The organism is Alloscardovia venturai (genome assembly GCF_042676605.1).
GTDB classification, from domain to species: domain Bacteria; phylum Actinomycetota; class Actinomycetes; order Actinomycetales; family Bifidobacteriaceae; genus Alloscardovia; species Alloscardovia venturai.
The window spans coordinates 1-57,671 of record NZ_JBHTHQ010000011.1 but is presented as its reverse complement, the minus strand read 5'-3'; the positions used below and the strand labels follow the sequence as shown (position 1 = coordinate 57,671).

Here is a 57,671-nt window from a genome sequence, read left to right as displayed (position 1 = left end):
CCGACATGTATGAATACACTATGGTGGACGCCGCTTTGCGTGACGGAACCGCTCATCGTCAGTGTATATTTGAGGTCTTCACTCGTCACCTACCGCAAGGTCGTCGCTATGGTGTCGTGGCGGGGCTAGGACGTATCCTCAATTATATTAAAGATTTTCGTCCTTCAGATGATGAGCTCCAATTCCTTCGTGATAATAAGATTGTCTCCGAAGAGACCATCCAGTGGCTTGAAAATTACACGTTCACGGGAACCATTCACGCATATCGTGAAGGGGAAATGTTCTTCGCAAACTCTCCTGTACTCCAGGTAGAGGGAACTTTTGCCGAGTGCACAGTTCTTGAAACAATAATTTTAAGCGTGCTCAACTATGACTGCGCCATCGCCTCAGCAGCTTCTCGCATTACATCTGCAGCAAATGGGCGCCCATGCGCAGATATGGGAGGGCGAAGAGCACACGAAGATGCCGCTATAGCCGCGAGCCGCAGCGCAGTGGTAGGCGGGTTCGTCTCTACAGCAAATCTCGCAGCTTCCCTGCGCTATGGCATCCCTGCTATTGGAACTGCTGCTCATGCTTTTACTCTGGTGCACGATAGCGAGCGCGATGCGTTCGAGTCCCAAATCACTGCCCTCGGCAAAAATACGACCGTACTTACTGATACGTATAGCGTAGAGGATGCAATTCGCACCGCAGTCGAGGTAGCTGGTCCACAGCTCGGCGGTATCCGTATTGATTCTGGAGATTTAGCATCCATGGCTCAGAAGGCACGCCATCAGCTTGATGCACTCGGAGCGACTGAAACGAAAATCACCGTAACTAATGACCTTGACGAATACGCTATAGCCGCGCTCGCCACTGCACCAGTCGACTCTTATGGGGTGGGCACGCGTCTCGTAACGGGTTCAGGTCACCCAACGACTTCAATGGTATATAAACTCGTCGAACGCGAAGGTAGCGATGGTCTCATGCACCCAGTCGCGAAGAAAAGTTTTGGCAAGAGTACTGATGGGTGGCGCAAACGCGCTCTTCGAGCCTACGAGTATGGTCTTGCACAAGGCGAACTCGTCCTCGCCGGACCTGAAGATGTAGTGAACTCATGGGATGAGGACACGTACGGAGATACCAAAGACCTGAGCATTGTAGCGATAGACCACGGCTCCATAGATGAATCTCTCACCACTCGTGAGGCACTCTTTGCAGCTCGTGATTACCACAAGCGCACATTGAATGAACTTCCTGTGAATGCCTTGTCCCTCTTGGACGGCGAGCCAGCGATTCCTACTGAAGTTATCACGCTGGTGTAGTACTTGATAGCGCTACAAAACTATGGAACTATGGAGGAGGCTGATAGAAGTCTCCTCCTGCACTCTTTAGAGATTTATCTTCCGCCTATCCCATCATCTGTGCGTAAATCTTCTTGCACTCGGGGCACACAGGGTAACCGTCAGGATTGCGAGTTGGTATCCATACCTTTCCGCAAAGCGCCACAACCGGTTTCCCAGTCAGGCGGGACTGTTCCATCTTCTCGCGTGACACGTAATGTGCATAGCGTTCAGAGTCTGAATTATCGCTCAGCTTCGTATCTTCTTGCGTTGCTGTTTCAGTGCGTTCGAGCGTGGATGTACCTGCACCGCTACCGCTATCTGGAGTGAGCGGATTGTCAAAACCGTCTGTAAAAGTCATGTCTCTATCATAACGAATCACGACCAGAAGTCGAGGAAGATAGAAAGAGGATACTAGCAATCGTGCAGTATAACCAGCACAACTACGATTTACCCAAATTCCTATGTTTCTAGTCTTTGCGTTACTCTTAAAGCATGACAATCGCAGTATGCCCTGGCTCTTTTGACCCCGTTACAGCGGGTCATTTAGATGTAATCGAGCGCTGTGCCAAGCTCTTTGCACAGGTGCATGTGGTCGTGGCTATAAATGCGGCAAAGCAGCCGATGTTTGCCGAGGAAGAGCGCAAGGAAATGATTCGCAAGGCTCTTGAAGCCGATGGGGTGCATAACGTCGTCGTCTCCAGCACTGAAGGACTCATCACAGAGTACTGCACACAAGTAGGCGCAACGCTTATCGTTAAGGGTCTGCGTCAAAATGGGGACTACGAAGCAGAGCTTGGCATGGCACTCGTCAACCGTAAACTCTCTGGCGTAGAAACCATGTTTATCCCAGCAGATCCTATACGTGAACACATTTCAAGTTCCATCGTGAAAGACGTCGCACGCCACGGCGGAGATATCCGGGGCATGGTGCCCGCTTCCGTCCATGATGCTTTAATTAGTGCAGTCACTCAGGAGAGGAAAATAGGAGAGGAATAATGGCTGACGCTTATAACTATGATCCAGATGCACAGTTTGACGATACCGAGGATGTCGATGACAGCACGGGAGACGCTCAGGTAACTCACCTTGCTGAAACTTCTTCTCACACTGTAGCACCCGCAGCAATTCCTGGAGTAGAAGATGCACAAGCTGCAGCAGCTGAAACTCATGGCGCTTCTGCTGACACGACTGCGGCCAATCTGCCTTCCATTGAGCAGAAAAACACATCAGAATCTCAAGATACAGCTCGCAACACGTCTAAATCTGATGAATCTGAAGAAAGTCCAGTTTCTCCTCAAACGCAAGCAGCTATCAACGCCTTTATTCCTAACGCCGAAGATGCTGAAAATCCTGTGAGCAGTACTGAAGACCAATTCACAACTGCTTATGACATCATCGATCAGATTGACACTTTAGTAGCACAAGCACCTCGATACCTTTTCGGACGTGGACAAGTACGAGTAAATCACGATGAACTGCGCGATTTACTCGACGAGTTGAAGTCTGTGCTTCCTGTGCAGCTTGAGCGCGCTTCTACTCTTATGCGAGAAGCTGAACGCCGTCTCGAAAATGCTCAAAGTCAGTCTGATGCTATCGTGAACAATGCGCAAGCAAAGGCAGCGACCATCATTAAGGATGCAAATGACCGAGCACGATTCCTCGCCGGTCAAGAAAATGTAGTGTCCTTAGCAACTGAGCAGGCTCGTACTATCTTGAATAATGCGCAAGACAAGGCAAACACTCTCACCAAGGGTGCAAATGACTACACAGTTGAGTCTATGAAGGCTCTGGATGAAAAAATCATCGAACTACGCCACTCTATTAGCTCTGGTTTGCAAGTCCTTCAGGAACGTCAGCGCCTAGCGGAACAGGATATTCCACGCCTCACTCCTGAAGATTTTCCTCAGAACTAGGCGCAGCTTAAGGAAAATCAGAAAGCTCACACCTCATACAACTGAACACGACAACCAAACTGACGATTAATACAAGCAGGAGCACAATGGTACGCGAGCATGAAACACCGTGGAGTATCTCCATCTCACAACTTTCCCTGAAAGCTGGAAAAACTCAGGACATTACAGATTATGTCATGCCAGCACCATCAGGAATTGGCGATGAACTGGTCGGCATTCCTGAGGGTACAGACGTTACCATCGACGGCACATTGGAATCTCTCGCAGACGGCATTCTGTTTACCGGTACGATACACGTTCCATTTAACAGTGAATGCGCTCGATGTCTTGAGCCAATCCATACTACGATAACGACAAACCCCGTAGTCTTCTTTACTTATGAAGAAGACATGCCAAAGGCTCATTTTGGCGAGGGTGAAGAGGTCGATATCATCGCTTCTCAAGATGAAACAAGCGATACATATCCACTCGCTCCAGGCTCTATTTATATAAATTTTGAATCAATGCTACGTGATCAACTCGCCGAGGCTTTGCCACTCCAACCCCTCGACCGCGAAGACTGCTTGGGGTTGTGCTCTCAGTGCGGCATAAATTTGAATGAACACCCTAACCATAAGCATGACGTAGTGAACATCCAATGGGCAGCACTCGAAGGACTAAAAAAGAAACTCGAGACAGAAGAGAAGTAAAAACAGAGAAGTAAAAACAGAGAAGTAAAAAACGTAAGGAAGCGTCATCGATTGCACCCCAGTTACATCTTCTTATATCTTCTCGTTTTCTTGTCACTGCGACTTCTTTTCCACGCTTTTGAGAGCTTCCTTATACTATCTCAATTTGCGATTGACGAGAGGTTATATTAAACTCGTCAGGGCTTAAGCAAAAATATTCGATTCGAACAGAGGAAACAAAATGGCACTGCCAAAGTATAAGACCTCCCGCGCTAACACGCACTCTCGCCGTTCCAACTGGAAGGCACAAGCAACGACTACCGTAAGCTGCCCAAGCTGTGGTGCACCAGCATTGCCACACTTAGCATGCCCTAACTGCGGCGCATTCCGTGGTCGCACATACCGCTCTGCTATCAAGCCAAACTTGGCTGAGTAATTGAGCCTTCAGTCAGTTTCGCATAATTTGTGTGCAACTGCTGACTGAAAGTAATTACATTTTTGGTTGCTTGGCGTTTTAAGCGCTATAAAAGTCTTCGCTATCGACGGGTGGCGAAGACTTTCTTGTTTTATTCTCCCGTACAATATCAACTATGAGTATTAAAAAAATAATTGACGAGCCAAATCCAACAGATCAAGCACGCACACTCTACCACAAGTTAGGGAATGCCCTAACGACAGAGCATCTCATCGAAGCGTTGACCCATCGTTCATTCATGCATGAGCACGAGGGAGCACCAAGCTATGAACGCTTGGAATTCCTCGGAGATGCTGTCCTTGAACTCGTCGTCACCGAAACGCTCTTCTCGCAGCATCCGAATTTTAGCGAAGGTCAGATGGCGAAGATTCGCGCTAAAGCAGTGTCTGAAGAGTCGTTGGCCCCAATTGCACGCGATTATTTGCAGGTGGGACCTATGATTCTGCTCGGTCGTGGTGAGTCAGATAATGGTGGCGCAGACAAAGACTCGATTCTGTGCGATATTGTAGAATCACTCATCGGCGCAGTCTTCATTGAACACGGCATTGATGCAGCTCGTGTGACAGTACACAAACTTATCGACGAGACATTAAATCGAGTCGCGCATGAAGGTCCTGCTCTTGACTGGAAGACCTCGGTCGTTATCAAGGCACACGAACTTGGCATTAACGAACCAAAATATCGTATGGAAGTCGGCGGCGAAGAGTACGCGCCAGTGTTTACTGCTCACGCAGAGCTTGAGCCGAATAAGCGTTCCAAGGTCTTAGGAATTGATACGTCACAGCCACTTGCCAGCGCTACAGGCTCCACGAAACGCAAAGCGCAAATGGCGGCAGCAGAAATTGCATGGAAGTATTTGAATCAACTAGCCTCATAGATTCATACAATAATTATCCTTAGTCACTCCCGCGGTTATCTGCTCCATATCTGCTATGCCGCGGGATTTAAGTATTCTCTCGCCGATGGCGATTAGTCATATCTATGGACATAGTTTATAGACATATGATATGGTCATTCTAGATAAAAATAAAGGAGAACACTTATGGCTCGACACTACGAGGAACAAAATCCTTGGATTGATTTCCAGTATTCCCTTGAGTTTTCTCCACTATGGGCACGACTCGGCGAAGCATATTCTAAGTGTGAGCATCTCGCAAATACTCCACTCAAACCATCCGAACAGCAGCGATTAGCCGCTGTTTATATGAATAAAGGAGCAGTAGCAAGCGCAGCGATTGAGGGGAATACGCTTACAGTCGACGATTTTGAGGCACTCAATAACGGCATACGTAAATTACCGCAGAGTCAGCAATATTTAAAAGTAGAGATAGATAATGTGCTCGAAGTACTCAACAATATTCAGGTAAACTACGCTCGAGGCAAGTCTTTTAACTTAACAACACAATGGATCAAATCGCAAAATAAAAAAATTCTAGCAAATTTAGACACACCAGACTATGCAATACCTGGAGAATTCTGTACCTCACAGATGGTAGTTGGCACATATCGCGGAGCCCCACCTGAAGATATCGAATTCCTCTACGACCGAATGTGTGAATGGCTAAACCGAGATTATATCCATCCCGCAAACCAACTGTCCGACGACAAAAAAGATCAGCGTTTTTACCTTTATCTCATCGCGAGTATACTCGCCCACCTTTATATCGTCTGGATTCACGGGTTTGGCGATGGCAACGGACGCACAGCACGCATCGTTCAGACAGCAATTCTTATGCAGTCTGGAGTCGTGCCGTGGACTGCTGCAAACATCCTATCGGACTATTACAATCAAACGCGTTCACTCTACTATGCGAAACTGAGCGAGTCATCCACACGCCGCAACGTGAATGGTTTCATTGAATACAGTGTGCAAGGTTTCGTAGAAAAAATTCGTGAGCAAATTTTTGAAATTCAGGAGTCACAAAAAAATCTAGCTTGGGAAAGCTACGTTAATGAAATACTCAGCTCCGAACATGCAGGCGAAGCACGTGATCGACGTCGCGATGTGGCCCTCGCAATTCTTGATACCCCTGAAGGACTAACAAGAGATGAGATTGCAGAGCTTACTCCCGCTATCGCTCGTAGCTATGGCAGAGAGGAGAGAAAACTCTCCCGCGACCTTGGAAAACTCGATGAACTCGGCCTAATCTATAGAGTTTCAAGGGGACGATGGGCAAGTAATAAGCATATTATGGACTCATTCATGCCAGGAAAAATTCAAGATAATTCTTGATAGTAAATCATAAAATACGAATATACGGACAAACCGCACCGCAATCTTTCTTATGGATTAAGATATGTCATACGGTCACAAGCCGCATGATGAGAGTTAGCTAAGAAATCACGCTGAGAAGCTAAAATTAAGCGTTATCAGCTACAAGCATGAGCACAGATAGAGGTTATCATGGTAGCGCCTACACCTTTACAAGCTTTTAGCAGCATATCAAAAAATGCCGCAGAAGAGGACACAACGCAGGGCGAGAAAATGACTGGTGCACAAGCACTGATTCGCTCTCTCGAAGATTTGGGAGTTACCGACGTCTTCGGTATCCCTGGCGGCGCTATCTTGCCTGTGTATCATGCCATTACCGACGATACTAAATTCCGTTTTGTTCTCACTCGCCACGAGCAAGCAGCTGGGCACGCAGCAGAAGGATATGCGCTTGCATCTGGAAAACCGGGTGTGGCTATCGTTACTTCTGGTCCGGGAGCGACAAATTTAGTGACATCTATTATGAATGCTCAGATGGATTCCGTACCAATGATTGCCATTACCGGTCAGGTAGGAGCGCACCAAATCGGCACGGATGCCTTTCAAGAGACTGACACTATGGGCATCACATACCCTATAGCTAAGCATTCATACCTGGTCACAAGTGCTCAAGACATCCCACGTGTGCTCACTGAGGCGTATCACGTAGCAACTACGGGGCGGCCAGGTCCTGTGGTGATTGATTTGACACGCTCTGCGCAGACTGAGGACATGTACTATACATGGCCACAGCGCATGATTTTGCCAGGTTATAATCCAACGACTCAGGCCCATGGCAAAGTGCTCGCAGATGCTGCACGCCTGATTCAGCAGTCTTTCCGTCCTGTACTCTATGTCGGCGGCGGTGCTATGCGTTCCAATGCCTCGGCGCAGGTAGCACAACTTGCCAAGATTACAGGGGCACCTGTAGTCAACACGCTGAATGCACGTGGCATCATACCTGATTCAAATCCTCAATGCTTGGGGATGCTTGGCATGCACGGTAGCGTAGCAGCTACGGGTGCAGTGCAAAATAGTGACTTGCTCATCGCCATCGGTGCCCGATTCTCTGACCGTGTCACTGGTAAACTTTCAGAGTTTGCGCCACGTGCACGCGTCATCCACATCGACATTGATCCAGCAGAAATTGGCAAGAATCGTGAAGCTGATGTACCTATCGTGGGCGACATCGCTACAGTACTCGATAGCCTCATCCCAGAAATTACTCAACTTCAAGCCACGGAAGGTGTCGTGGATCTCACTGACTGGTGGAAGCTCCTCGACGATTTGCGTGAAAACTACCCTATGACATATGAACGCGAGGAAGACAAGCCAACGGATGGGTCTCTCTCTCCTCAGTGGGTTGTGGAGCAACTCTCACACGCTGCAGATGAAAATACAATTTGGGTTTCCGGCGTAGGACAGCATCAGATGTGGGCAAGCCAACTCATCGACTTTGAGCATCCTCACTCGTGGCTTTCCTCCGGAGGCGCAGGAACGATGGGTTATGGACTTCCTGCGGCTGTCGGCGCTCGCGTAGCATCCGAGCGAGCATTCGATGGCAAGAAACCTGTATGGCTCATCGACGGCGACGGCTCCTTCCAGATGACATCTCAAGAGCTTGCGACCGCTTTCCATGAACATACCCCAATTAAGATTGCCATTTTGAATAATTCTGTGTATGGCATGGTACGTCAGTGGCAGACACTCTTCTTTGATCAGCACTACTCTCAGACCGTCCTCTATGATGGCGAGGGTGGAGATAACATCGACGTACCTGATTTCGTAAAACTCGCCGATGCATACGGTTGCATAGGGCTTCGAGCTACAACTCAGGAAGAAGCTCTCGAAGCTATCCGCGTAGCAAATGCGACGACTGATAAAACCGTACTCATCGACTTCCGCGTTTGGAAAGATGCGATGGTGTGGCCAATGGTCCCAGCCGGGAATTCTAACGACAATGTGAACTATCGCGTAGGCGTGCAGCCACTGAAAAATGTAGCGATGCAGCGTGAGCAGAAAGCTGCACAGACAGCTCTTGCAGCTGCACAGGCGCAGGAAGCAGCACTGGACGCTCAAGCAGAAAGGTCAAATCTGTAATGGTAGTCAACAATCTTTCTTTGCAACCAGGCGCTACCCGTCACACACTTTCCGTACTCGTAGAAAACCGTCCTGGCGTCCTTGCGCGCGTATCTTCTCTTTTCGCGCGCCGCTCATTCAATATTGACTCTTTATCCGTGTCCCCTACCGAACGCGAAGATATCTCTCGTATCACCGTAACGGCAATGGTAGAGCCTGGGCCTCTTGAGCAAATCATCAAACAGCTCAACAAGCTTCTTCATGTGTTGAAGATAGTGGAACTTGATCCAAACAGCACTGTCGAGCGCGAACTCGTTCTCATTAAGGTGACTGCCACTCCTGAGACTCGTTCCGACATCTTGGAGATCGTAGATCTCTTCCGCATTCGTGTGGTCGATGTGCACCCTCAGTGCCTCACCATCGAGGCAACCGGTGCTCAAGGCAAGATTGATGCGCTCTTGGGACTTTTGGAGCCATACGGCGTTCTAGAACTTGTGCGTTCTGGCGCTGTAGCGGTGACTCGCGGACCGAAGGCTTTGAGCGATAAGGTAACAAGGTCGGAGATTAGCGAGAGGTAGAAGGTACACGAGGAGGAATCAAGTCCGCAACTATCCACGCGATATGCTCGATTCTACTTCGCATAGTGATAGCGACAGGCAAGGATATAAACGTTATCTTCATCGATCGCGTAAATAAGTCGATCTTTCTCGTTAATCCGTCGACTCCAATACCCTGACAAGTTGCCACGTAACGCCTCAGGTTTGCCAATACCTTCATGTCCGTTACGACAAATGTCTTCGATGAGCGCATTGATTTTCTTCAGTGTACGCTTGTCCTCATGTTGCCAGTAAACATAGTCCTGCCACCCATTATTGGTAAAGATTTTATTCATCTTTGACCTCAACGAGATTATGCGACGAAGCGCGCCCATTTTCGAGTTGTTTCTTAGACTCCATCAACCATGCGTAATTCTCTTCATTGCCCATAACATGCATATTTTCAATCATGTTATTGTAAGATTCCTCAGAAAGCATGACGACATTTTTATTATTTTTCCGCGTAATAAGTGCAGTTTCATAGTCATTTGTTACTTTATCCATCCAAAATTTCAGATTTTCACGTAGGCCTGTGTAATTTACTCCAAGCATGATGCGCCTCCATATGGTACGTTGTACAGGTTATTCAATAACTCATCTACTTAAATTATAACGTACAGAATATTGTACGCCGTGCAATAAGTTTGCAAAAGACACCACACCCGCGAACTACCAATTTCAGATTCCACTTTGTAAGACACGTAACGTGAAGTCACAAAAATTATGTAGTCCGTAACGATTTTTACATCATCACGGACTACATGCATACTGAGAAGTTAAGAATCCCCAAACTAATAGACTTTGTCTACATACTATTTCCCTTTTCTTACCTTCACTCTCGCTGTAATTGGCATGCGCGAATCGTCTTGAATCGTTCCAGTGACTTCTACAGTCCTGACCTTTGAAGATACACCGGCAGGCACATTCCACTGCACAGCAACCTTATGTGTCTTCTTATCTTTGGTCATTATCGCTACTGCAGAAGGAAGAGCAGCTACAATATCTGCACCGACACTTACCTGCACAGAAACGCGAGGCACTCTTGTCACAGCAACGGATGGCGCATATGCTTCTAGTACTTTTTGATATTGCTCACGCGTTACTGGGATAATTGTGCCATGCCGAGGTTTGCCACCGTCAGAATTTGTAGGGAAGTTTGCTTCCGGCATCTTCTCACCGATAACCTCCCATGAGGAAGCATCAGTAATATTTTTTGTTGCCATCGGTACGTAGTGATTCGGACCACCATGATAGTTCGGTTGATCAGCAAACAAATAGTACTGGTAGCCATTTACATCATTCTTGTTTGCTTTGAACATCGTCGGTCCTTCGCCTGCAGTAAAGGTGCCACCATAACCATTTGGTTGCTTATCTCCAATTCGCTCACCAACGAGGGACCACTGATTCTCGGTAGATACACCACCAAATGACGGATACTGTCCATTTACTGACGCTAGAAGGTCAGTGGGCTTTTCCTGTCGAAGAGTCATACTCTTTTCATCTTTGTAGACACGGTAGTATGTATCTCCTACCTTTTGGACTGTAGCATCAATAGATCCTGCACCAGCCTGACCACGACGATCGACATCAATCCACACATGCGGTTTAGAGAAATTGATAAAATCATCCGTCGTTGCATACATCATTCTGTTATACGTTAGTGACGTACGCGCACTCTGATCTGCACTCTCATACAGGTTTGACGCCCAGTACACCACATACTTGCTGATTTCGTCATCATAATACGCTTCCGGAGCCCACGTATTTCCAGCAGTATCATCACTGACCTTAACATGTCTTTGATTTGACCAATGTACCAAATCGTCCGATTCCTAAATTTCGATAGCAGCTGACCCATTCGCCTGCGAACCAGCGAATCCCGACAAGCCACCAGAAGAATTTGGGCGTCCTGAAATTTTCAAATCAGTAGCAAGAAGATAGAATTTATCACCATCCTTTGAGCGAAGAATAAACGGATCTCGAAGCCCCTGTTCACCTTTCGTTGAAGTAAAAATAGGCTTGCCATCGTTAAGGGTAATCCAGTCTAGCGCATTGTTACCGCGAGACGCTGCCAAACTAACCTTTTCACCACCAACTCCCTCGCCGGTAAAGTACGCCCACACATATGCAACGTCTTCCTGCCCAGCCTTCGGAAGTGGCTTTATTGTAAGCTTTACATTCTTTGTCTTTGTTTTGCCGTTGAGAGAAGCTGTAGCTTTTAATATGACAATTTGAGAGTGCTGGTTATTGCGTGGTCGAGTGACAACAATCGTCTTGGAAGTTGCATTCACGCCATCAGCAATCTTTGCATACGTAACCCCCTTCGTGACCTTCCACGAAATACTGGAACCATACGTACCACGCGTTGCAACGGAGATGTTCCCGCGAACCTGCGACGCTCCTTGAACTCGAATAGCTTTAACGTCATACTCAAGTTTTTCAGCTGTTGTAAGCTCACGTGGAACAGTGATACAATAAGCCTTTTTCACCGTTTTGCCCCCAACCGTTGCCTGAGCTGTCACAGTAACTTTTTGATTGTGGCCAGAGGAAGAAGGGCGCTGAACATGCGCAATCCCCGCTGCATTACCAATGACGATTGCAGCATTATTACTACTCCAAGTAATTGGCATAGACTGGCTACCGCGTGCAAGAGCGAAGTCTGAAACCACTTCACGGTCGATACTTACTGAAGATAGAATCTGATTCCATACCTGATCATTGTAGAGTTTGCTTACTTGTGCAGCATCTAATGCCTGATTATAAATCGCATAATCATACACATCGATGGACATATTAGGATCAGCATATGCAGATTTTCCTATGTATGCTACAAGATCCTTATATGCAGTAATACCACCGTCTGGGATGATGTATGACGGTTGCCCTATGAGCTTACCATCGGCATATACGCTCATCTGGTGTGTACTACCACGTACCACGACAGTATAGAGTGTCAAATCATCGCTGGATTTCATTCCGCTCTCGGGCTGTCCAGTGCTACCTGGCCCTACTTCACTACCCCATGGTCCGTCTTGCGGCATTTGAGACGTTGCAGTTGTCATAACTGCTTTTACATAACCATGCGGATTTTGTGGATTGACAAGCAGATACCCATGCGAGGTGTCACGATTCCCGATATATGCGGCAGCGACGTTACCTGCGCCATAATTATTCTTCACCCACATAGATAGTGTGATATCCGCACTATGTGAAATCGAGCTCGTTGGAACTTCAATTGCTTGGCTTCCAGTGAGTGAGACAAAACCATGCGAGGCAGCTAGACTACCTGAAATTTGAGCATCACTCCCCTTGGCGCTACCTTCGTTAATTACACGTGTTTGTCCTGATTTCACCGAGTCAAACGAGTAGTGAATGACAGCAGGATCAATCTGACCAACAACAGTATGTCCTTTACGATCAATGCTGATATGAGATGGTGCTACACGACCATCTGTATACCCGTCATAATCAATACGAATTGTATTTCCTCGAGCTCGTGGCAACGCCACAGTAGCTTTACCTCGTGCATCGAGTTTTACTATGCGCTTTGTGCCATTAATACTTACTGTCACATGGCCAGCAATATCTCCGCCATCTGTTGCTCGTACAGTAACATCTATAGAGTTTCTAGCTCGATTAACTTTCGCACCAATAGTGGAATTAACCGTAGCTAACGAAATCTTGTTAGACGAACTATACGCATGCATAGTTTCAAGTACCGCTTGGGGAACTGATACAAATGCACCATGGCGCTTTGGTGTTGGCATACCTAAGTCACTGACACGACCAGTCACATTCTTTCCTGGAACTTTCGTGTCAAACCACCCTGGAGTCTGTGATAGTCTATGAGACCATGACGTGTTACTTAGTGCGCTCTGACTTGTCATAAACGGTTGATACCCACCGGAGTCTGCCATAATAACCATGGCATCTCCCGCATCATTTTGATTGATGTCACCTGCGTTAAGACGAATAGACTCAGCGCCTTCAAATGGCAGGATATTCTGATCAAGCAATCTCCATGTCGTATTTTCATCCGCTTGCGGGTCCGAAGATACGGTCGTGCATGTTAAGCACCGTGAGCGTTCCAAGAATGTAGTTTTCCCACTTGTCACATATTCGCCAGCTGCGCCATTTTCTTCATTTTTCGTCAGGCGATAATAGTAGTCACCGATTTTGAATACAGTAGAGTCAATGCGAGAGTAGCCAGTATCTTCCCAATCCGTCGGAGCAGTAAATGTCTTAAAATCACGAGTGATTGCGTAACGAACGATGTTATATGCATAACCATTTTTACCCGCTATTGGTGTCTCACGCGTGTCATCGGTATACGCTCGCGACGAGAAGAAGACAACATATGCGCCAAGAGAATCATCCCACGCTGCTTCTGGAGCCCATGTCATTCCCTGATTTGGCGAGTTTATAGTAATTCCCGTGTCACTTCCACCAGCTGCATTCGTACGAGTCCAGTTGACCATATCATTCGATTGCCACGCTTCAATCTTCAAAGAGCCAAACTGCTGATTTTCTCCCCACCCTTGACGAGATACTTTCAAATCAGTAGCAATCATATAGTAAGTGTCACCAAAATGAGATTTCAATACATAGGGATCTCGCAAGCCTGTGGTATCAGTCGTCGAAGTGATAACTGGCTCACCATTATTAATCTGGCTAAAGCTAAAGAAGTCATTTCGCGAACTACTCGTTGCAGATTCATAAAGCGCTTCACCAATTTTCCCATTTTCACGATCTGCATCAGAAAGGAACGTTACTGCTGCGTACCCAGTATCCGGCGCTGTCCTCCCCGACTCTTTTATACGAATTGTGACACTACGCTGAACTATCGCAGTTCCTCTACGCGCAGTAACAGTCAACGTCACAGGCTGAGAATCTCCTGTTCCATATGCTGGGCGTGAAATAATACCTGCACCTTTATACGGATCATCAGCCCCGACACCACTATGTCGATACGAAGAGTCAGTACCAGTTACGAGCTTTACATTTGATGATTTCCACGTCAAATCTGATTTATGCAATGCACCTTGCACAGCAAGAGGGAGGTTCTCACCGACAGTTTGAGGAATTTGCGAGATGGCATAATCGACATCAGCCTGGGCAGCAGAGTGTGCATCAAGCTCTGTAACCAGCACTGGAAGTTCGGACTTTACATCACTTCCGTCAACTTGTGCAACAATCGTCGTTTTTCCAGGAGAAGAAGCAGTAACAGTCCCATCGGCATTGACAGTTGCGACTGATTTATCTGAACTTGACCATTTCACCGTCTGCTCAAGAGCATCTTGCGGCTGTATACTGGCCTTTAATTGAGCCTTATCGCCCTCGACCAACGCTAAAGCACCACTAACAACTCCATCACCAGATATATCCACACTACGCGCAAAAGGAAGATTAGCTCCACGGAAAATTTTTATATCATCAATAGCACCATTCCAATACGTGTCCTCACTATAGAATGACTTACCTATCAGTGTGGTAGCACCATGCAAATCTGAAAGTTTAATTCCAGTATGCAGCTGCGATCCCATAATTTTTCCATCGCGATAAAGAACAAAAGAATCATCTTGGATACTTATGCGGTAGTTATGCCATATATTGTCATTTTGCGGAGCACCAACTTTAAAACCAGGCTCATGTCTCCATCCATTATCCGCAATTGCGAGCTTGACATTTTGAGTACTCGCATAAAAAAGGAGGTAGCGCGCAGAGTCTTTGCCGACGCCAAAAGTAAAATAATTTCGCGTATCACTGCTACGCGATTTAGCAGCAAAATCAATAGTTACATTATTACCAGCACTCGTTATCACACTGTCAGGAATCTGAGCAAAGGATTTCTCGTTTCCCGTGTTAACGATATCCAATGCCTCACTGTTATTTCTATCGCCAAATTTCTGAATCGCGGCTTTTCCTGCGAGACTAATATTTTCTCCACCGATAGAATCAGTGAGACTACCACCTTCAAAGTCCCACGATGATATCAATTGCAGAGAATTATCTTGAGATGCAGAAGTATTTTCTTGCGCTATCGCCGTCGACGGCATAGTTCCAAGGAGCAAAGGAACAACGACTGCCCATGCTGTAGCCCTGCGAATTTTATTCATCATTGAATTTCCTTTTAATCAAACCACATTGTTTAATTACTATACATAAAGCTTATAGAACGTGTGCCTTAAAGCGGATGATACTTGAAGGCACACGTTATTTAAGGAGAGAGGATCAAAAGTTATCAGATTTTACATGCTATTCGGCGAATGACATCACTCCCTTTTGTTGAGAACAGTTACAACACGCTGAAGCACAACAAACACGAGAATCATCAAACCGACAACTATAGTGGTCCATTCAGCTGGAACACCGAAGTCAGAAGTCAATGGATCGATTGTAGAGCGAACCAAGGCACCGATAACAGATCCGAGCACATAACCGTAGCCACCAGTAACAATCGTGCCACCAATCACTACAGCTGCCACTGCATCAAGCTCCCAGCCTACGCCATAAGTATTCTTAGCAGAGCCAGTGTTCGCAATGTATACGATAGACGAAAGTGCTGCTAACGTCCCAGAAATGAAGTAAATCATGTATTGAGTTTTCTTCACTGGCAGTCCCATGAGCTCTGCCGACGAACGTGAACCACCAATCGCATAAATTGTGCGTCCGATGCGGGTCTTATGCAAGAGGATGTATCCAAAGATGACGACGCACACCGCGATGATAACACCGCCATTGATATATAAGTCATGAGAAACTTTTGGATTGTCAATGATGGTAATGCTATCGGAAATCCAATGGAAGTTATTGTTATCTGGGAACACTAAAGAATCCGTCGAAATAATGGATGCCATACCGCGTGCGAGGAACATTGTCGCTAGTGTCGCGATAAACGGTTGCATATTAAATTCCTCAATAAGCGTTCCAGCTAAAAGGCCGAATCCCATACCCATGAGGAGCATGACGAGCATCGCAACCGGTGCAGGAATACCCGCCATGGTCATCTTGACACCGACAACTGCGGTAATTGCCACAATCGCTCCGATGCTCAAATCAATGCCACCTGTTAAAACTGGCAAGGTCATAGCAACTGCCAAAATAATCAGATAAGCGTGATCGATAAATAGTGACGAAATGAAACCCAGCCTCATATATGTGCCAAAAAGCACCTGTCCCATAATAAGCATCAAGACAAAGATGACGACAGCCGCAAGGGTAGGAATCATTTGTGGATTAATTTTTGCACCGCCTTGCTTCGAAGCGCGAAGAGCTTGTGCTTTAACTGCGGTACTCATTATGCGACTACCTTTCCTGCTTGTGCCAATGCGCGCTTACGCTTAAGGTCTTGTCCTAAGTTGTGAATCTTCGGAGCCTGCATGATGCAGATAACGATGACAACCACTGCGAAGAATGCCGGGGTTGCCGCAGAATCGATTCCTAGAGTAATGATTGTTTTACGAATCATCGCGATGATGACAGCACCCAGTGCGCTACCTGTTAGTGAGAATTTTCCTCCGAGAAGTGACGTGCCACCGATAACGACAGCAAGAATTGCATACATTTCCAAATCCTGACCGGTTTTGACAACGTCAACACGCATCACCGATGCTGTAGCAAACAGGCCCGCGATAGATGCCAAGAAACCGGAAATTGCATATACAAGGAAGAGAATCGTGCGCGGCTTAATACCCGTCATTCGGCTCGCTTCGCTGTTGATGCCTACAGATTCAATCATCATGCCAAGTGCGCTCTTACGTAGCACTAGACCAACTATTCCGACGATGAGTAATGCTAAAAGGAAATTCACAGGGATGCCGAGAATGAACCCATTTGCAAACCACCGCAGTGGAGCACCTGAAGCAAGTTGACTTGCATCAGTATTTTGCCCAGATGTAATAACCTTTGCTAATCCTCGACCAGCAAGCATCATAATCAATGTGGTGATAAATGGTTGAAGTCCGAGGACAGATACTAAGGTGCCATTAATCATGCCAAGAACGAGTCCAATCAAAAGCGACACAAGAATCGCCACCCACACGTTAGCCCCTGAAGTGAGTAGCTGCATAGCTGCTGCGCCAGAAACTGCCATGACCGAGCCAACAGAAAGATCAATGCCAGCAGTCGAAATAACAAGTGTCATACCCGTTGCAATCATCAGATAGCGTGCGGATTCCTGAAGCATGGTAATAAGTGGCCCAGAGAGGCCTCCCGTATTCTTATTCCAACGCAAGGCAAGGAAACTATGGTCGAAGAGTGTACAGATGATGATGAGCAGTACAAGTGCGACCACAGACCATGTGAGGTTGGAGGACAGAATCTTTTTCATTACAGAGTTTCCTGAGCGAGTCTCAGCGTCTTCTTTGTGTGCATTTTTACTTGCCACTACCATTTTCTGCTCCTTCCTTTTGAGTATCAGCTAAATTGTTTGAATCAATTGCTGTCTTGGCGATCGTCTGAACAATGGTCTCTTGAGACAGGGTGCCATCATTATGCAAATGAGCAATCTGATGCGTATCCTTTAATATTTCGATTTCATCAGATAAACGCACTACTTCATCCATCTCAGATGAGATAAAAATAACACCTAAACCTTGGTCGGCGAGTTCAAGAACTGTTTGCTGAATTTCAGCTTTTGCACCAATATCGATACCACGTGTCGGCTCATCAAGGATGAGGAGCTTAGGATGTGCAGCAAGCCAACGAGCAATGAGCACTTTCTGCTGATTTCCGCCCGAGAGATTCTTAATGAGCTTGTTCGGATCAGCTGGACGAATATTCAGAATATTAATGTAACGGTCAACAATCTCATCTGCTTCTTTCTTAGGAATCGGATGGAACATACCTCGAATCGACTGCAACGCGATAAGAATATTTTCGCGAACAGTCAAGTCAGCAATAATTCCTTCATCACGTCTATTCTCGGTCGAATATGCAATGCCATGAGAAAGTGCCGTATGAGGATTGTTAATAGTCAGAGCGTTACCCTCAAGTGTGAAATTACCTTCATCCGCCTTATCGGCGCCAAAAAGCAAACGTGCAAGCTCTGTACGACCTGAGCCTAAAAGACCTGCGAAACCAACAACTTCACCTTTGTGAATTTCAAGGTTAGATGGATATACAGACCCCTTCTTGCCTATCCCCTTCGCAGTAACAAGAGGCGCGGAATCGTCAATAGAACTTGTATGCTCTTTCTTCGCACTAATTTCACTGAGTTCCTGAGAACTCTTACCAATCATCATACCGATGAGTTCGTCACGAGGAGTGTCCTTTGTCATCACTTCTTTAATGAATTTACCGTTACGCAAAATAGTCATGCGATCAGTAATCTCATAAACTTGTTCAAGGAAGTGCGACACAAATAAAATTGCAACTCCACTATCACGCACGCGACGCATAATTGCAAAAAGATCTTGGACCTCATTCTTGTCCAATGACGAAGTAGGTTCGTCCAGAATCAGAACCTTCGCATTGATAACCATTGCACGAGCAATAGCCACAAGTTGCTGGCGCGCAATAGAAATACTGTCTAAAGTTGTATGCGTATCAATAGTTTCGAGCCCCACCTGAGCCAAGTATTTCTCTGCTTCTTTATGAGTCTTCTTCCAATCAATACCAAGCGGACCATGAATCTCATGACCAAGCATGACGTTCTCTCCTACGCTCAAGTTTGAGCACAGATTGACTTCTTGATATACAGTTGCGATTCCAGCATTTTGTGCATCGAGAGTGCCAGTTAACATGCACTCTTTGTTATCCATCGTGATACTTCCGGAAGAAATTTTGTAGACGCCTGTCAAAGCTTTAATTAAAGTTGATTTACCAGCGCCATTCTCACCCATGAGAGCATGAACTTCACCGGGATAAAGCTTTAAATCTACTCCATCAAGTGCTTTAACGCCAGGAAATTCAACTGTAATCGCCTTCATAACGACGATCGGTCGTTTCTCAGCCATAGTGATTACCTTCTTAGAATTTCAGCGAGCTATGAGGCTGGACGCACAAGCGAAAACCCTCATAGCTCGTAATTCGTTTAACTAGCGGTTACTTGCTTTAGTATGCGCGAGTGCCTGCATCGAGAGCAGCCTTCGCATCTTCGGCAGTGAAGGTCTTGGAATCAATAACGATGTCCTTCTCTACCTTCTTACCCGCAAGATAATCCTTCACTGTCTTTGCTGTTACTTCGCCAAAGATTGGGTTGTACTCAATGACATAAGACAAATCACCATCTACAGCTGCCTGAAGAGCTGCTTTCGTGCCGTCAATAGTGATAATCTTAACTTTCCCCTTGAGTCCAGCTGCGTCTACCGCTTGTGCAGCTCCTAAGCCCATTTCATCATTTTGAGCAAAAATGAACTGAGGATTATCTGCCTTGTACTTATCAAGCAAACCTTCAGTAACTGTCTTTGCCTCATCAGTGGACCAGTTCGCAGATTGGGATTCAAGAACCTTAACATTCTTTGCTACCTTCTTATCCCAACCAGTTTGACGATCCTTAACGACAGACAAACCCGCAGGCCCTTCGAGGATAAAACCATTTGCGCCGTCCGGGAAGTTCTTATTGACGAATTCAGCAGCTTGCTCGCCAGCCCATTCGTTGGAAGGCCCAATATGAGAAGCGATTGCCTTCTTTGCAGCATCACTCTTAATATCAATATTGCGATCAACAGTAAATACTGGAATTTCTGCCTTTGCTGCCTTTTCCAATGAAGCATCCCAACCAGAGTCTTCAGTCGCAGAAAGAATAATCGCATCTACCTCATCATTGACAAACTTGTTGAAAGCCTGAATCTGCTTCTGCTGGTCATTGTTCTGAGTTGGAGAATAGATGAGCTTAAAGCCTGCTTTCTTAAATGCAGCTTTCAAATCATTTTCATTTGCAGTGCGGAAGCCGCCTTCAGGACCAACTGCCACAAAGCCAATCGTCTTCTCACTGCTGTTCTTCGCTCCACCAGAAGAGCCACACGCGGAAAGACCAAACACTGTAGCAACTGCCGCAGTAAATGTTATGACTTTCTTTACTATACCCTTCATGATTCTCTCCTTCGAGTTCTATAGGATATTCCACAATCTGATGCCGCCATTGGCATCTGTTATCAGAGTAAAAAAATTTCCTCACCTATACAATGCGGAATAATCACAATTTGCTATCATTTTGATAACATTTTGATAACAAACTCTTCATCCGTTAAATTGCAGAGTTATGAAAAACGGGTTAACGTTGCGAAAGTGCTACGGCTTGAGTATCCATAATCTGCCAGCCACCCGTGAGAGAACCCCCGATACCACGAACTGTTCTGTCAACACATAAAACCGCGAGTTTCTGCGAAGAAGATATTTGACCTGCCGCAATTGCTATTACTGGAACTTCAGGAAGCGACTGCGCAATCTCTAGACCAGGCATACTCTGACGATACGCACGTTGCACACCACTACCATCCGGATTAGTCGCGTACACGACTATGGTGTCATTATAGAATGATGCCATAGAGATATTACTCTTGTACGAAAGAGTTAGGTTTGAATCTGACAGACCTGCTACTTCTTTCTTATCATTTCTCACGATTCCATAAAGCACAGTTTGAGCGCTTGCCCCCTGGCTAAGAACTACTACCATACGTTCACCCTCGGGAGAAACTGCAATAGAGCGAATCACATATTGTGCAGGAAGATTGAGTTGAATACGCTGGTACGTCCTCTGCTCGTTTTGCGCAACCATTACAGAACGACCGTCAGCACTCACTGCCCATACTTGCAAGCCCATCCCTGCAGTAACATACGAAACTTGTTGCCCATCAAATAACACGCCACACGCACTGCCATCAGAGTCTATACATTGCGCCCTATGATTGCCGTCAATAATAACAGCTTTATGATTACTGTAGGTAAAACTCGGCTGCGAAACATCAATAGGAATCTCACCCACGCGAATCGCACTCGTCAATGCAAGCGAAAGAAGGTGACGCGAACTCACAGAGTACACTGATTGCGAAGCACTTGAAGATGTATATTTCACATTCTTATCAGCATGTGTAAAATCATTCTCCCCCGCATACACAGAAACGCTACTATCATCATCGTGACCTGAAATTGTCAGTTTTATCATTCGTACGACGAGTGCTTGAACATCACGTGGAAGCACAGCAAAGTTTGAAGAGACAGTCACGCGTACAGCAGAATTATCTCCCGAAACAGACACAAGAGAGACTTTGTATTCTACAATATTACGAACAACCCTATCAAGCCACTTCGGCGGCGAACTCAGAAGCTGTGAAAGCGCATAGCGTTTCCAATCATGCCGACCAAACCAACGAACATCTGGTATAAAAGCTTCGCAGCTACGGGAGGGTTGGTAGAGAGTTACTTGTCGGAAAACTTGGTCGAAGTCTTGGCGGGAAATCAATACACCATTATCTAGCGAGGCAATACGCCACTGCGATTTCGCCTTTGTAAGTTTGAAAGTTAGTATTTCTTTCTTATGCTGCTGCACTGGCTGATAAGTTCCATCTAGTCCAACTCTACCAACTATAGAGACAGAAATGGCAACAGTAATAAGCTGAGATGCGCCTGTCCCGTCAAGATTTCTTGCCTCACGTTGCACTCCAAGGTCACCTGTATAAATCGTCGAGCTGGCGCGAGGTTTCCATGAATGCCGCACAGTAGAACTCAGAAATTCATGAGCAACTGAGAAGCTTCCCCGTTGGAGACCTGATGGTAATGCATCAAGAAATCCTCGAACGATATCTTCAGGTTCAGCATTTTTCTGTGGTCCAGGAGGATTGGAATAAATGAGTCTATCTTGCCTGGCCTTACGTGGTATCTGTGATATTCCACCAGAAGTTGGCAAACTCAGTAAACTTGAACATGCGCCAACCATTGCCAACAATGCACATATAAGAATACTACATAATGAGATTTCGAGTATGCGCAGAAACTTCCATACATATTTTCGGAGTAATAAAATATTCATCACTTTGCTCCGCCACATATTTCAGATATAGGATTATCGTCAAGAAATATATCATCAAACCATAATGGCCATCGTTGCGGCATACTTATATTAACTGGATTTGTTTGTCTACTAACCGGCAATACTACAATGAATTCAGTCCCTTTGCCCACTATGGAACGAACAGCTATATCACCGCGATGAAGTTTGGCGTCTTCACGAGCAATTGAAAGCCCTAGACCTGTTCCTCCCGTAACGCGAGCGCGCGAGGGATCAGCTCTCCAAAAGCGGTCGAAGATATGACTAAGATTATCTTGCGCTATGCCAATTCCATAATCGCGAATACGAATAGCTACATAATCTTCGTTACTCTTAACGCCTATCTCTATTGGTCGGTGTTTGCAAAAGTCGATAGCGTTAATCACGATATTATAAATAATTCGTTCGACTCGTACACTATCAACATAGGCAAAAGCCTCACGGCTCAAATATGTACAGTTTACTGTCGTACGGGCATTATGCGCTAATGGCAACGTAGCCGTAATAACATTTTTTACGCAACCACAAATATCTGTCAGGGTAAAATTTGTTTGAACTTTCTGCGCATCATATCGTGACAAATCAAGTAGCTGAGTAAGAAGTTTTTCAAAATTATCAACTTGTTTATTAAGTAAAGTTATAGTTCGCGCAGTTGTCTCATCAAACGCTGAAGAATGCGTTTGAAGAAAATCCGACGCCATACGAATTGTGGTCACAGGTGTACGTAACTCATGACTGACATCTGAGACGAAGCGTTTCTGCATAGATTCTGATTTTTTGAGCTCATCAATCTTTTGCACAAGAGTTTCTGCCGTATCGTTGAACGATTTTTGTAAAACTCCGATTTCATCCTGACGGTCAACTTGTACTCTCGCTTCAAGATTTCCCTGAGATAGCTGACGAGCCACACACGCAACTTTACGTACTGGATTGATAATTCGTCCCATAATTTTCCACGTAATAAGTCCAAAAATGATGCTGAAGATGACACATGGGACGACGAGCGAAATTCGAACTTTTTCTAACGTCTCTTGTGCAGACTCATAAGAGTAAAGTCCATATACATATACTCTTCCGATACCACCTAGTTGAAGTGAGCTGCCATATACATTTCCCGGAATGGGATTCTTTCTCTCACCAAGATTTACGGGTTGAGAAAGAATATTCGCATCATTCAATGTTGCTACACGGTTTTTCATCTCTGAAGAAACGACATGCATGTACGTTGGGTCAGTAGAGATAGGAACGATATCGCTTTGCGATGCAAACTTTTCTTGCCACATATAAACACCCACAAGATTAGCTGCACCACTATTTTGCAAATCAGAGACTATATCGTTGAGAAAAGACTGCTTTCGTTGCGCATCAGCACTCGACTCATCTATGAACTCTTTAGCTTGGACACGTTCTATTCCCTGTGAAAAGTCCTTGAACGACTGAGATTGCACTTGGCTAAGCATACTTTGCCTCAAAAATCCCATAGCAATAAGCGAAGTCGCGATGGTTAGCAAGAAAACCACGATGATACTTACTGCGGCGGCCCACGCACGGAGAGAATGTGAAAAAACGCGCATTAGTCATTACCAACTTGCATACGAGGCTGAGCGCAAAACTTATATCCGACACCGCGCACAGTGAGAATATACTGTGGATTTTCAGGATTATCTTCAATGCGCTGGCGTAATCGCTGAATGCACACATTTACGGTACGGCTATCTGATGAGTTTTCATATTCCCACACAGTCCGTAGAAGAAAATCACGACTGAGTACCTCTCCCTCGTGGGCGGCGAGCAACTGCAATAAGTTGAACTCGATTGGTGTAAGACTAATATTCTTTCCATTTTTCGTTACTGTATGCATCGGCGCATCAATTATGAAATCGCCACATTCTATGTGAGGCATAGTCCCATCGCGAGTGACCCGTACAGCGGTTTTATTTGCATTACGCAGATGAGTGCGAATGCGCGCAATGAGTTCTGCAGACTGGAATGGTTTTGTAACATAATCGTCAGCCCCAGCATCAAGACCCTCAACAATATCTGCGGTATCCGCCTTTGCTGTCAACATGATAATCGGCACTGAGCTAAGCCGGCGAATTCTTTGTGCTACTTGGACTCCGTTCAACCCTGGAAGCATGACATCAAGAAGAACGAGTGATGGCTTAATGAACGGTACAAGTTCAAGCGCCGTTACACCATCATGACATTGACGAGATATGTATCCGTTATCTTCCAAAATTATAGAAAGCATTTCAGACAGTACAGGATCATCATCAACAATCATGATAAGTTGTTTCTCATCACTACCATCACCGGTAACGTCTAGCACTTGCTCTCTCGTCATTGTATACATCTTTCACAACTATGTGAACGTTCACGCACACGTATTTATACTAACATGAAAAATAATGAGAGCACTCACTTTCTCATACGTCATGAAGTCACTATCAGTCTCAAGTAAAGAGTTTGCCTTCCATAGGACTTATGTATCTTGTATCATGGTGTGCTACCTCATATGAGTGTAAAGTCATCGAAAGGATTCCTATGATTCCTCCACAGTATGCAAACCAGCAAGTCGGCATCAGTGGGTATCGCGTCTTAAATCTTGACCTCGATGGAGTATGCGCAGATTACAACGGAGCTCTCAAAAACTATTGTGTTTCTCAAGGACTCATGAGTCCCGATGTGGCTACGGTGACAGATAATTACGACATTTTCGAAAATCCTGGTTGGCCATTCTCTACACGTGAAGAGTACAAAGCAATTCATATGGCTGCAGAATCGGAAGGTTTGTATGCCACGATGCCCGCTATCCCGGGCGTATCGCACGCGCTTCACATTCTCGCAAGCCACGATGTTCACATCCGCATCGTTACCCATCGACTCTTCGTGCATGGTCAGCATGAGCGGGTTGTGCAAGATACCGCCACTTGGCTTGAGAAGAACGATATCCCTTACATGTCATTATGCTTTACTGGTCTTAAAGACTCCATTCAAGCTACGGTACATATCGACGATTCTCCGGCGAATATCACTACTCTTCGTGAAGCCGGTCAAAAAGTTGTCGTATTCGATCAAGCATATAACCGCACTTTTACCGGTCCTCGCATTAAAGACTGGGGTGACGAGAGCGTTGAGTATCTGCTTAAGCTATTTGATGGAGTGCAGTAATCCTCAATAAGGAAGTCAGAACAAGAAGACTGCTTTATACGCAATGCTTCATAATCAGTACAATTAGCTCTCGCACAAATCAGGAGATATTTCTTAATCCATTTACCTTAGGGATCGACATGACATTATTCGACAAAAAATTTCAACAATTCAAACTTCCAACACAGTCTGAGACCTGCTGCAAATATCTTAATTCAAATTCACGATTGAAACCGATTATTATCTAATGTCAGTTTCGGGAATTATTCTCTTTATCTCTATCAGCTGCATGCCTTTGATTATCTCTTTGAATGGAGCTAGCTTCACTTTCAATCTTCTTGCCATACCAGAATGCCTTTGGCTGCTATTTGTTAGTTTTTACTCAAAAGTTCATATAGAGTTGAATCGAGATATCAATATCCAAAAATTAGTAGAAATTGGAATAGATAAAGAGCTTTCTAGCAATTTGCTTACCTACCATGACGATTTAATACATCGCAATAATAAAAGTATGGAAAGTTGTTGCATCTGCGGTTCCCGCTATTGCTACATACTTTCTTGGTATAGTAACAACCGTCGCAGGTGGCGCATTTACGAATATGAAAGAACAAGCTCTTAACGGGATGATTCAGCTGTTAGATGTCTCATTCACCGGACTAGTCGTTATTCTACTCGTAGTCGATATACTCTGGCCCATGTATCTATGTATGACCAAAAAAATGAAAAATTTTATTGATGCGTTACTCGTCATCAAATATGAGATGGATTAACTACAAAACCTATAGCAGTGACGGCTCTGATCGCGGACAACGTAAAGTAACAACCGTTTAGAGCCTTCCTGCTTTATCATAAATTGTTTGCCAAACTAAAACATTTGTGATGGTGAAAATCTATTACCCCTCTACAATCTCGCTCTTCTCCAACCATTCCATCTCGAGCTCATCTATCTCGCCTTGGATGCTCTGAAGTTCCTCGTTCAACTTACCGAGTCCCACAAAATCACTGGGATCTTGGCTCGCCATCTTCGCTTCTATATCAGCTTTAGAATCGTTGAGTTTAGAAATCTTGCGTTCAATAGCGCTCATGCGCTTTGAAGCTTCACGTCTGGCAATGCGCGCAGCCTTCTCCTCGGCAGCAGACTTCTGCTCATGCTCCTTCACCTCAGCATCGGAGAGCACCGATTCTGAACCAGTACTGACCAAACCGCCAGAAATTGGATTGTCCGGCACATCCTGCCCGTCAAGCAACTTGAAGTAGTCATCTACGCCACCAGGAAGATGACGGATCTTACCATTGAAGATAGCAAACTGATGATCAGTCACGCGCTCAAGCAAGTACGCATCATGTGACACCACGATGAGAGTGCCTGGCCAGGTATCTAGCAAATCTTCCATGACAGCGAGCATGTCCGTATCTAGATCGTTTCCTGGCTCGTCCATGATGAGAACGTTCGGCTCATCAAGCAAAATCAGCAGTAGCTGCATGCGGCGTTTCTGCCCGCCGGACAAGTCTGCGATAGGCGTCATCAGTTGAGCCGCTTCAAAGCCTAATCGCTCCATCAGCTGACCCGGCGTTGTTTCTTTTCCGTCTATGATGTAGCTTGGCTTGTAGCGTGACAGAACTTCCTGAACGCGGTACTTCCCCAGCTTTTCTAGCTCATCGAGACGCTGTGAGAGCACTGCAAACTTTACGGTCTTACCGATGTTGACATGGCCAGCCGTGGGTGTCAAAGAACCGTTAATAATCTTCAAAAGCGTAGACTTTCCCACACCATTTGCGCCCACAATGCCGAAGCGATCGCCAGGCCCAATGAGCCACGTAACATTGTCAAGGATGCGCTTTCCTACAACTGTCCGAGTATGAGGAACGCCGTTTGCGTCGTCGACTACTACATCCACAGAAACAGAGTCAGGCGTACGCTCATCCTTATTTTGCTCATACACCTGTGTCACATCTATCAAATCCACGACTTGCTTGCCCAGACGAGACGTAGCCATAGCCTTGAGCTCTAGGGTATTGCGCGGCTCTGGTACATCAGCAATAAGTTCGCGAGCAGCCTTCACATGAAACTTCTGCTTCGTAGAGCGAGCGCGAGCACCACGAGTCAGCCATGCAAGTTCCTTGCGAGCGAGGTTGCGACGCTTAGTTTCAGCTACATCTGCCTGACGTTCGCGCTCTACGCGCTGCATCATGTATGCAGAGTAACCACCTTCAAATGGGTCAATAGTTCCGTCATGCACTTCCCACATGCGTGTGCAGACTTCATCAAGGAACCAGCGGTCATGGGTAACTACCAAGAGTACACCGTTGCCGTCGCTCCACCGTGATTTTACATGTGCTGCAAGCCAGTGAATAGTTGGCATATCCAAATGGTTGGTAGGCTCATCAAGCACCAAGATATCCCAATCATGAAGAAGCAAACGTGCCAAATCCACACGACGACGCTGACCACCGGACAGTTGTCCCACAGTGGCATCAAGCGGAATATCCAGCAAAAGAGTTTCCACGATATCACGGGACGAGGCATCCGCCGCCCATTCGTAATCTTCACGGTTCTCGAGAGCAGCCTTCTTCACAGTATCATCGTCATTCAAGGAATCCCATTGGTCCAGCACACCCATAGTGAGACCACCCCGACGAGTGACTCGGCCAGAATCAATTGGCTGCTTTCCAGACAAGATGTGGAGCAACGTGGATTTGCCATCGCCGTTCTTTCCGACAATACCGATGCGGTCGCCCTCCACTACGCCGAGTGTAACGTCGTTGAAGATATTCTTCGTAGCAAATTCAAGCGAAACGTGCTCTAAGCCAATGTCATGTACTGGCAATGAAAACCTCTCTAAAGTTCCGTAATTAAAATCAGCTAAGCAATTTCGCGCGCATACGATGCACAGCGCGCAGCAAAAGCGCAGAAAGTTGCATCCGCCACACGATGAATGTTCGCATCATACTTGTCAAAGTCTTCGCGAATCTTCTTCACGTCACTCTTCTTCTTGACGCCTGCAAGCATCTCAGGAGTTGAAAGCCATTCGTCCAAAATCGCTGGAGTAACTTCCATGTGATACTGCATACCCAGCGCAGAACCATAAGCAAAAGCCTGCACTTTCGTCACGTCTGACTTCGCGATAATCGTTGCCCCATCGGGTACCGACACGACGTCACCATGCCAATGCAGCACATCCATACCTTCAGCATCAAGCTGCAAAAACTCATGACGGTGCACACGGTCGATATGCCCAAAGCCAATTTCCGACTGTTTGCCTTTCTTGAGTTTCCCACCGATAGCTCCAGCGATAATCTGGTGACCAAGACATACGCCAAGCGCTGGTTTGCTCAGCTTCACAGCTTCCTTTACGAGCTTATGCTCAGTTTTGAGCCCCGGATAATTATCGTAATCCTCGGCACCCATAGGACCACCCATGATCACAAGACCACAGTACTGACTTGCATCTGGCATTTCAGGCTTTTTCTGGTCCGCGATGAACATGATCTTCGTAGGAATCCCGGCTTCTTCAAGTGCTTCCTGAATGCGTCCTGGACGTTCCCACGCAACGTGCTGAAGGATAAGGACATAAGGCTTTGTGCTTTCAGTCATACTGCCTATTGTGCCACGCGGGCTTAACTTGGAGGGCAGAGAGGATTAGGCGCACTTTGATTCTTAAATTTTCTCAAAGTAATTCAATTTGGTAGTGTCACTACCCAACTGAATTACTTTATATATAAGCTAATTGTCTCTTCCTCTTGCTCTGCTTTGGGCGTACACCCATCTGCACTCCCAAAGCTTTCAACACTTTCATAACAGTCTCGAAGCTAGGATTTCCCTTCTCAGATAAGCTCTTGTATAAACTTTCGCGCCCAACTCCTGCTTCTGCAGCAATCTTTGCCATGCCTTGAGCCTTAGCTACATCACCTAATGCTGCAATGAAGGTATCTTTATCATTGAGCTGCAATACTTCATCAAGATACGTTGCCACAGCTTCTGGAGTTGTAAGGTGACGGCTTGGATCAAACTTCCTCATGTCTACCACTGTCCTTCTTGCTTATACCGCTGTAGGATTTCTTTTGCTCTTGCGATATCTCGGCTTTGCCTCGATTTATCGCCTCCGAATACTAAAAGACCAACCTACCCCGCTTATGAGCAAAATAAACCCGATAACCTGGCCCAAAAGTGAACCTCACTTCTGATAGGCCATCTCCTACTGGTTTAACATCACCAACAATATGGCTGGTAGTTTCCCAGTATCAAAACTTTGCATCAATACGAACTGCAGCCGTTGAATCTCTATGATTATCAATCTAATCTGCATATTCGTCAGATTCGAATATTTCCATAAATAAATTGTATCCTATAAGATACAGAAGGACAATATCCAACCACACTTTTTCACAGACCTAAGTTCAAGTGGGTAGTGACACTACCCACTTGAAATTTCCTCCGAAAAGCGTGGTCTCTATAAACTAGGCCAAACGTCTCACAAACCTAATAATCTTGTGCCTATGACACATTCAGCTTCATCTTTGCGCGTGTATAACACTGCCACGCACAGCATAATCCCATTTAAGCCGCTTAAACCTGGTCATGTGGGGATTTATGTCTGCGGCGCTACAGTGCAAAGCTCCCCTCACGTGGGGCATTTACGCGCTAGCGTAGCTTTCGACATCATCCGCCGTTGGCTCATGAAGCTTGGATATGACGTAACCTTCGTTCGCAATGTCACTGATATCGACGATAAGATTCTCGACAAGTCCGCAGCCGCCGGTCAGCAGTGGTGGCAGCGTGCTTATATATATGAGCGTGAATTTACTCATGCATATGAACTTCTTGGCGTCCTCGCCCCAACCTACGAGCCACGCGCTACTGGTCACGTGTCTGAAATGATTGATCTTATTCAACGTCTCATTGACCGCGGTCATGCCTATGTAGTGATGAATGAAGATGGCACTCCTTCCGGCAACGTCTACTTTGACGTTCCTAGTTGGGATAAGTATGGCGAACTCACTCATCAGGAGTCTGGAACTTTGCCAGCCGGAGAGAGCACTGCTGATTCTTCTGTCGAATCTGCCGCTCCGTCCATCGACAAAGCTGGCGACGATAAATACAACCCAGTAGACGACGCAGACCTGAGTGAGGATAAACGCTCTCCACGCGATTTTGCTCTCTGGAAGGCTCCTAAAGACACTGATCCGCTATCTGCTCGATGGAATACTCCCTTCGGCGTAGGTCGTCCAGGTTGGCACATCGAGTGCTCTGCCATGAGCCATAAATATCTCGGCGACGAATTTGACATTCATGGTGGCGGCTTAGACCTCCGTTTCCCTCATCATGAAAATGAAGTGGCACAGTCACACGCAGCAGGCTGGGGATTTGCTCACTACTGGATGCACTCCGCATGGGTCACCCAAAAGGGCGAAAAAATGAGCAAATCTCTGGGCAACGGACTAAGCTTAGAGAATGTGCTCGAAGGGTACACACCTTGGATGGTTCGCTACGCACTTGGCAGTGTTCAGTACCGTTCCATGCTCGAATGGAGCGACCAGACTTTAGAGGAGGCAAAGGCTGCTTACGAGCGCATTTCCGGGTTCCTTGGGCGCGCAGCGGACGTGCTGACCGATGCTGGCCTAGATATGCCAACTGCCACAGAAATCGCCAAGATCACTGCCGATGACATGCCCGACGCCTTCATTAAGGCTATGAATGATGACTTCAGTATCCCCGGAGCTCTCGGCACTATTTTCAGTACCGTGCGCGAAGGCAATACTGCTATTGCGAATGGCGATGTGCAATCAACTCTCGCAGCAGTGAAGGCAGTACGCTCCATGCTCGATGTCCTCGGTTTGGATCCGTTGAACACTCAGTGGGCAGCACATTCTGCAAATAATTCCACTGCCAACGGCAAAGAATCCACAGAACACTTAGCACTTAACGCTTTGATCTCCGCGCAACTTGAAGCTCGCTCTCAGGCACGCGCTTCTAAAGATTTTGCAACAGCCGACGCTATCCGCAATAACTTAACCGCGGCAGGCATTACAATTAAGGACGGACCTCAGGGCTCTACGTGGAAGCTAAACTAACCATGTGCCACCACGCATTTAAAATCACAATTAATGAACTCTGACAGATAGATAGAATAAGGACTTATGGCTACTTTTAGTTCTCTCACCGACCGCCTATCGAGCGCTTTTAAGAATCTGCGTTCTAAAGGCAAGCTGACCGAGTCTGACATTGACGGCACTATCCGCGAGATTCGCCGCGCCCTGCTCGATGCCGATGTCGCTGTCGACGTCGTACGCTCCTTTACTGGTCGCATTCGCGAGCGCGCACTAGGCGCAGAGGTCAACGAAGCATTGAACCCTGCTCAGCAGGTCGTTTCCATCGTTCACGAGGAGTTGACTGGCATCCTTGGTGCTGGCGTGGACCGCCCATTGAACTTTGCGAAGAACCCGCCAACTATCATCATGCTCGCTGGTCTCCAAGGTGCAGGTAAGACTACTCTCGCGGGGAAGCTCGGCTACTGGCTCAAGGATGCGGGTCATACTCCACTTCTCGTAGCAGCTGATTTGCAGCGTCCAAACGCTGTGCAGCAGCTCCAGGTCGTAGGTGAGCGAGCGGGTGTGGCGGTCTTCGCTCCAGAAGCTGGCGTATCTTCCGATGCTGTTGCAGCCGGTACAGCAACTCCAGGGCAAGATGCAGGAAACCCTGTCCAAGTAGCTCGTGACTCTATCGACTTTGCCCGCCAGAAACAGTACGACACTGTCATCATTGATACCGCTGGTCGTTTAGGCATTGATGAAGAACTCATGGCTCAAGCTCGCAATATTCGCGACGCTGTCAACCCTCATGAAATCCTCTTCGTCATCGATGCAATGATTGGTCAGGATGCTGTCCGTACTGCGAAGGCATTCGATGAAGGTGTGGACTTTACTGGCGTCGTCCTCTCCAAGGTTGACGGTGACGCTCGCGGTGGTGCCGCGCTTTCTGTGGCAAGTGTCACTGGTAAGCCAATTCTCTTCTCCTCTACTGGCGAGGGTTTGAAGGACTTTGAAGTCTTCCACCCTGATCGTATGTCTTCTCGAATCCTCGATATGGGCGATATTCTGACCCTTATCGAGCAGGCGCAAAAACAGTTCGATGAAGAGGAAGCTCGCAAGGCCGCCGAGAAGCTTTCTGAGGGTAGTTTCGGCTTGGACGATTTCCTTGAACAGCTTCAGCAAGTACGCAAGCTGGGCTCTATGAAGTCTTTGCTCGGTATGATTCCAGGCATGGCCGCCCATCGTAAAGAACTTGAGCAGTTTGATGAGAAGGAGATTGACCGCACTGAGGCAATTATTCGCTCCATGACGCCAGAAGAGCGCCGCAATCCTTCTATTATTAACGGTTCTCGCCGTGCTCGCATTGCTTACGGTTCTGGTGTAACTGTAACCGCTGTGAATGGTTTGCTTCAGCGCTTCGAACAGGCTGCAAAAATGATGAAACGTATGGGCGGCGCGACCGGAATTCCTGGCTTCGGTGGTGCTATGGGCATGGGCGCTCCTGCAGCAAACTCCCGCAAGGGCAAGAAGCTCAAAGCAAAAAATAAGAAGAAGATGAAGGGTCGTAGTGGTAACCCTATGAAACGCGCTCAGGAAGAGCAAGCATTGCGCGACCGCCTCGCAGGCAAGAAGCCAGCTGCTCCTCAAGGTTCTTCTTTTATGAAGCAACCAGAGCAGTCTCTGTCTCAGCTCCCTGATGGCTTGCCGCAACTTTCCGATGGCTTCGGCGGACTAGGAAACTTGCTCGGTGGCAACTAAATCTCGTTCCTCTTCGACACAACGCCGAAAATCAAAGAAAAGCGCGTCTGCTGATGGTGGGCGCGCTTTGTTGCTTGCACGTGCGAACGGGAAAGATTTACCTCTAGAGCATAGTGCGAAACGTAGGCCACAACGCGCGCAAAAAAGTTCAAGGGCTTCTCAGAGGGCGCCCCGCACGCGTTTGCACAGTTACACAAGTAGCCACAAGAAACGAGACACCATGATTATTTGGATTGCACTTGTACTCATCGCCGCATGGATGTGCTTGCGCTATCTTCCTGCTGGGATGGATGCCAAGCCTGGTCTTCCTCAACTTATTGCGCTTATTCCATTGCTGGCTGTACCGCTGGTAGCACTCGGTATAATGTCTCTTATCCTGCGCAACGGAGCACAAGCAATCGTGGTGGCTATCTTGCTACTCATACACCTCGCTTGGTCCGCAACCTTCTTTGTCCCCATGACCTCGGGCATGACGGCCATCCTTGGCTCTCCGCGTCAAACGATAACTTCGACTATGACGAGTACTACAGCTGGGCAACCTGCACAGACGTTAACCGTCATGACTATTAATACCCGCTACGGTCGCGCAGATACCGGCACTATCATGCACGAGATTCAGCAGAATGATGTAGATATTCTTGCTGTTTCAGAGGCAAATGATGACTTCATTAAGCGCCTACACGATTCAGGAATCTTGCTAACGCTCACCAATGAGCAATTAGGTACGCAAACAAATCATGATAATGCTGGATTTAATGCGATATGGTCCCGCTACCCTGTAGTTTCAGGTGGGGGTTCGCTCCTTGGGGACATGGGATCGAATACACCGTGGTGCGATGTGAACGTCAACGACCATACAGTTCGCATACTCTCTACACACCCATACTCACCCCAACGCGGAGTAGCTCAATGGGAGCACGACATCGCTGAACTTCCTCGTGCCACTGAAAAAGTTGCCACACCAGTCATCGTGATGGGAGACATGAATTCTAGCACTTTCCACCCAAGCCTGCGCAAGGTTATTAATTCAGGACTCTTGGACTCATCACTCGAACTGCACAAGGGCGCTCACACAACTTTCCCATCAAGCTGGCCACTCGTGCCGCCTCTAATAGAGATTGATCATGTGCTCCATACACGCGAGCTTGCAACAACTTCCATCGTCACAACTCAAATCCCACGAACCGACCATCTCGCTCTCATCGCTACGTTAGAGTGGAAGTAGTCTCGTTTCATTTTCGAAAGGACCATCATGGCAAAACGTTCAAATACAAAAATCAACTCATTCTCCGACGAATGGGAATATGTTAACAATGACGGCGTCCGTGCTCTCATCTCACGTCGTACCGGCTCATCCACTTTTGCGGTAAAGTTCAGCCATATTGGCAGCTTAAAGTTGACCGATGGCGATTACGAAATCCAGACAGATAGTAAGTACATTCCTCATGCAATCATAAACCAGATTATTGAGGACGATATCAAAGCTGCACGGAACGCCAAGTAAGCACTATCAATACCAGACAGGTAAAAAAGATGGTACGCCAACTCGTGAAACGACTATTAGTCGTGCTCACCTTGGTCGGACTCATCTCGAATCTAGAAGCTTGCGGAATCGCTAAATATGCTAGTCGACATTGGATGGAATCAAATATGATTGCACCAATGTACAAGGTGTACCCAACTAAGAACCCTGATGCCCTCTTTACTATGTTTCCAGACGGCTTCGAGATTGAGCAAATTTATACTACGGCGAACAACCAGTCTTTTGACCTTGATGTATTTGGCAAATCGGAGAATCACTCAATCACCGGCGAACTCTCTCGGTACCATGACGACGATGGGTACATCAAAATTTCAGATGTTTCGTATCAAGATGGACATTTTGTATTTTCGAACCCCAAAGCCGCAAAAGACTGGCCTCTTAGTGGTTTTCTCTTCCAACGTTTTACCCTAAATCAGAAGCTCCTTAACACGCTCAACGTCGAACGTCCAACAAGCGGTTTTTACTATAACTTCCAAATCGGTGAGTGGGATATGGAATATGACCTTAAATCTTCAAAAGTTTGCAGACTATTTGACTTGGAGGACAATAACATAAAGCACTTTGTATTATCCGGAGAAGATTGGACGATTGATCAAAAAAGACCAGAAATTAGACCATTTGTCAAAAAGATATCCTTCGATTTCACTGATAATACATACTACTCGGAAAGGATAGAACAAGAAATTCTATAGAGAACTTTTCACACATCTCAATATCTATTCATTACGCACCCTGCGACTTGGGGTGAGTAAAATCTGCAACTTCAAAATTCGTTTGAACGCCACTTATTATCGAGAGTTATCTCTATAATGGGTGGCGTTATCTGCGTTCGTTGGCGCCCTCAAATCCAACGTTCGCGGGGTTACACGTTTACCAACGATTTCATGCCCCACATGGATGACACGGTAGACACCCTAAAGATACAAGGAGAGCCATCTTGGCAACTAAGATTCGTTTGAAGCGTTTCGGTAAGAAGTTCCACGCAATTTACCGTGTGGTCGTAGCAGATTCCCGCACTAAGCGCGACGGTAAGGTCATTGAAGAGATTGGTCTTTACGATCCAAATCAGCAGCCTTCCCTCATCAAGATTGATTCTGAGCGCGCTCAGTACTGGTTAGGTGTAGGCGCACAGCCTTCTGAGCCAGTGTTCAATTTGCTCAAGATCACCGGCGACTGGCAGAAGTTCAAGGGCTTGCCAGGCGCTGAAGGCACTTTGCGCACTGCTGAAGACGGTCCAGATGCAGCTGCACGCATTGAGGCTGCTGACAATGCAGCTCAGAAGCTCAAGGCTGCAAAGTCCGAAGCTGCCGCAAAGGCTAAGGCTGAAGCAGAAGCCGCAGCAAAGGCTGAGGAAGAAACTGAGGCTCCAGCTGAGGCAGAGGCTGAGTAAAAATGTTGACTGAAGCTGTAGCGTACTTGATTAAGAACATCGTAGATTTTCCTGACGATGTTTCGGTGAAGTCCCACGATAGCGCTCGAGGCGAGCACATTCGCGTTCGAGTCAATCCTGAAGACATCGGTCGAGTTATTGGTCGCCAAGGTCGTACAGCATCCGCTATACGCACCGTGGTGCAGGCTATATCCGACCACAACGTTCGAGTTGATGTCATCGATGCGCGCCGCTGATTCTACGCATACAAACCCTCAACAGCGCAAACTGTTGAGGGTTTGTCGTATTGGACGTGCGCAGGGGCTGAAGGGCGAAGTTAACGTTCGTATCTTTACTGATGACCCTGCGCGTCGTTTCGCTCCAGGTACCGTACTCGTTACCAAAGATGGTCGTGAGTACACAGTAAAGCGGAGTCGTAATTTTAAGAATCGATGGATTGTCTTGTTTGACGCTATCAATGACCGCAACGATTCAGAGGCACTCAACGGGTTGGACTTGTTCATTCCAAAAGATGAGCCCACTGAAACCTCTCACGCTAGCAATTCCGATGAAGAAGATGCATGGTTCCTCGATGACCTTGTCGATTTAGAAGTATTGCTTGTAGACGATTCTGAGGCTGCACGTAAAGCGGATTATGACGGTGTCGACGCCCATCCTATCGGCCGTGTTTCAGGCGTTTTTAACAACACTGCTCAGGACTTGCTCGAAATCAGGCTAGAGAGCGGGAAGAAATCACTTATTCCATTTGTTGAGCAGATTGTGCCTATCGTAGACGTTGACGAAGATTACATTTTAATTGATCCTCCTGCCGGCTTGCTTGATTTGTAGATTTGTAGTCGTCTATTCTTAAGGATTTTCACGTGCTCATTGACATTATTTCTGTGTTTCCAGAATACTTTGATGTGTTTAATCTCAGCTTGCTTGGCAAAGCTCAAGACAAGGGGCTTCTCACATTTAATGTTCATAATTTGCGCGACTGGACTCACGATGTGCATCACAGCGTCGACGATACTCCTGTCGGCGGTGGTGCCGGCATGGTGATGAAGCCTGAAGTGTGGGCAAATTGCCTCGACGACCTACTAGATATTCCACCACTAGAGGACATCAGCGATGCCGATCCTCACATAGGTGAAAATTCACATACTACCCTAGTATTTCCTAATCCTTCTGCACCAACGTTTACGCAAGCAGATGCGACTGAGCTCAGCTATACAGATCATCTCATCTTTGGCTGCGGACGATACGAAGGTTACGATGGTCGCATACCCGCTTACTATAAGGCGCAAGGCTTTGATGTACGCGAGTATTCTATCGGAGATTACGTTTTGAACGGTGGCGAGGTCGCGGTCTCTGTCATGGTGGAGGCCACCACACGCCTTATTGATGGTTTTATGGGAAACCGCGACTCCATCGTAAAGGAATCCTATACAGGCTCAGAAGGGCTACTAGAACACCGTCAATACACTAAACCTACCTCTTGGCGTGGTATGGATGTGCCGGAAATTCTCCTCTCTGGACATCACGCAAACATAGACCGTTTCCGTCGTGATGAAGAGCTTCGTCGTACAAGCGACATTCGTCCCGATATCATTGAAAAGCTAGGATGTCGCATGCTTGATAAAAAAGACCGTAAGCTCCTTGTAGAGCTTGGCTGGGATGTCAGCGGTGAGCATCCAAAGCACTAAACCAGTACTTGTCGTTGGACATAGCCAACAACTATTACTGTCATTTGTTGACTTTATAAATATGCTTCCTTGTTTCTTTCGATGAACTTATCTGATACTCCTACTCCCTAAAGTACATCGCGAGAAACCACCGGCTCAATAATTTTTCGCAAGTAAAACACGGCCGTCTCACCATAGTCTTTGCGTAAGTAAGTCTCAAATCCCCAAGGAGCAGTAATTTCCGGTGTACGAATAGAGCGCTCAACCATCATCACGCCGTCATCGCTCAGCACGCCACCAAGCTGAGCAGTCTGCTCATTGACCGTATCTGTCGACACTGCATACGGCGGATCTATGAAAATCACATCGAACTGCTTCATATGTGACGAAGTAATCCGCGCAGAAAATATTTCTGCTTTCGTGCGAACTATGCGCACGCGCACATTCTTTGCATCTGGACCTTTGAGTCCCTGAGCAGTGAGAGCAATAAGCTTGGCAATTTGTGCATTCGCCTCAACGAAGGTGGCCGAGCATGCACCTCGACTGAGTGCTTCAAAGCCCAAAGCTCCCGTCCCCGCATACACATCAGCTACACGAGCATTGGAAAGTACACCGATTGCCTCCAAATGCGAGAATATAGCTTCTTTAGCGCGATCCGTAGTAGGTCGCGTTGTCTCGCCATTTTTTGGAGACTTAATCTCTTGTCCCTTGAATCGTCCGGCAATAATGTGCATACTGCTAACCTAACACAATCACGAGCTCTTTAAGTACTCAGCAGTTGCCTGAGTAAAGTCCAGCACAGCACCGGCGAGTTGCACTTGGCTATCCAAAGTAGGATTCGCTTTATACAAAGCCTCAGCATCTTCACGCGCATCCACAATCACATCGGCATCTTGGACTACACGCAGCAGCTTAAATGATGAAGCCAAACCAGACTGCGAGTCGCCAAGCACATCGCCAGCACCACGCAGCTCCAGATCAGCCTGCGCAATAGTAGCTCCATCGAGTGAATTTTTAATCACATCAAGCCTTGTAGCAGCAACGGAGCCAGGTTCTGCAGTATGAACGAGAAAAGCCCACGAGTGTGTGCCACCGCGACCCACTCGCCCACGCAACTGATGAAGCTGAGACAAACCAAAATGATCTGCATTGAATATAATAATGCAACTCGCTTGCGGTACATCCACCCCTACTTCGATAACTGTAGTAGACACAAGCACCGGAGCACGTCCAGAGGAGAACTCCTCCATAACTTCATTCTTCGTCTCATCGTCATCGCGACCGGTCAGCGTAGCAATCTTAATACCCTCAAACTGATGCATAGAACCGAGACGAGTAGCTATTTCCGACACAGAGTGCAATGAATTCTTCTGTGTGTTTTCAAGTATTTCACCGGTTTCAAGGTCATAGAGTGCATCATTGAAACTCTCCATACTTTCGTCTATGGAACCCTCATCCCCATCAATGCGAGGGCAGACCACATAAATACGTTCTCCTGCTTCAATACGCCGACGAGCGTGGATAAACATCTTCTGCATCGTAGAAACATCAGATTCTGGCACCACGATGGTGTTAATAGGTTTTCGTCCTCCCGGTAGCTCCGTCAGCCACGAAATATCAAGGTTACCAAACCATGTCATGGCAGCAGAGCGAGGAATAGGAGTTGCCGTCATCACAAGCATGTGAGGTACCATGCCATCGTCATTGACTTGCGAACGCAAGACTTCTCGTTGCTCCACCCCAAAACGGTGCTGCTCGTCTATGACAGCAAGAGCCAAGTGAGGAGCTTGAAAAGATTTAGAGAACGCAGCATGCGTAGCCACCACAATGCAGGGAACGCCCGATGCAGGGATGGCAAGTGCACGCCTGCGCTCTGCTAATTTCATACCACTTTGGAGAAGAACCACGGGAATCTCGCCCAAACCTGCCTGCGCAAGCATGCGAGAAATCGACGAGACATGCTGCTGCGCCAATACCTGCGTCGGAGCCACAATGACCGCTTGTCTCCCCGCACCGACGGCTTGCAGAAGAGCAGTCAATGCCACTAACGTCTTACCAGACCCCACTTCGCCTTGCAGCAATCGGCTCATAGGTTTGCCAGAAGTCATATCTCGGGTAATTTCTTTAATGACATTCTGCTGTCCACCAGTGAGAACAAAAGGTAGTGATTTAATGAGTTTTTCTACCATCCCAGACTCATCCACGCACTTATATGCGTGTGCTGTAGCATTCTCCTCACGAGCCTGGACCATAGCCATTTGAGAAATGAGTGCTTCCTCATACCGCAAAGTAGCTATCCCTCGAAGAAAATCGTCAGTCTCCTTCGGCAAATGAACCGCTACGAACGCCTCTGCCCTATGCATAAGTCCACGCGCTACTCGCACGCTCTCAGGAATAATGTCAGGCACTACTGTGGCAAGCTGAGAAATATTGATGATAGTTTCGCTCACTGCACTCTCATCTTCAGCTGTAGATGCACCTGGAACTTTCCCTGTGAGCGCTTCCATAAAGGAAATAATCGTATCGTGAATGTGTTCTGAAGAAATTAAGGAATTCGCATGGTACACCGGACGAGGTCGACTCAATCTGTCGAGAGCTTCCTCAAGCGTATCGGCATCGCCTCTACCTGAATCATCGCGAACTACACAAGTGCGAGGATGAGTAAATTGAATATAACCACTGTATTCAGAAGGTGTCCCCTGCACAGCCACACGAATACCTTCATGCAGACGATTCGTCAGATAGCTCACGTAATACTTCTTATATGTGAAATATACCAATCGCGCTACAGCACGAGAATCATCGCGAAGGGTAACTTCAATGCGGTATCCACGACGAGCCGCCATAGAAGATACCCGAACGCCCGATACTACTCCAGCAATGACAGAGGCTACCCCTACTTTAATATCGTCTATCGTTAAAACAGATACACGTTCAGTCATACGAAATGGATAGTAGGTCAATGCATCACCGAGAGAAGTGATACCAAGCTTTTTGAGCGCACTGATACGTCGTTTATTCGTTAGCACTGACGATACTGCACTTTCTAGACTCACCATTGTGCGCTCCTTTCACTATCTCTTTCTGCTGCTTACTTTAACCCCTACTATAACAGTGAGCTCTATGAATCCTGCCGCAATAAAAGGGAATCCCACAGGAATCAAAGAACTTCTTCATGAAGCACACCCTACGTATCTACATACTCAGGAACAAAACTTTTTACCATGAAACAGAGTAATCCAATACACAATAAAGTAGCGCTAATAATAGTCGAGACTATATTGAATTTGGCGCTCCGTGTTTCCTTTCCGTGTTTCCTTCCTATATCTCCTTCCGTCGCTGATAAGCTTCTCAGCCATGTTATTCATGCTATCTCCTCCAAGGATGAGTTCATCTACGCTAAGAGAGAAAACCTAGGAAACCTAGGGCATTAGGGCGATAAGCCTAGAATCGGGTGAGGTTTTGTTGTTTCCTGATTTAATACAGATTGGCGAAATACATGAAGCATGCGTGCCATCTAGTTCTGCGTTAGATTTTTTCTCCGCTCTTACGACGCTATCCTTAATCTGTGTTCAACGTTCGGCGTAGAAGTTCTTGCTCGCGGGCTTATTTACAGCGCAAGAGATACTGGCGCTAATTCTGCAGATTCTGCAGAATCATGGACTTAATAATGTAGTAGCTACATGTAGTACGAAGGACATAGAGAGTACAGCGCGCGGGATAAGTGTGTTTGAGCCCGCTAGGGTGCAGCGAAAGCAGTCTTTAAATCAACTTTTGTGCAGGTTGAAACAGAATATAAGCTGAACTTCTTCATATAAGGTCTCATTCTGTATCATCTTGCACAAAATAGATTTAAATCGGTCAGATACATCGACAAAATATACGGCTGTCCCTCCGAATTAGTCTAAATTCTGCTTTTGTCTGCTCAATTGTGGAGACTTTTCTCAATTTTTTGCACGTTGGGACGTAAAATTAGCAACTTTCACGTCTCAACCCGCTCTCAAATGTTCCAACATGCACAAAACTTCAGAAAAGAGGCAAGACTCAGCATTTAAAACCGTTTATTATTGGGGAGAAAGCCGCCCATGAAATTATGAGCTCATCAGTGAGCTTGGGCTTATTGTTTTCCAAGTGACTTATGGACTTAGACTTACAGCTTACCGCCCAGAAGGCCACCGAAGAAAAACAAAACCCCAGGATTTCTCCTGGGGCTCTTAGGTGACAAAAACTATGCCACGCGACGCTGAACCTTACCAGCCTTAAGGCAAGAGGTGCACACGCGGAGGCGAACAGTCTCGCCGTCAACGGTAGTACGCACAGCCTGGAGGTTTGGCAGGAAACGACGCTTATTACGAATATGCGAATGCGATACGCTATAACCGGCCTGTGGACCCTTACCGCATACTGCGCAACGAGCTGCCATGATGGACTCCTCTGCTTACATTTAAACGTACGTCTAAACTCACATCTTCCGTGCAACTAGCGCAGTATTAATACCCTAGCGCACACAACTTCTCAATGATATATGAAAGTCATGACCTTTGCAAGGTCTACGGCATTTATGCTAAACCTGAACACATGACTGAAATTTTTAGCTCGCTGACTTCTTGGATTAACAGTCGCGTGGACCGTATAGTGTTCCTCCTCATCGCATTCGTCATCACATGGCTTCTCTCACATTTTGTGGCGAAATTGATGCACACTATACTCGACCGCGCACCGATTCCTAGCGCCTCTCTCTTTATCAATGTGATACGCGTGCTCATTTGGGTTATTGGTATAGTCATCGTTCTTAAACCAGTCTTCGGGATTGAAGCCACCTCACTTGTCACAGCATTGGGCATTGGTGGTTTGGCAGTGTCTCTCGGCTTGCAGGACACCATTTCCAACTTTCTTGGAGGATTTGGACTCATGGCTAGCAAGGTCATCAAGCCAGGAGATCGCATCACTATCAACGGCATTACCGGTCGCGTACAGGACGTGACATGGCGCCACACAGTGCTTGTGGAGCGTAGCGGCTCCCATCTTGTCATACCTAATTCCGTGCTCAATACATCTGCATTGGAACGCCTTCCCCGCGCGAATGAAGCATTTACAACACTTCATATTCTCTTACGTAGCGACATCGACGTGAAGAGTACCTTCGAAGATATCGTTACTACTGTCTCTTACTCCACTCGAAATTTAGCGCTTAAGGGAACCACTCCAACCGTGCGCCTCACTAATTTCAGCGCTTACGGCATTGATGCAGAAGTCATCCTCTACGCAAAAGATGGCATCGCATATGCTGCAATCCATGATGCCGCAGCACGCGCGCTCGCGGGGAAACCATACATGGCACAGATGCATTATGAAGCCGACTCTAGCAAAAATTTCGCTCACACAGCCGTGACCTCACCTTTGTCTCATCTTCACGATGATTTGGCTACTCCTCCAGATTTAGTAGAGACAAAAATTCTCTCTCCGACTCCGCTGAAAGAGAATTCATCATCTCATCGTCATGACAACCTTGCCTAAACTATTGGTCCCTTCTCTTGTGAGATAGAGAAGGGACCCACGCGGGGCTCAACAACCCGCGCTTACTCTGCTAAGACACCCTCGATAAGCTCCGTAATGAGGTCGCCATAAGATAGACCCGTTGCTTCCCACGCCTGAGAGTACATGGAAATCGGCGTAAATCCAGGCATTGTATTGATTTCGTTGACCAATACTTCGCCTTCAGGTGTGACAAAAGTATCCACACGGGACAGTCCTGCACCGTCCACTGCGGTAAATGCCCGCGCCGCTACATCTTGGACTTTCTTCAAAATTTCTTCAGGAAGAGCCGCTGGAACTTCCACATGGGATGCCTGATCATCCATATATTTGGAATCGAAATCATAAAAATCTGTGGTGTTATGCGCATCAATCACAATTTCCCCAGGAAGCGATGTGCGCGGCAGTTCTCCCGAGCGAGGTGCAAGCACTGCACACTCAATCTCGTGACCGTTGACACCTTGCTCGATGAGAATGCGCCAATCATGTTCACTTGCTTCGCGTACAGCGGCTTCAAGAGCTACACATTGCTGCTGATTACTGTCAGCGCGATCAATGCGAGTCACACCATAGGATGACCCAGCACGCGAAGGCTTAACATACAGAGGGTATTCAAGCCCTTCATCCTGCACACGCTTCAGCAGCCACACACCATTAGTTTGCTCCTCATGACGAGCATCAATCGTAAAGCCTTGGGCTACTGGGATACCTGCTTCACGAAGAATCTCCTTTGTATAATGCTTATCCATGCATGCTGCAGAGGCAAGCACACCGCACCCTACGTACGGTACATTCATCATTTCTAAGAGCCCTTGCACCGTGCCATCTTCACCATACGGACCATGAAGCACAGGGAACACCGCGTCAATGTGGCCGATGGACTTCATCATGCCATTCACATCAACGGTCAAGAAACCGTTACCTTCTGAGGATGGGTCAAGGATAACACCAAGAGAGTTCTCAGTTGGCTTGACTTCTGGCATCTTCCCCGATTTTTTAGCCGCATCGAGCGACCACACGCGCGGATCCTCTCCACCCAGCACCCATTGACCTTCCTTCGTAATGCCCACTGGAATAGGATTAAATTTCTCTGTATCCATTGCATTAAGCACACCAGAAGCAGAAATGCACGAAATGGAATGTTCGTCAGCCTTGCCGCCGAAGAGCACGAGAATATTTTTCTTATCTACCATTGTTCTTTCCTCAATTTCACTCGCCAAACAGCACGTAACTTGCTCACTGCATTAGCGCTATTTATTACTCCTCGAGAGCCCCATCAGCAAATAATTGACCGAGCATGTCAGCACAAGAGATGCCATGTTCCAGCACGTTGTTCATAGCGCATGCAAGCGGTGTAGGCACACCAAGTTGTTCACCTAATGCTACGACAGCTGCCGTTGTTGGCACACCCTCTGCTACGCCATTTGAAGCAGCAGTAGCTTCCTCCACGCTCATACCTCTGCCAAGATTGGAGCCAAAAGTAAAGTTACGACTTAATGGTGAGCCACACGTCGCTATCAAATCGCCGACACCTGCGAGTCCGAAGAAAGTCCGCGGATTTGCACCAAGTGCTTCGCCGAGTGCTGTGAGCTCTGCAAGACCTCGAGTTTCAATCATTGCTGCTGTATTTTCGCCATATCCTGCCCCGCGCGCCATGCCTACTGCGAGCGCAGTCACGTTCTTAAGCGACCCGCACATTTCGATGCCTACGACATCGTCCGTGACAAATATCTTGAAATAATCATTCGTCGCAGCTTGTGCTACCTTTTCGGCCGCCTCGCGATTCACCGATGCCGCTACAGCTGCTGCGGGCATGCGCTGAGCGACTTCCTTAGATAAGTTCGGTCCGGATACTGCTACGAAACGGTTCATAGGTAAGTCGAGCGCCTCAGTAACGACCTCATCCATACGCTTATCTGACGATCGTTCGATACCCTTCATGAGAGACACGACGAGGGCATTACTAGGTATAAATGGCTTGAACTCTTCGAGAGCCATACGCGCAAACTGCGCTGCAATAGCCACCACAACAATATCTGCATCTCGTACAGCTTCTTCACGGTTTCCCGTAGCACGCATATTTTCAGGAAGCTTCTCTACTACAGGAAGCCGCACGGGATTGCGTTGCTCATTATTGATAGCTTCCACGATTTCAGGCTCACGTGCCCACATCATAACGTCGTTGCCCGCATCTGCGAGGACTTGACCAAACGCCGTGCCCCATGCACCTGCACCAAGAACGGTTATATGTGTCATGTTTACTCCTTGTCCTCACTCTCATCTCTATCTATAGAGGAAATATGGGCGTCTCGAGTTTCTTGAGTCCGAGATACACGGGAGAGACGAGGCTTGCGACTCATCGAGCGGAAATTCCATCGACCCCATGCCGGTCTTTCTTCCCCGCGAATTTCTTCCATCAAAGTTTCCATACGGTCAGCCACACGTTCCGTGAGCTCATCAATAGCATCTTGAGGTGCGCCATACTCACCCCAATTTTCCATGCCCTCAAGCAAATCAGAGTAATCAAGTGCTGTGTCATACGCCATAACGACATTCTTACGAGGCCACGGGAAGAAATGATTGATACTTGCCGCTCCCCACGTGACGGAGACGAAAAGCGGTACCATGTAGCCAAGTTTGCGTGACGTTTCCAGAGCGATAATCGCCATACCCGGCTTCAAGCTCATAGGCCATTTATCAGGGTCACGAGTCACGGTACCTTCAGGCCAAATAGTAAGCGGTCGATGATCTTCAACCATAATGCGCACTGATTCGTCGATGATAGCCTGTGCTTTGCCGCTTCGGCGCGGTACTGGTTGCATGCCCACGGTCTTAAACCAGTTACCAATAATAGGCCACTTGGCCATCTCAGCCTTCGCCATGTAGCGCGGACGGCGACCTTGGTGGAAGAGCCCACACATTGGGACGAACACATCAAATTGTGTCACGTGAGTTGCCGCAGTGATAAAGACACCTTTTTCTGGGACATTCTCAAGCCCCCACGAGTATGCCTTCATACGTGTACGCGCCACCCATGAGATAAAGTCGAGCAAGCGGCGCGCTTGCTGTGGATTTTGCGCCGCTATTTCTTCTTCATTATTCTGACGAGGGACACCCGTAGGAAGATATGCAAATGGGTCGGAAAAATGATGCTTTTCTGCCAGTTTTCTTACTTGTGCTGTGCTCAGCTTGGGCACAGATTTTCCTGGACTTGGTTTTCCGCGAGATACCATAGGCTCTATTATACGTTTTTAATCGAAGTGAGCACCCAACGCTTGAAGCTTACCTCTGAAGTCCGCATATCCACGGTCAATAAGGGAGATACCGCGTACGTTCGATTCACCTTGTGCAGTCAGCGCTGCAATCAAGTGAGAGAATCCTCCACGCAAATCCGGCACGTCAATGTCTCGCCCTTCAAGAGGAGTTTGACCAAAGATAACTGCAGAATGCTCGAAGTTCTTCTGCTCAAAACGACAAGGCAGCGATCCTAGGCACTCGCGGTAGAGCTGAATGGTCGCCCCCATCTTGACAAGAGGCTCAGTAAAGCCGAAGCGGTTTTCATATACGGTCTCATGCACAATAGAAAGTCCCTTGGCCTGAGTCAATGCGACGACGAGAGGCTGCTGCCAGTCCGTCATAAAGCCGGGGTGAACATCAGTTTCAATCGCAACAGGTTTCAAATCGCCACCTGGATGCCAGAAACGGATACCCCGATCGGTCACGTCAAATTCGCCGCCAATCTTGCGATACACATTCAAGAAAGTCATCATCTCCGGTTGAGTAGCACCCTTGACGAAGATATCCCCATGAGTCGCGAGCGCTGCTGCCGCCCACGACGCAGCTTCGATACGGTCAGTCAGTGCAGTGTGAGTGTATCCCTTCAATTCCGTGACGCCTTCTACGCGAATAGTACGGTCGACGTCAACGGAGATGATAGCGCCCATCTTTTGCAAGATAGCAATTAAATCCATGATTTCGGGCTCGATAGCAGCACCGGAAAGTTCCGTCTTTCCCTCAGCGAGAACTGCCGCGAGCAATGTCTGCTCCGTAGCTCCCACGGACGGATACGGCAGATGAATCTTCGTACCGCGCAAACCGTCTGGGGCAGTGATATGAATGCCATCCTCGTGCTCCTTATCCACTACGGCACCGAGTTTGCGTAAGGTCTCTAAATGGTAGTCAATCGGACGGTCGCCGATACGGCACCCACCTAAGGTTGGGATGAATGCTTCTCCCAAACGATGCAACAGCGGCCCCGAAAAAAGAATAGGAATGCGAGAAGATCCCGACAGCGTTTCTACGTCAGATACAGCAGGCATCTCGACCCTACTTGCATCCATGGTGACTACGCCAGTTTGCCCGTTAACATCTACACTCACGCCATGTAAACGAAGCAAATCAGACACGACCTGAACATCACGAATCTCTGGGACGTTCTTGAGCACAGATGTTCCTGGCGCAAGCAAAGCTGCAACCATCGCCTTAGAGACGAGGTTTTTTGCACCACGAACTTTAATTTCACCACCTAATGGTTTGCCGCCCACTACATGTAATACGTCATCTTCACGAGTCATGGATAAACCTTCTCTTACACCTAAATTTCTTATACTAGTGTCGCATAATTATTGTGCATGTGATGTGAAGTTACTCTCGGCGCATAGTTCACGCCAAGTTTACGAGATATGTTCGAGCATCATATCGTGCTCTGCTGCCCGTACTTGTGTACCAAGCCCAGCATTCCACATAGCGCTCGTAGCACTCATCACAGCAATCGCACCTAATGCACGGTACTGCTTATAATCTGTGACACTTGTCACGCCGCCCACGCCAATGACGCCGAAACGACTATCATTAATTCCCAAGCGATGCTGAACGCGGATAACACGTTCGACCATTTCAAGCCCAGCTGGCTTGATAGCCGCTCCACATACGCCAGAAGTTTCCCGCCCGACGCCTGGAAGAGCTTGATTTCCATGGGCATCCACAAGTTTGGAAGAAATTGTGTTAATCGTGGAAAAACCTTGTACCGTCTGATGAAGTACGGTATTTTCCATCATGATACGCACAGCATCATCGTCATGCATAAATGCGAGCTTGATAATCAGCGGAATATCGCCTATTTCATTCTTCACAGCCTCAGTGATACGACCCACTAACTCAGGATTGTGGCATAGCAGCCGCCCTTTGCCTTCATTCGGGCAACTCGTATTCATCTCGAGAACTTTTGCGCCTGTCTCTACGGCAAGTCTCGCAGTTGTCACGTGGTCAGCAATGTACTGTTCTTCTGACATATCAGAGGTACGCGAGCCTTGGAAACTTGCGAGGAGAAATTGGCCGCGCCTTTCTCGAGCGCGCTCAATCGCTTTCTTCATATCTGGCTGCCATACGTCAGGATCCTGGCTAGGGACGCCAAAAGAATTGGAAATAGAAATTTTCCCCGGCACACCAAAGTCTGTGTCAGCGAGCAGACCTTCTTGCGTTTGCGGGGAGTCAGGAGTGAGTGTGCCATCAACTGTCGTAGGGTGGACGGACAAAACATTAGGAAATGGGTTGCATCCCCATGCACGCGAACGCACAGTTTTGTATGTCGCGATATCAAAACCTGAACGCAACGCAGCCGTCGTGAAATGTTCGTTGAGTAATGGTCCAGCTGGGATACCAAAAGGCGAATTGAGCGCATAGCCGAAGAAGTTAAAGGTAGGATGTATTTCACTTCCTTCAGCTTGCTCCTCGCTATGAGCATCTATATGAGCAAAATCACCAAAGGGACCACGTTCGTAGTTATCCTCATAGCTGAGGTTCACATCATAAAAGGGTGCGCTCATCATTCTCCTTTAAGAAAATTCTTTAAAACTCTTACTCCAGTGTAAGTGTAGAGCGCACCACAAGATTTTATCTATCGAGCGATATGCCTAACTTGTCTACCTCCGACCTACCTAGTCTGCCTGTCTGATAGAGGGCCTTCCCACTGGCTATCTACTTCAGGAGCAGATTTCACAGGCTCAGCAGGAAGACTTAACGCCGGTATGGTCTTCGGCTTGAAGGGGAACTTCTCCGCGCGCATCTTCTCATACGCTTCGATATCGTCTTCATGCTGAAGCGTTAAGTCAATGTCGTCATATCCGTTCATCAAACGCCAACGCACGTAGTCATCTACCTGAAATGGGAGCGTAACGTCCGCACATGTCACAGTACGGTCTTCTAGCGAGACGGTGACTTGAGTACCTGGTTCTTCTTCGAGAATCTTCCATAACAGTTCGATGGATTCCATAGGCATAATCGCAGCAAGCACGCCATTTTTTGCAGTATTTCCATAGAAAATATCCGCGAATTTCGGCGCGATGACTACTCGGAATCCATAGTCGTGCAATGCCCACACAGCATGCTCACGGGATGAGCCAATGCCAAAATCAGGTCCAGCGACGAGTACAGAGCCGTTCTTGTATGCCTCTTGATTGAGCACAAAATTCGGGTCTCGCCGCCATGCATAGAAGAGTGCATCCTCAAAACCTGAGCGTGTCACACGTTTCAAGAATACTGCAGGGATAATCTGATCGGTATCCACACCTGTACGGCGAAGTGGCACACCCGTTCCAGTAAAAACAGTCAACTTTTCCATAGTTTTCTCGACTTTCTTTCTGTGCTTTACGCTTCTACTGGTTCCAAATCGGACGGAGCGCTAATAGTACCACGCACCGCCGTTGCCGCTGCCACGAGCGGAGAAGCGAGATGTGTGCGACTTCCCTTACCTTGACGTCCTTCAAAGTTGCGGTTCGATGTAGAAACTGAACGTTCATGAGCCACCATTTGGTCTTGATTCATGCCTAAGCACATCGAGCAACCAGCATTGCGCCATTCGGCACCGAAGTCAAGGAAAATCTTATCGAGGCCTTCTTTTTCTGCTTGAAGACGCGCACGCGATGATGCTGGGACGACGAGTACACGATGGAGTGAAGGAGCTTTGTGTCGTCCTTTCATAATTGCCGCCGCCGCACGTAAGTCCTCAATACGCCCATTCGTGCATGAACCGATAAAGACAGTGTCGACTGCTATATTGCGCAGAGGAGCGCCTGCTTTAATTCCCATATATTCTAGTGCAGATGCCGCTGCACGACGGTCGCTCTCACTCTCAAAATCTTCCGGAGATGGCACGCACTCATTAAGAGGAACGCCTTGCCCTGGATTAGTGCCCCACGTGACAAATGGGGACAGCTCAGACGCATTAATTGTCACTTCTTTATCAAACACTGCATCATCATCTGTGACAATGGATCTCCAGTATTCAACAGCTTTATCCCACATTTCCCCTCGAGGAGCGTGAGGCTTGTCTTTAAGATACTCGAATGTAGTTTCATCTGGCGCTATCATGCCCGCACGCGCACCACCTTCGATAGACATGTTGCATATAGTCATGCGCGCTTCCATAGAGAGTTTGCGGATGGCTTCCCCGCGATACTCCATGACATAACCCTGTCCACCGCCGATGCCGATCTTTGCGATAATCGCGAGAATAAGATCTTTCGCAGTCACATCCGGACCGAGTTCTCCTTCGACATTGATAGCCATGGTCTTAAATGGCTTTAAGCTCAATGTCTGTGTCGCCATCACATGCTCAACCTCTGACGTCCCGATGCCAAATGCAAGCGCTCCAAAGGCACCATGTGTCGAGGTATGCGAGTCTCCGCACACGATGGTCATGCCCGGTTGAGTCACGCCAAGCTGAGGCCCCATAGCATGCACAATTCCTTGATCTGCGTCGCCTAATGGGTGCAGACGCACGCCAAACTCTTTGCAATTCGTCTCAAGGGTAGAAATCTGCTTTGCGCTCGTCTCATCAGGAGATACACGGTCAATGTTAAAAGTCGGAGTGTTATGGTCTTCAGTGGCAAGGGTTAGCTCTGTATGGCGTAGCTTACGTCCAGCGAGTCTCAAGCCTTCAAATGCCTGTGGCGACGTCACCTCATGCATAAGTTGGAGGTCAATGTATATAAGGTCTGGAGCTCCATCTTCGCCCTTGCGAACCAGATGATCTGCCCATACTTTTTCAGCCATCGTTTTACCCATAATCACTATTTTCGCGATGTGACCACGCCGATGCGTTTGCATGTCATATACTGAGATGCCATAATACTTTTATACCGTAGTGGCAAATAGCTTTCCACTATGCGAACAAAGTCAGGAGCTACGTAATGACTACAGCGATGACTGCAACGACGACAACAGTAAAGCCAGAACTCGTTAAGTCCGGCGTGGGCGTGCTTGATAAAGCCGCTCTTATTCTGGACACTCTCGAAAAAGGTCCATGCTCTCTTGCGCAGCTGGTAAGTGAGACAGGGCTTGCACGCCCGACGACACACCGCCTTGCCATTGCTTTGGAACGCCATCGCTTCATCGCCCGCGACCAGCAGGGACGTTTCACCGTCGGTGCACGTTTCGCCGAGCTTGCTACCGTTGCTGGAGAAGACCGTCTGCTCCAGTCCGCTGACCCAATTCTCCAGACTTTGCTCGAACGCACAGGAGAATCCGCTCAGATTTACCGTCGCCAGGGTGACCAGCGCGTATGTATCGCCTCTGTCGAGCGCGCTTCGGGTCTGCGTGATTCCATTCCGGTCGGCGCGATGCTGTCTATGCGCGCTGGCTCCGCAGCTCACATCCTCCTCGCATGGGAAGATAGCGAGCATCTTCATCAAGGCCTTCGTCATGCAGAGTTTACTGCACAGACTTTGAATGCTGTGCGTCGTCGCGGCTGGAGCGAGTCCATAAACGAACGCGAAAAGGGCGTATGCTCTGTTTCTGCGCCAATACGCAATGCATCCGGTCACGTCGTAGCAGCAATTTCCATCTCTGGACCAGTAGACCGCATGGGAATTTCACCTGGACGCCACTACGCGCCACTCGTTATGAAAGCCGGTAAATATCTTAGCGATGCTATGAGTCGAGCCGCTTCGTAAGGCGTAAAAGGCGTACTTCAGAGCACTAGTACCGCCCTCTATGCTAAATATATTAGAACGTCCGCACTGAACGGACGTTTTTATTTACCTGATTCTCCCTACTTTTATTTCTTACGTCCAAATGTGAACCACGACACAGTAGCCGCAAGAATCGTAGCGATGCTTGCAAAAACTCTTGGCTTGCGGAGCAAATTGATGGCTTCGCCCGTATTATTCGGCATATATGTACTTGCCAACGCATATGCCTTGTTTCCTGACGGTTTGCCCACAAGTGTACCGAATTCGAGAAGCTGGGTCCGTGGCTCATATGGATGGCGTACATCGAACTCGAAAAGTCGCGCTGCGCGCTTTTCAGGGCTCGGTCCATACGTGCTAAAGCCTGCTGTAGGCGTCGCTGCGAGCAAAATTCCATCCACTACTCCCGCAAAGCCATTGCGATGATCATGCGCAGCAGACAGTGCGAAGTAGTTATTTTCTTGGAGGAATTTAAACTCGCCAGAATCCTTATCGGGGCAGCTGATTCCTTCCCCAAGATACGAACCAGCTAAAGTGCGATTGTCATCGAGCACATAGCTGTGCGATTCAAATGATCGATACCCTTGAATGGCATTTACCGTAGCAGCAGGAACTTGACGAAGTAAATCATAGAACTTATGCACCGGCATGTGCTGAAAAACCATAGCCCGCACATCTATGTCTCGTACAGACTGCTTCATAAATTGCAAAGTTTTCCGTGATAGCTGCGCGTACCCACCTTCAGGCGCATAATCGCCTGAGTTGATAATGGTCAAACCGACAAGATTGCGTGAGTTATACTGATCGCGTACAGGTAATGTAAAAGTGCCAGGCATACCTGAGTTGATGATAATCTGCTCGGGCATGAAAGCTTTTGTATCGATTACACTAACCGCATTACTTGTGTCTTTATCACCACTTGTACTGCCGCTACTGATATCGCCGTGTAATTGCCCTTCAGCAGCACCGGGGCTTGGATTGAGGCACCCTGGGAACTCACGGTAAATTTCGATCTGCTCTTCTAAAGACAGCCCGCATTGAAAGTCATGATTGCCAAATGTCACAGCAAACGGGATTTGTCGCTGAACGATGGGCTTAAGAATCTGACTCAACGTGGAGCGAACGAGACTTCGTGTCTTTTCCTTATCACTCGCCGCAGGTTCAAGACGACGATCCAACCATGTGCGCTTGATGAATGTGGATGAATAGGCAGAATCATACCCAGCAATCTGATTCCCCGTGAATACGACAAGATCAGGGCGCGCAGCATCGCACGCGGCAGCTATGAGACGTATCGTATCTGCACTCACTTTCGGACCATCTTGAATATCACTGAGTTGAAGTACCCGGAATTTGCCTGATGCATGAAACTGAAATTGACCTAAACGCGCTGAGACCGAAGTCGAAGCCGGCGCTTGGGACGACGCTACGTTCGACGATGTATTCACACTTGTCATGTGTACAAGCATACGGCGGGACACATACGGGGCGTATATTGTCGTAATACGCAAATGTGGTCAGCACACTATGTACTGACCACATTCTTTACGAAAGCCTTGCCACCTAGAGCGTTGAATACGCTAACGCAGGAGGGCGAAGCTTAGATGTTACTTGGCTTATCAAACTTACTGCAAACGTTTGTGAAGCACTGTCACACCTGCAGCAACTGCAAGGAGTGCCACCACTGCACCGAAGACAGTAACGATGTCGCTACCGGTACGTGCAAGTCCTGACTGAGTAGTTGGAACTTGTGCAGACTTAGACGGTGTGGTTGGCTTCTTTGTCGGCACTGGAGTGGTAGGAGTATGAGCGTTCACAATGGTAAAACCATTCTGAGCATCGCCACTTGTGGTCGAGGTGTAGCCAGCAGGTACGTTTACTTCCTTCACAGTGTACGTGATTTCGTTACCCGTACCGTTTGTCTTCTTCAAGAGATTTGACCAAGTATGCTGCCAGTCATTATCACTATTCAAGGTTACGGCTTTACCGGATGGCTCATTGTTTGCGTAGAGCTGTACCTTAATGGAGTCAGCACGCTTACCATCACGATCGTTCTCATCGTCCCATACCTTCTTCACGGAAACACTTGTCTTCTCAGCCTTGTTCACATGATTAGTAATGGTCATCGGAGTATTACGCTGATCCTGAATGGTAATTTCCTGCGTGTTCTTGGAGTCAACAGTGTACGTTGGCGTGGACCACGCAAGATCCTTGTCAGAATCATAGGTCAAGGAATCGGAATTCTCAGTCACAGTAATTTTCGTATCAATAGGGAATGATTCATCGACAAGTACCGGAGTACTCTGTGAAACTTCCATCGAAATCGTACCGCCCGTCTTGGAAGCATTAACCGTACCTGGTGCCTTCCAATCCTGACCATTCATACGACCTTTATAGGTGTCTACAGTGTTGCCATGAGGCAACTCATACTTCACGGTAACTTTAAACTTCTTTGAAGCATCTACAGACTGAGACTGGGTACCATCAATCTTCTTGAAGAGAGTGAAAGTACCAAAGCCAGGTGCAAGATTAACGTCTGCTTTACCGCTACGAATCCAGTATACTGAGTCAGAATTCTGTGCAGTGTTACCTACAAGATTTACAGAATTGTAGTAAATCTGACCTTCTACCATACCTCCAGTAATAGGCGTATCAAAGTCGAGGTTGTAGTTGCGGTCGTTACGGAATGGACCAGTTACAGAAATTTGCTGCTTTTCGTTATCTAGCGTAATAGTAAATCCATTAGCTGGGCTATTAGAGTCCGCAATCTTCTGAGACGGTTCAAGCGTTCCATAAACGTTGTATCCCAAGGTCACCACAGATGGAGCAGTCAGTGGCGCCTTGTAATGCTCTTGGAACGTCAGAGTTGAAACAGCCGTCCCATCTGTGCTTATCTTATGGCTATCATCCATACCGCTTTTAATCTCAGATGGACCAAACTTGATTTGCCAGTGAACACTCGTAGAAGTCGATGTCATAGGATCGTGACGCTTAAACAGTGGAGTTGGCTGTTCAGGATTCCATGCGATGATGCCGCCAGGAGTTGGAACGGAGTAAGTCTCGCCATTAATGGTAATGTTATGCGTATTGCTTGTGCTACTATCGTTGACTTTCACAACATAGCTTAAAGAACCATTAACCAAGTGAAGCCCCTGATTCTTTGCAGCTGTTAAACCATCGGTAAAAGTGCACGTTGCTTCATTACTACCGGTCACTACCGTGCAGTTGCCGATAGTGCCGTAACCATTGATATCTTTCATCTCATAGGTTTTCGACTCTTTAGCAGTAAAGTTTGAACCCAAATTGATGGTGAAAGAATCGCCAGCCTTAATGTCGGCATCCAAATCAGCCTTCCATTTGAAGCTGAAGCCTGCATAGTAATGAGCATCAAGCGTGGTGCCATTTTCATCACTAAACGGGTTACCATTTTCATCAGTCTTCGTAAAGCTTGCGTCTGTCACCGTAATTCCAGCAACCGTCTGCGCATGAGCACTATGTACAAGACCTGCAGGTACATTTACAGCCAAAGCAACCAAGCTCACGAATGCTAGAAGACCGAGGACTATCTTCCTTACATAATTTTTGCCACGAATAGCATCAGTAGCGGTTTTCATATGAGAAATCCCCCCCCCTAACGACTTTCTCTGTTCTTCTCATAATGCCTCACAAAAAATAAATGCTAGTGACAAACATGCCACTAGCATCATTACCTGTTGTCTTTACGATTATATCTGATATTTTTCGTTCAATCTCACAAAAATGAGATTTAATCACACTTATAATTTTTTATGTGCAATCTTACAAAAAACATCATGCAAAGACCACAAATATCATGTCAGACTACATAAAATCATGCTCACATCGTAGGAAATGATCATATTCCTAGACACGCTGACGGGAGACAACCATTGCAGCTGTAGCTACACCAGCAAGGGATATCATGCTCATTGCGGCTGCAACCACATTTACACCAGTAGCTGCAAGACTCTGAACTGCTGGTTTGGAAGGATTAGAAGGCGTAGTGGTTGGCTTGCTTGGGGTTACCGGTGTAGTAGGAGTTTGCGGCTTAGGCGTCTCTGGAGTTACAGGCGTTACCGACTTGGTGTTTGCCAAAGAAAGCTCAATGGACTGATTCGTATAGAAATGCGCTGTTACAGCATTCTGATAACGATCATTATCAGCTTTATAGATATCTAAAACCATATTCGCTGGAGCAGCTTCAGCTTTGCTAGAATCTACAAGATCGAGATATGCGTTATCGAAGTTACCGCCATCCCTATAAGCCGGATAATCTGTATTATCTGTATAATGCCAGATAGCCCACTGAGTTGCAGCTGCAAACTCATCATTGGTCAAGTTGTACTTTTCTTTGATACCGGACGCATCATTTGGATAGCCGTTCCAAATTACACGAGAAACGTTACTATACAAGTCGCTCTTATGATTTGGATGAGCAAGGCTTACAAAGGTATCTTCGTTACCCTGCATACGCTCATATCCCAGACCAGTTTCTGGAACCTTCTTCGTGTTGTTGAAGCAATAAACGACAGTATGGACTTTGCCGTCATCACCGACAAGATCACCAAGAACATGCGCAGCAGCTGTTCCAGGCCATGTTCCAACTCCAGGTTCAGTAAAGACCTTAGTGAACGTAGCATGCTTAGAAGTGCTTATAGGTGCAGTTATAGTAAAAGTCTTCTCGGCGTCTTTGACGGTGTAGCTCTGCGGAGCTGTCTGCTTCACAGTATATGTACCCGCGGACAAAGTCAACTCATGAGGCTGATTTGTGCTCGTCCATGAAGCATCTTGGACAGTCGACCCGTCAGCACCTTTATGAGATACGGTTACAAGTGCACCCGAAAGTGGCTGATTACTGTCATCTGTGACACTAATTTTTACCGTGGTATCACCTTCTGCTGCAAACGCAGTGGTTGTATTTGCAATAAACATTGCTACAGTAAAAATGAGCGCGAGCACAGCGAAGACACTTGCCTTCATAGCTTTTCGCATAATATATTCCCTTAACTTCTCACAATCAACAAGAAATAATCAATATGGTCAATATGGGGAAAAGAGTGTGCCCGCATCCATTTAGAATCGCAAAGGCAGTCCTCCCTCTTTCCATACATAGCGCTCACACTACTCCCCCCCCCACGACATCATGATCACACAAGTCCAGCCAGCATCATAAAACAACCAACGAGGGTATACCACAGGAAAAAGAACATTAATTCTCTGTGTTCAATGATGTGTTCAATGAGGCTAAGCCGGCTTATAGGACAAAATGTGTTGCTGGCTAGTTAGTAATAAAAATCTTGTCGGTGCTCGCTCTTGTGGAAT

Annotated in this window: 49 protein-coding genes (1 of these 49 running past the window's edge); 21 read left to right on the top strand and 28 right to left on the bottom strand. The window is 47.2% G+C overall.

Annotation, left to right across the window (positions count from 1 at the left end):
- On the top strand, positions 1 to 1,304 hold the 3' portion of the coding sequence (locus ACFQY8_RS01520; RefSeq protein ID WP_377937929.1) for a nicotinate phosphoribosyltransferase. The gene continues 19 nt to the left of window position 1, outside the view; only the last 1,304 of its 1,323 coding nucleotides appear in the window; the start codon falls outside the window, past its left edge; the stop codon is at positions 1,302 to 1,304.
- An 85-nt stretch (positions 1,305 to 1,389) separates the two neighbouring features.
- Here the strand turns inward: ACFQY8_RS01520 and ACFQY8_RS01515 are convergent, their stop codons facing one another.
- Positions 1,390 to 1,683, bottom strand: coding sequence for a DUF3039 domain-containing protein (locus ACFQY8_RS01515; RefSeq protein ID WP_377937927.1), 294 nt, complete (start codon positions 1,681 to 1,683; stop codon positions 1,390 to 1,392).
- A 134-nt stretch (positions 1,684 to 1,817) separates the two neighbouring features.
- Between ACFQY8_RS01515 and coaD the strand changes: the two genes are divergently transcribed.
- The 8 genes from coaD to ilvN all read left to right on the top strand — a co-directional run bounded on the left by coaD (position 1,818) and on the right by ilvN (position 9,289).
- The gene (gene coaD, locus ACFQY8_RS01510; RefSeq protein WP_377937925.1) at positions 1,818 to 2,321 is read left to right on the top strand and encodes a pantetheine-phosphate adenylyltransferase; all 504 of its coding nucleotides are present in this window, start codon (positions 1,818 to 1,820) and stop codon (positions 2,319 to 2,321) included.
- Positions 2,321 to 3,238, top strand: a complete 918-nt coding sequence (locus ACFQY8_RS01505; RefSeq protein WP_377937923.1) for a hypothetical protein — start codon at positions 2,321 to 2,323, stop codon at positions 3,236 to 3,238. The genes coaD and ACFQY8_RS01505 overlap by 1 nt, the downstream gene beginning before the upstream one ends.
- A gap of 86 nt (positions 3,239 to 3,324) precedes the next feature.
- Positions 3,325 to 3,927: a YceD family protein gene (locus tag ACFQY8_RS01500; protein WP_377937921.1), complete on the top strand. Its 603-nt coding sequence runs from the start codon at positions 3,325 to 3,327 to the stop codon at positions 3,925 to 3,927.
- 220 nt (positions 3,928 to 4,147) lie between these two features.
- Positions 4,148 to 4,342: a 50S ribosomal protein L32 gene (gene rpmF, locus ACFQY8_RS01495; RefSeq protein ID WP_377937919.1), complete on the top strand. Its 195-nt coding sequence runs from the start codon at positions 4,148 to 4,150 to the stop codon at positions 4,340 to 4,342.
- Positions 4,343 to 4,496: 154 nt separating this feature from the next.
- Entirely contained in the window at positions 4,497 to 5,258 is a 762-nt protein-coding gene (rnc, locus tag ACFQY8_RS01490) for a ribonuclease III (RefSeq protein WP_377937917.1), read from the top strand.
- Positions 5,259 to 5,423: 165 nt separating this feature from the next.
- Complete coding sequence (locus ACFQY8_RS01485) at positions 5,424 to 6,614, top strand: Fic family protein (RefSeq protein WP_377937915.1); 1,191 nt, start codon at positions 5,424 to 5,426, stop codon at positions 6,612 to 6,614.
- 171 nt (positions 6,615 to 6,785) lie between these two features.
- The gene (locus ACFQY8_RS01480) at positions 6,786 to 8,732 is read left to right on the top strand and encodes an acetolactate synthase large subunit (RefSeq protein ID WP_377937913.1); all 1,947 of its coding nucleotides are present in this window, start codon (positions 6,786 to 6,788) and stop codon (positions 8,730 to 8,732) included.
- Entirely contained in the window at positions 8,732 to 9,289 is a 558-nt protein-coding gene (gene ilvN, locus ACFQY8_RS01475; protein WP_377937911.1) for an acetolactate synthase small subunit, read from the top strand. The genes ACFQY8_RS01480 and ilvN overlap by 1 nt, the downstream gene beginning before the upstream one ends.
- Before the next feature lie 53 nt (positions 9,290 to 9,342).
- On the opposite strand, the gene ACFQY8_RS01470 is transcribed toward ilvN, so the two are convergent.
- The 11 genes from ACFQY8_RS01470 to ACFQY8_RS01420 form a co-directional block, all read right to left on the bottom strand.
- Entirely contained in the window at positions 9,343 to 9,603 is a 261-nt protein-coding gene (locus tag ACFQY8_RS01470) for a Txe/YoeB family addiction module toxin (protein WP_377937909.1), read from the bottom strand.
- Positions 9,596 to 9,859 (bottom strand): type II toxin-antitoxin system Phd/YefM family antitoxin, encoded by a 264-nt coding sequence (locus ACFQY8_RS01465; RefSeq protein WP_377937907.1) that lies wholly within the window; start codon positions 9,857 to 9,859, stop codon positions 9,596 to 9,598. Before ACFQY8_RS01465 ends, ACFQY8_RS01470 begins: the two co-directional genes overlap by 8 nt.
- Positions 9,860 to 10,119: 260 nt before the next feature.
- Positions 10,120 to 11,127, bottom strand: a complete 1,008-nt coding sequence (locus ACFQY8_RS01460) for an Ig-like domain-containing protein (protein WP_377937905.1) — start codon at positions 11,125 to 11,127, stop codon at positions 10,120 to 10,122.
- A 12-nt stretch (positions 11,128 to 11,139) separates the two neighbouring features.
- Positions 11,140 to 15,426, bottom strand: coding sequence for an immunoglobulin-like domain-containing protein (locus ACFQY8_RS01455; RefSeq protein WP_377937904.1), 4,287 nt, complete (start codon positions 15,424 to 15,426; stop codon positions 11,140 to 11,142).
- A gap of 153 nt (positions 15,427 to 15,579) precedes the next feature.
- Entirely contained in the window at positions 15,580 to 16,605 is a 1,026-nt protein-coding gene (locus ACFQY8_RS01450) for an ABC transporter permease (RefSeq protein ID WP_377937902.1), read from the bottom strand.
- On the bottom strand, positions 16,605 to 17,699 hold the full coding sequence (locus tag ACFQY8_RS01445; protein WP_377937900.1) for an ABC transporter permease: 1,095 nt from the start codon (positions 17,697 to 17,699) through the stop codon (positions 16,605 to 16,607). The genes ACFQY8_RS01450 and ACFQY8_RS01445 overlap by 1 nt, the downstream gene beginning before the upstream one ends.
- Positions 17,683 to 19,263, bottom strand: a complete 1,581-nt coding sequence (locus tag ACFQY8_RS01440) for a sugar ABC transporter ATP-binding protein (protein WP_377937898.1) — start codon at positions 19,261 to 19,263, stop codon at positions 17,683 to 17,685. The genes ACFQY8_RS01445 and ACFQY8_RS01440 overlap by 17 nt, the downstream gene beginning before the upstream one ends.
- Before the next feature lie 97 nt (positions 19,264 to 19,360).
- A complete protein-coding gene (locus ACFQY8_RS01435) occupies positions 19,361 to 20,341 on the bottom strand; it encodes an ABC transporter substrate-binding protein (protein WP_377937896.1) in 981 nt (326 codons plus the stop codon).
- A 181-nt stretch (positions 20,342 to 20,522) separates the two neighbouring features.
- Positions 20,523 to 22,277: a hypothetical protein gene (locus ACFQY8_RS01430; protein ID WP_377937894.1), complete on the bottom strand. Its 1,755-nt coding sequence runs from the start codon at positions 22,275 to 22,277 to the stop codon at positions 20,523 to 20,525.
- Positions 22,277 to 23,869 carry an ATP-binding protein gene (locus tag ACFQY8_RS01425; protein WP_377937893.1) on the bottom strand — a complete coding sequence of 531 codons (1,593 nt, stop codon included), beginning with the start codon at positions 23,867 to 23,869 and terminating at the stop codon, positions 22,277 to 22,279. The genes ACFQY8_RS01430 and ACFQY8_RS01425 overlap by 1 nt, the downstream gene beginning before the upstream one ends.
- Positions 23,869 to 24,639 carry a response regulator gene (locus ACFQY8_RS01420; RefSeq protein WP_377937891.1) on the bottom strand — a complete coding sequence of 257 codons (771 nt, stop codon included), beginning with the start codon at positions 24,637 to 24,639 and terminating at the stop codon, positions 23,869 to 23,871. The genes ACFQY8_RS01425 and ACFQY8_RS01420 overlap by 1 nt, the downstream gene beginning before the upstream one ends.
- A gap of 200 nt (positions 24,640 to 24,839) precedes the next feature.
- Between ACFQY8_RS01420 and ACFQY8_RS01415 the strand changes: the two genes are divergently transcribed.
- Positions 24,840 to 25,466, top strand: a complete 627-nt coding sequence (locus ACFQY8_RS01415; RefSeq protein ID WP_377937889.1) for a 5' nucleotidase, NT5C type — start codon at positions 24,840 to 24,842, stop codon at positions 25,464 to 25,466.
- A gap of 872 nt (positions 25,467 to 26,338) precedes the next feature.
- Here ACFQY8_RS01415 and ACFQY8_RS01410 read toward each other — a convergent pair.
- The 3 genes from ACFQY8_RS01410 to ACFQY8_RS01400 all read right to left on the bottom strand — a co-directional run bounded on the left by ACFQY8_RS01410 (position 26,339) and on the right by ACFQY8_RS01400 (position 29,464).
- The gene (locus ACFQY8_RS01410; RefSeq protein ID WP_377937887.1) at positions 26,339 to 28,273 is read right to left on the bottom strand and encodes an ABC-F family ATP-binding cassette domain-containing protein; all 1,935 of its coding nucleotides are present in this window, start codon (positions 28,271 to 28,273) and stop codon (positions 26,339 to 26,341) included.
- A gap of 35 nt (positions 28,274 to 28,308) precedes the next feature.
- Entirely contained in the window at positions 28,309 to 29,040 is a 732-nt protein-coding gene (locus tag ACFQY8_RS01405; RefSeq protein ID WP_377937885.1) for a type 1 glutamine amidotransferase, read from the bottom strand.
- Between the two features lie 118 nt (positions 29,041 to 29,158).
- Complete coding sequence (locus ACFQY8_RS01400) at positions 29,159 to 29,464, bottom strand: addiction module antidote protein (protein WP_377937883.1); 306 nt, start codon at positions 29,462 to 29,464, stop codon at positions 29,159 to 29,161.
- A gap of 478 nt (positions 29,465 to 29,942) precedes the next feature.
- Between ACFQY8_RS01400 and cysS the strand changes: the two genes are divergently transcribed.
- The 9 genes from cysS to trmD all read left to right on the top strand — a co-directional run bounded on the left by cysS (position 29,943) and on the right by trmD (position 37,851).
- Complete coding sequence (gene cysS, locus ACFQY8_RS01395; protein ID WP_377937882.1) at positions 29,943 to 31,517, top strand: cysteine--tRNA ligase; 1,575 nt, start codon at positions 29,943 to 29,945, stop codon at positions 31,515 to 31,517.
- 66 nt (positions 31,518 to 31,583) lie between these two features.
- Positions 31,584 to 33,233 carry a signal recognition particle protein gene (ffh, locus tag ACFQY8_RS01390; RefSeq protein WP_377937880.1) on the top strand — a complete coding sequence of 550 codons (1,650 nt, stop codon included), beginning with the start codon at positions 31,584 to 31,586 and terminating at the stop codon, positions 33,231 to 33,233.
- A gap of 220 nt (positions 33,234 to 33,453) precedes the next feature.
- Positions 33,454 to 34,458, top strand: a complete 1,005-nt coding sequence (locus ACFQY8_RS01385) for an endonuclease/exonuclease/phosphatase family protein (RefSeq protein ID WP_377937878.1) — start codon at positions 33,454 to 33,456, stop codon at positions 34,456 to 34,458.
- A 27-nt stretch (positions 34,459 to 34,485) separates the two neighbouring features.
- Entirely contained in the window at positions 34,486 to 34,737 is a 252-nt protein-coding gene (locus ACFQY8_RS01380; RefSeq protein ID WP_377937877.1) for a hypothetical protein, read from the top strand.
- Positions 34,738 to 34,883: 146 nt separating this feature from the next.
- Entirely contained in the window at positions 34,884 to 35,468 is a 585-nt protein-coding gene (locus ACFQY8_RS01375) for a hypothetical protein (protein WP_377937875.1), read from the top strand.
- 245 nt (positions 35,469 to 35,713) lie between these two features.
- Complete coding sequence (gene rpsP, locus ACFQY8_RS01370) at positions 35,714 to 36,166, top strand: 30S ribosomal protein S16 (protein ID WP_377937873.1); 453 nt, start codon at positions 35,714 to 35,716, stop codon at positions 36,164 to 36,166.
- A gap of 2 nt (positions 36,167 to 36,168) precedes the next feature.
- The gene (locus tag ACFQY8_RS01365) at positions 36,169 to 36,402 is read left to right on the top strand and encodes an RNA-binding protein (RefSeq protein WP_377937871.1); all 234 of its coding nucleotides are present in this window, start codon (positions 36,169 to 36,171) and stop codon (positions 36,400 to 36,402) included.
- A complete protein-coding gene (rimM, locus tag ACFQY8_RS01360) occupies positions 36,389 to 36,994 on the top strand; it encodes a ribosome maturation factor RimM (RefSeq protein ID WP_377937869.1) in 606 nt (201 codons plus the stop codon). Before ACFQY8_RS01365 ends, rimM begins: the two co-directional genes overlap by 14 nt.
- Before the next feature lie 32 nt (positions 36,995 to 37,026).
- Positions 37,027 to 37,851, top strand: a complete 825-nt coding sequence (gene trmD, locus ACFQY8_RS01355; protein ID WP_377937867.1) for a tRNA (guanosine(37)-N1)-methyltransferase TrmD — start codon at positions 37,027 to 37,029, stop codon at positions 37,849 to 37,851.
- 107 nt (positions 37,852 to 37,958) lie between these two features.
- On the opposite strand, the gene rsmD is transcribed toward trmD, so the two are convergent.
- The 3 genes from rsmD to rpmB form a co-directional block, all read right to left on the bottom strand.
- Positions 37,959 to 38,564: a 16S rRNA (guanine(966)-N(2))-methyltransferase RsmD gene (gene rsmD, locus ACFQY8_RS01350; protein ID WP_377937865.1), complete on the bottom strand. Its 606-nt coding sequence runs from the start codon at positions 38,562 to 38,564 to the stop codon at positions 37,959 to 37,961.
- Positions 38,565 to 38,582: 18 nt separating this feature from the next.
- Positions 38,583 to 40,889: an ATP-dependent DNA helicase RecG gene (locus tag ACFQY8_RS01345; protein ID WP_377937863.1), complete on the bottom strand. Its 2,307-nt coding sequence runs from the start codon at positions 40,887 to 40,889 to the stop codon at positions 38,583 to 38,585.
- Positions 40,890 to 42,058: 1,169 nt separating this feature from the next.
- The gene (gene rpmB, locus ACFQY8_RS01340) at positions 42,059 to 42,253 is read right to left on the bottom strand and encodes a 50S ribosomal protein L28 (protein ID WP_377937861.1); all 195 of its coding nucleotides are present in this window, start codon (positions 42,251 to 42,253) and stop codon (positions 42,059 to 42,061) included.
- 155 nt (positions 42,254 to 42,408) lie between these two features.
- Here rpmB and ACFQY8_RS01335 point away from each other — a divergent pair, with 155 nt between their 5' ends.
- Positions 42,409 to 43,347: a mechanosensitive ion channel family protein gene (locus ACFQY8_RS01335; protein WP_377937859.1), complete on the top strand. Its 939-nt coding sequence runs from the start codon at positions 42,409 to 42,411 to the stop codon at positions 43,345 to 43,347.
- Positions 43,348 to 43,409: 62 nt separating this feature from the next.
- Here ACFQY8_RS01335 and ACFQY8_RS01330 read toward each other — a convergent pair whose 3' ends face one another.
- The 7 genes from ACFQY8_RS01330 to leuC form a co-directional block, all read right to left on the bottom strand.
- Positions 43,410 to 44,558 (bottom strand): D-alanine--D-alanine ligase family protein, encoded by a 1,149-nt coding sequence (locus tag ACFQY8_RS01330; RefSeq protein ID WP_377937857.1) that lies wholly within the window; start codon positions 44,556 to 44,558, stop codon positions 43,410 to 43,412.
- Between the two features lie 64 nt (positions 44,559 to 44,622).
- Entirely contained in the window at positions 44,623 to 45,621 is a 999-nt protein-coding gene (locus ACFQY8_RS01325) for an NAD(P)H-dependent glycerol-3-phosphate dehydrogenase (RefSeq protein WP_377937856.1), read from the bottom strand.
- Positions 45,622 to 45,623: 2 nt separating this feature from the next.
- Positions 45,624 to 46,598 carry a lysophospholipid acyltransferase family protein gene (locus ACFQY8_RS01320; protein WP_377937854.1) on the bottom strand — a complete coding sequence of 325 codons (975 nt, stop codon included), beginning with the start codon at positions 46,596 to 46,598 and terminating at the stop codon, positions 45,624 to 45,626.
- A gap of 18 nt (positions 46,599 to 46,616) precedes the next feature.
- Entirely contained in the window at positions 46,617 to 47,939 is a 1,323-nt protein-coding gene (gene murA / locus ACFQY8_RS01315; protein WP_377937852.1) for a UDP-N-acetylglucosamine 1-carboxyvinyltransferase, read from the bottom strand.
- A 99-nt stretch (positions 47,940 to 48,038) separates the two neighbouring features.
- The gene (locus ACFQY8_RS01310) at positions 48,039 to 49,193 is read right to left on the bottom strand and encodes a diguanylate cyclase (RefSeq protein WP_377937850.1); all 1,155 of its coding nucleotides are present in this window, start codon (positions 49,191 to 49,193) and stop codon (positions 48,039 to 48,041) included.
- A gap of 104 nt (positions 49,194 to 49,297) precedes the next feature.
- Complete coding sequence (gene leuD / locus ACFQY8_RS01305; protein ID WP_377937848.1) at positions 49,298 to 49,984, bottom strand: 3-isopropylmalate dehydratase small subunit; 687 nt, start codon at positions 49,982 to 49,984, stop codon at positions 49,298 to 49,300.
- Between the two features lie 26 nt (positions 49,985 to 50,010).
- On the bottom strand, positions 50,011 to 51,429 hold the full coding sequence (gene leuC, locus ACFQY8_RS01300; RefSeq protein WP_377937846.1) for a 3-isopropylmalate dehydratase large subunit: 1,419 nt from the start codon (positions 51,427 to 51,429) through the stop codon (positions 50,011 to 50,013).
- Between the two features lie 125 nt (positions 51,430 to 51,554).
- Between leuC and ACFQY8_RS01295 the strand changes: the two genes are divergently transcribed.
- Positions 51,555 to 52,316 (top strand): IclR family transcriptional regulator, encoded by a 762-nt coding sequence (locus ACFQY8_RS01295; RefSeq protein WP_377937844.1) that lies wholly within the window; start codon positions 51,555 to 51,557, stop codon positions 52,314 to 52,316.
- A gap of 104 nt (positions 52,317 to 52,420) precedes the next feature.
- Here the strand turns inward: ACFQY8_RS01295 and ACFQY8_RS01290 are convergent, their stop codons facing one another.
- The 3 genes from ACFQY8_RS01290 to ACFQY8_RS01280 all read right to left on the bottom strand — a co-directional run bounded on the left by ACFQY8_RS01290 (position 52,421) and on the right by ACFQY8_RS01280 (position 57,341).
- On the bottom strand, positions 52,421 to 53,788 hold the full coding sequence (locus tag ACFQY8_RS01290; protein WP_377937842.1) for a metallophosphoesterase: 1,368 nt from the start codon (positions 53,786 to 53,788) through the stop codon (positions 52,421 to 52,423).
- A 168-nt stretch (positions 53,789 to 53,956) separates the two neighbouring features.
- Positions 53,957 to 55,945 (bottom strand): Cna B-type domain-containing protein, encoded by a 1,989-nt coding sequence (locus tag ACFQY8_RS01285; RefSeq protein WP_377937840.1) that lies wholly within the window; start codon positions 55,943 to 55,945, stop codon positions 53,957 to 53,959.
- Positions 55,946 to 56,213: 268 nt separating this feature from the next.
- Positions 56,214 to 57,341 carry a thioester-forming surface-anchored protein gene (locus tag ACFQY8_RS01280; RefSeq protein WP_377937838.1) on the bottom strand — a complete coding sequence of 376 codons (1,128 nt, stop codon included), beginning with the start codon at positions 57,339 to 57,341 and terminating at the stop codon, positions 56,214 to 56,216.
- Positions 57,342 to 57,671 lie beyond the last annotated feature (330 nt).

Coding starts and splice junctions, on each gene's coding strand:
- leuC (WP_377937846.1), bottom strand. CDS start 51,429: ATGGGTAAAACGATGGCTGAAAAAGTATGGGCAGATCATCTGGTTCGC.
- rsmD (WP_377937865.1), bottom strand. CDS start 38,564: ATGCACATTATTGCCGGACGATTCAAGGGACAAGAGATTAAGTCTCCA.
- murA (WP_377937852.1), bottom strand. CDS start 47,939: ATGACTCGTGAAGATGACGTATTACATGTAGTGGGCGGCAAACCATTA.
- ACFQY8_RS01465 (WP_377937907.1), bottom strand. CDS start 9,859: ATGCTTGGAGTAAATTACACAGGCCTACGTGAAAATCTGAAATTTTGG.
- ACFQY8_RS01330 (WP_377937857.1), bottom strand. CDS start 44,558: ATGGTAGATAAGAAAAATATTCTCGTGCTCTTCGGCGGCAAGGCTGAC.
- leuD (WP_377937848.1), bottom strand. CDS start 49,984: ATGGAAAAGTTGACTGTTTTTACTGGAACGGGTGTGCCACTTCGCCGT.
- ACFQY8_RS01505 (WP_377937923.1), top strand. CDS start 2,321: ATGGCTGACGCTTATAACTATGATCCAGATGCACAGTTTGACGATACC.
- ACFQY8_RS01415 (WP_377937889.1), top strand. CDS start 24,840: ATGATTCCTCCACAGTATGCAAACCAGCAAGTCGGCATCAGTGGGTAT.
- ACFQY8_RS01310 (WP_377937850.1), bottom strand. CDS start 49,193: ATGATGAGCGCACCCTTTTATGATGTGAACCTCAGCTATGAGGATAAC.
- ilvN (WP_377937911.1), top strand. CDS start 8,732: ATGGTAGTCAACAATCTTTCTTTGCAACCAGGCGCTACCCGTCACACA.
- ACFQY8_RS01290 (WP_377937842.1), bottom strand. CDS start 53,788: ATGACAAGTGTGAATACATCGTCGAACGTAGCGTCGTCCCAAGCGCCG.
- ACFQY8_RS01435 (WP_377937896.1), bottom strand. CDS start 20,341: ATGAAGGGTATAGTAAAGAAAGTCATAACATTTACTGCGGCAGTTGCT.
- ACFQY8_RS01470 (WP_377937909.1), bottom strand. CDS start 9,603: ATGAATAAAATCTTTACCAATAATGGGTGGCAGGACTATGTTTACTGG.
- ACFQY8_RS01285 (WP_377937840.1), bottom strand. CDS start 55,945: ATGAAAACCGCTACTGATGCTATTCGTGGCAAAAATTATGTAAGGAAG.
- cysS (WP_377937882.1), top strand. CDS start 29,943: ATGACACATTCAGCTTCATCTTTGCGCGTGTATAACACTGCCACGCAC.
- rpmB (WP_377937861.1), bottom strand. CDS start 42,253: ATGGCAGCTCGTTGCGCAGTATGCGGTAAGGGTCCACAGGCCGGTTAT.
- ACFQY8_RS01375 (WP_377937875.1), top strand. CDS start 34,884: ATGATTGCACCAATGTACAAGGTGTACCCAACTAAGAACCCTGATGCC.
- ACFQY8_RS01400 (WP_377937883.1), bottom strand. CDS start 29,464: ATGAGGAAGTTTGATCCAAGCCGTCACCTTACAACTCCAGAAGCTGTG.
- ACFQY8_RS01345 (WP_377937863.1), bottom strand. CDS start 40,889: ATGGTGAGTCTAGAAAGTGCAGTATCGTCAGTGCTAACGAATAAACGA.
- ACFQY8_RS01430 (WP_377937894.1), bottom strand. CDS start 22,277: ATGAATATTTTATTACTCCGAAAATATGTATGGAAGTTTCTGCGCATA.
- ACFQY8_RS01380 (WP_377937877.1), top strand. CDS start 34,486: ATGGCAAAACGTTCAAATACAAAAATCAACTCATTCTCCGACGAATGG.
- ACFQY8_RS01455 (WP_377937904.1), bottom strand. CDS start 15,426: ATGATGAATAAAATTCGCAGGGCTACAGCATGGGCAGTCGTTGTTCCT.
- ACFQY8_RS01515 (WP_377937927.1), bottom strand. CDS start 1,683: ATGACTTTTACAGACGGTTTTGACAATCCGCTCACTCCAGATAGCGGT.
- ACFQY8_RS01440 (WP_377937898.1), bottom strand. CDS start 19,263: ATGGCTGAGAAACGACCGATCGTCGTTATGAAGGCGATTACAGTTGAA.
- ACFQY8_RS01320 (WP_377937854.1), bottom strand. CDS start 46,598: ATGGTATCTCGCGGAAAACCAAGTCCAGGAAAATCTGTGCCCAAGCTG.
- rnc (WP_377937917.1), top strand. CDS start 4,497: ATGAGTATTAAAAAAATAATTGACGAGCCAAATCCAACAGATCAAGCA.
- ACFQY8_RS01335 (WP_377937859.1), top strand. CDS start 42,409: ATGACTGAAATTTTTAGCTCGCTGACTTCTTGGATTAACAGTCGCGTG.
- rimM (WP_377937869.1), top strand. CDS start 36,389: ATGCGCGCCGCTGATTCTACGCATACAAACCCTCAACAGCGCAAACTG.
- ACFQY8_RS01280 (WP_377937838.1), bottom strand. CDS start 57,341: ATGCGAAAAGCTATGAAGGCAAGTGTCTTCGCTGTGCTCGCGCTCATT.
- rpmF (WP_377937919.1), top strand. CDS start 4,148: ATGGCACTGCCAAAGTATAAGACCTCCCGCGCTAACACGCACTCTCGC.
- ACFQY8_RS01295 (WP_377937844.1), top strand. CDS start 51,555: ATGACTACAGCGATGACTGCAACGACGACAACAGTAAAGCCAGAACTC.
- ACFQY8_RS01500 (WP_377937921.1), top strand. CDS start 3,325: ATGGTACGCGAGCATGAAACACCGTGGAGTATCTCCATCTCACAACTT.
- ACFQY8_RS01385 (WP_377937878.1), top strand. CDS start 33,454: ATGATTATTTGGATTGCACTTGTACTCATCGCCGCATGGATGTGCTTG.
- ffh (WP_377937880.1), top strand. CDS start 31,584: ATGGCTACTTTTAGTTCTCTCACCGACCGCCTATCGAGCGCTTTTAAG.
- ACFQY8_RS01450 (WP_377937902.1), bottom strand. CDS start 16,605: ATGAGTACCGCAGTTAAAGCACAAGCTCTTCGCGCTTCGAAGCAAGGC.
- ACFQY8_RS01445 (WP_377937900.1), bottom strand. CDS start 17,699: ATGGTAGTGGCAAGTAAAAATGCACACAAAGAAGACGCTGAGACTCGC.
- ACFQY8_RS01365 (WP_377937871.1), top strand. CDS start 36,169: ATGTTGACTGAAGCTGTAGCGTACTTGATTAAGAACATCGTAGATTTT.
- ACFQY8_RS01485 (WP_377937915.1), top strand. CDS start 5,424: ATGGCTCGACACTACGAGGAACAAAATCCTTGGATTGATTTCCAGTAT.
- coaD (WP_377937925.1), top strand. CDS start 1,818: ATGACAATCGCAGTATGCCCTGGCTCTTTTGACCCCGTTACAGCGGGT.
- ACFQY8_RS01425 (WP_377937893.1), bottom strand. CDS start 23,869: ATGCGCGTTTTTTCACATTCTCTCCGTGCGTGGGCCGCCGCAGTAAGT.
- ACFQY8_RS01405 (WP_377937885.1), bottom strand. CDS start 29,040: ATGACTGAAAGCACAAAGCCTTATGTCCTTATCCTTCAGCACGTTGCG.
- ACFQY8_RS01480 (WP_377937913.1), top strand. CDS start 6,786: ATGGTAGCGCCTACACCTTTACAAGCTTTTAGCAGCATATCAAAAAAT.
- ACFQY8_RS01325 (WP_377937856.1), bottom strand. CDS start 45,621: ATGACACATATAACCGTTCTTGGTGCAGGTGCATGGGGCACGGCGTTT.
- ACFQY8_RS01420 (WP_377937891.1), bottom strand. CDS start 24,639: ATGACGAGAGAGCAAGTGCTAGACGTTACCGGTGATGGTAGTGATGAG.